This is a genomic window from Albidovulum inexpectatum, assembly GCF_002927635.1.
Lineage (GTDB): Bacteria > Pseudomonadota > Alphaproteobacteria > Rhodobacterales > Rhodobacteraceae > Albidovulum > Albidovulum inexpectatum.
In genome coordinates this window covers 170298-227369 of record NZ_PRDS01000004.1, presented here as the reverse complement: position 1 = coordinate 227369, position 57072 = coordinate 170298, and the positions used below count along the sequence as shown (strand labels likewise).

The following is a 57072-nucleotide window of genomic DNA, read 5'->3' as shown; positions in this document are numbered from 1 at the left end:
GGCGCGGATCAGGCGCGGGCGGCGGCCACGACCATGTCGGCGACGCGTTCGCGCAGCCGCGCCTGTGCCTGTTCGGTGAACAGCTCGTCGCCGAAATTGGTGCCGAAGGTCGGGCGGTTCGACACGTTGAAGAAGCACAGCGCGCTGATCATCCAGTGCAGCTCGAGCGGCGTGATGTCGGGGCGGATCTCGCCCGTGGCCTGGCCGCGGGTGCAGATGTCGCGGATCCGTTCGATCGCGCTGTCATTGACGCGCGCGATCAGGTCGGAATCGCGCAGATGCCGCGCGGCATGGATGTTCTCGATCATGACCAGCCGGATGAAGGGTTCTGACCTGCGGTGATGGTCGAAGGTGAACTCGACCAGCCGGCGCAGCGCCTGCAGCGGCGGCAGCGCGCCCAGGTTCAGCTCGGCTTCCTCGGCCCGGATCTTGCGATAGGCCTCTTCGAGCACGCGGCGATACAGCGTCTGCTTGTCCTGGAAATAGTAGAAGATCATCCGCTTGGTCGTGCGGGTGCGTTCGGCGATGTCGCTGATGCGCGCGCCGTCCAGCCCGTTGCGGGCGAATTCCTCGGTCGCGGCGCGCAGGATGTCTGCCTGCACCGCGGCAGGGTCCTGTTTCCAGCCGCTTCTGCGGCCGGAGGGCGCGTTCTCCTCCATGGCGTACCTGTCTGCTGGCCGGGCGATCGGCGGTTTCGGACGACAATAATGAACCCGAGGGTTAAAAACAATTGACAGAATTAACCGCATGGTTCATTTGTGGAGCAGGACAGGGGGGAGCATGAGTCGAGATCGCCACATGCCACAGGCCGGCACCCAGGGCCCCGATGCGGGGGGCGATGCCGCGCGGAGTGCGCGCAGTTTCCTGATCGGGCTGATCGGCGCGGGGATCGGACCGTCGCGGACCCCCGCCATGCACGAGGCCGCCGCGCGCGCCCTGGGCGTGTCGCTGAGCTATCGGCGCCTGGATCTGGACCTGTGGCCGGATCGCGCGGGCGCGACGCCCGATCTGGCGCGGCTGCTGGCGCTGGCCGAATGGATGGGCTTTGACGGGCTGAACGTCACCTTTCCCTGCAAGCAGGCCATCGTGCCGTTGCTGGACGACCTGTCGCCGAATGCGCGCGGCCTGGAGGCCGTCAACACCGTCATCCTGCGGGATGGCCGGCGCATGGGGCACAATACCGACATCTGGGGCTTTGCCGAATCGTTCCGCCGGGAATTGTCCGGCGCGCCGCGCGGTCGCGTGCTGCAGCTGGGCGCGGGCGGGGCGGGGGCGGCCACCGGCTATGCGTTGTTGTGCGAGGGCGTGGGCGAGCTCTGCCTCTATGACCCGCGCGCCGACCAGGCGCGTGCTCTGGCCGCGGCGCTTGCGCGCAGCTATGACCCCGCGCGCATCCGCGTGATCGACGAACCCGCCTCGGTGCTGGGCGCCTGCGACGGGGTGGTGAATGCCTCGCCCGTGGGCATGGCCAAGCTGCCCGGCTGTCCCGTCGATCCCGACCGCATTCCGGCCAGCGCCTGGGTCGCCGACGTGATCTATTTTCCGCGCCGCACCGCGCTGATCGAGGCCGCCGCCGCGCGCGGCTGCCGTGTCATGACCGGCGAGTCGATGGCCCTGTGGCAGGCGGTGCGGGCGTTCCGGCTGTTCACGGGACTGGAACCGGATCCGGCCGTCATGCATGCCGCCCTGATGGGCGCGGCGGCTGGCCCGGACACCGGCGCCGAAGGGGCGCCGGGCACGATCATCCACGCAGCACGACAAGGGAGGAAATGATGCGTAGAATGACCCGAACCGCGATGATGGCGCTGGGGGCCCTGGCCCTTGGCCTGGGAATGGCCGAGGCCCAGACGATCCGCTTCGGCCATGTCGATCCGGCCGACTGGACCACGTCGAAGAAGGGCGCGGCGGCCGAGATCTTCCGCATGATCGTCGAGGGCGAAACCGACCTGACGGTCGAGCTGTTCCCCGCCGGGGCGCTTGGCAACGAGAACGAGCTGATCGAACAGGCGCAAGAGGGGCTGACGCAGGTGGTCATGGTCTCGGGCGCGATGAGCCGGGTCTGCAAGGCGGCGCAGGTGCTGGACATCCCATATGTCTTCCCCGACCCGACGGTCGCATGGGAGGTTCTGGACGGCCCGTTCGGCAAGGCGCTGGCCGATCACTGCCTGGCCGAATCCGGGCTGCGCACGCTGGCCTATGGCGAAACGGGCGTGCGCCACTTCACCAACAACGTGCGCGAGATCCGCACCCCCGACGACATGGCCGGGCTGAAGTTCCGCGTGCAGCCGATCCCGCTTTATGTCGAGATGGTCAAGGGGCTGGGCGCCGAACCCACGCCGGTGCCGTGGACCGAGGTTCCCAACGCGCTGGCCACGGGTGTCGTCGATGGCCAGGAAAACCCGATCGGCGTGATCTATGGCAACAACCTGCACCAGATGCAGAAATATCTGACCCTGGACGGCCATGTCTATGCGACCGACTTCCTGGTGATCAACGAGGATTTCTACCAGTCGCTGAGCGAGAAGGACCGCGCCGTCATCCAGCGCGCCGCGCGCATCGCCGGCACGATGGGCCGCGCGATCCAGCAGTTCTCGACCGCCCAGGGTCTTGAGGCCGTGGCCAAGGACGGCATGCAGGTCTATTCGCCGACGGCCGAGGAGCTGGCGCAGTTCCGCGACCGCGCCCAGCCTGCGGTCGTGGAATGGCTGCGCGGCGAGCTGGGCGACCAGGCCAGCTGGATCGACCAGCTGCAAGAGGCCGTGGCCCAGGCCCAGGCCGACTGAGCCGCACGCGACGGACGATCCCCGCGCGGCACCGCTGTCGCGCGGGGCTGATCCCGGACCGGGGCGGCGCGGCCGCTCCGAACCAATCCCTGCATCCCGAGGTTTGCCCATGCTGGACCGGTTGCATCGCATGCTGAGCGCGCTTTTCGCCCTTGGAGCGGGCGCGTCGATGGCGGGCCTGTTCCTGATCATCCTTCTGAACGCGCTGCGGCGCTACTTCCTGGGCCGGTCGTGGTCCTGGGGGGAACAATTGCCGGTCTTCATCGCGATCTATGGCGTGATGTTCGGCGTGGCGCTGGCCTGTCTTCAGGATCGCCACATCTCGTTCGCCGTTCTGCGTGACCTGCTGGGCGAGCGGCTGCGCCGGGCCCTGGCGATCGTTTCGGAACTGGTGATAGCGCTGTGCGGCGCGATGCTGGTGCGATCGGCGCTGTTGCTGATCGACAGCCGCGGCGCGCGCGAGGCCTCGGGGATCGTGGGCGCCGCCAAGTCGCTGGCCCGTCAGACCGGCCAGGACTGGATCGCCGCCCTTGGCACGCAGGCGCCGTGGCAATTCGCGCTGGTCATCGGCGGGGTCGCCATCGCGCTAGCCGGCGCGCTGCAGGCCGCGCGGCGCATCCGCGACTTCGGGGCGGAGGTCTGATCATGGCGTGGTTCCTGTTCCTGGCCGCACTGGTCATCGGCGCCCCTATCGCCTTTTCCATCCTGCTTGCGCTGTTCTGGTTCATGGACGCGGCGGGCCTGCCCTATCACCCTCGCATCGTCGCCGCCGAGATCTTTCGCGGGCTGGCCTCGTTCCCCCTGCTGGCGATCCCGCTCTTCGTGCTGGCCGGAGAGGTGATGAACGCCACCGGCATCACCCAGCGGATCATCGCCTTCGCGATGGTGCTGGTCGGGCGGCTGCGCGCGGGGCTTGCGCTGGTCAACATCTGGGCCAGCGTGATCTTCGCCGGCCTGTCGGGTTCGGCGGTTGCCGATACCTCGGCGATCGGTCGCGTCTTCATCCCCGAGATGGAGCGTGCCGGTTATCCGCGCGACTTCGCGGCGGCGCTGACGGCGGCCAGTTCGGTGATCGGACCGATCATCCCGCCGTCGATCCCGGTGATCATCTATGCGCTGACGGTCACCGGCGTGTCGGTGCCCGCCCTGTTTCTGGGCGGGGTCGGGCCGGGCATCCTGCTGGCGATCGCGCTGTCGGCCTATGTGATGGTGCGCATCCGGCATATCCGGCCCGGTCCCGCGACCGACCGGCTGGCGGTCGAGGCGCTGCCCTCGGCGCGGGGCGCGATCCTTGGCGGGCTTCTGCCGCTGATGATGCCGGTCTTCGTGGTCGGGTCAATCGTGCTGGGGGTCGTGACCCCGACCGAGGCCGCGGCGCTGGCGGTGTTCTACGCGCTGATCCTGGGCGGTCTGGTCTATCGCGAGCTGCGGCTGGCCGATCTTCCCCGCATCCTGGCGGAATCGATGCGCGACAGTGCCGTCATCCTGATCATCATCGCCGCCGTGTCGGCCGCGAACTGGGTCCTGACCTACAACCGCGTGCCGAACATGCTGACCGACTGGGCGCTGTCCAGCATCGACGGGCCGACCACCTTCCTGTGGGGCGTGGTCGTGCTGTTCCTGCTGGTCGGTCTGTTCCTGGAAGGCATCGCGGCGATGCTGGTGCTGGTGCCCATCCTGCATCCGATCGCGGTGTCGCTGGGCATCGATCCGACGCATTTCGGCATCGTCGTCATCTTCAACCTGATGATCGGCCTGATCACGCCGCCGCTGGGGCTGTGCCTGTTCGTGGCCGAGGCGGTGGCCAATGTCGGGCTGGGGGCGCTGGTGCGCCGGATCCTGCCCTTCTTCCTGGTCGAGGTCGCCGTGCTGATCGTCATCACCTTCGTGCCGCAGACCGTGACCTGGCTGCCGCGCCTGTTCGGGTTCTGATCGCCATGACTGCCAACGCACATATCCCCGTGGACGTTCTGATCGAGGACGAATTCCTGCGCGACGGCCTGCAGAACGAGGCGCGCCTGTTCACGCTGGAGGAGAAGGTCGAATTCGCCCAGGCGCTGGCCCGGGCCGGGCTGCGGCGCATCCAGATCGGATCCTTCGTCCATCCCGGCCGGGTGCCGCAGATGGCCGATACCGATGCGCTGGCGCGCCGGCTGGAGCGGCTGGAGGGCGTGACCTGGACCGCGCTTGTGCTGAACGCGACGGGGCTCGACCGCGCGCTGGCCGCCGGTCTGCCGCATCTGTCGATCTCGGTCTCCGCGTCGGAAAGCCATTCGCGGCGCAATGCGAATCGCGGCGTCGAAGAGGGTGTCCGGCGCATCCTGCCGGTGATCGAGCGGGCGCGCGCGACGGGTGTCCGGGTGCGCGCGGGCATCCAGTGCGCGCTTGGCTGCGCCTTCGAGGGGTATATCCCGCCCGATCGCGTGATCGCCATCGCCCGCAGTTTCGCCGCGCTTGATGTCGAAGAGATCAACATCGCCGACACGGCCGGGCTGGCCAATCCGGTCCAGGTGGAATCGCTGTGCCGCGCCCTGGCCGAAGAGCTGGGCCCGAAGGTCGCGCTGTCGCTGCACCTGCATGACACGCGGGGACTGGGGATCGCCAACCTTGTGGCCGGGCTGCGCGCGGGCGTGCGGATCTTCGATGCCGCGCTTGGCGGGCTGGGCGGCTGTCCCTTCGTGCCCGATGCCACCGGCAACATCGCCACCGAGGACGCGGTCTTTGCGCTTGAGGAGATGGGCTGGCGCACCGGGATCGACTGGCAGGCGCTGCGGCCGCTGGTCGGGCGCGCCGAATCCCTGCTGGGTCGCGGCCTGCCGGGGCGGATAGCGCATGTTCCCGTCCCGCCCTGGGCACGCCCGGGCGATGTGTCCGAGCCGGACCCCGGAAAAGGCAGAGAGGCCGCGCGATGAGCCATGCCTATTCTCTGTCCTACCTGACCGTGCCGGGTGTCACGCCGCCCGAGCAGGTCTGGCTGGCCCAGCGGGCCGGCTATGACATGGTCAGTTTCCGCCTGTTCCACCTGGGCGTGCCGGGAGAACCCGACATCAACCCCACCGATCCGGCCATCGTCCGCCAGACGCGCCGAGCGCTGGACGAGACGGGGCTGCAATGCCTGGACATCGAGCTGATGCGGATCATGCGCGGCCTCGACCCGCGCGATTTCCTGCCCGCCTTCGAGGCCGGCGCCGAGCTGGGCGCGCGTCATGTCATCTGCTCGGCCTGGACGGATGTGCGCAACGACCGAAAGTTCATCGTCGAGACCTTTGGCCGGATCTGCGATCTGGCGCGGCCCTACGGGCTGACCGTCAACCTGGAATTTCCCGCATTCTCGCGCCTGACCACGCTGGAAGAGGTGATGGACGTGCTGGAACGCGCCGGGCGGCCGAACCAGGGCGTGCTGGTCGATACGCTGTACATGCATTTCAACCGCGCTCCGCTTCTGGCGCTGGAACGCGTGCCGCCGGAATGGATCCATTTCCTGCATGTCTGCGACGCCGAGGACATGGCCTTCACGCGCGACGACATGATCCGCATCGCGCGCGATGCGCGCCTGTATCCCGGCGAAGGCGCGATCGATTTCTGGGCGGTCAACTACCTGTTTCCCGACCTGCCCCTGTCCATCGAGCTGCCCAATGCCGCGCGGCTGCGCGAACTGGGCGCCGAGGAACATGCCCGCCGCTGTCTGCAGGCCGCCCGTGCGGTCTTTGACAGCCCCGAAGATGCCAAACGCGACCGGTCCTGAAGGCCCGGTCACTGAAACGGAGAGAGAGATGGCCCGAGAGATCACCCCCGAGGAAATCGCCACCGTCGACAAGATGATTGCGCGCGCCCGCGCGGCGATGGACCAGATCGCCGACTGGGACCAGGACCAGGTCGATCGCCTGGCCCGCGCCATCGGCTGGCATTGCGGCAACGAACGGACCTTCGTGCGCATCGCCCGGATGGGCGTGGACGAAAGCGGCATCGGCGACCGCGAGGGCCGCGGCGCCAAGCGGTTCAAGATCCACGGCGTCCTGCGCGACGCGCTGCGCCAGAAATCGGTCGGCATCATCGAGGAAGACCCCGAAAAGGGCCTGACCAAGATCGCCAAGCCCGCGGGCGTCATCGCCAGCCTGATCCCCACCACCAATCCCGAGCTGACGCCCCCGGTCACCGGGATCTATGCCGCCAAGTGCAAGGACGCGGTGATCTTCTCGCCCCATCCGCGCGCCAAGGCGACCACCAACGAGATGGTCGAGGTCATGCGCCATGCCTGCCGCCTGGTCGGCGCGCCCGAGGACCTGTTCCAGTGCGTGCGCCAGCCCTCGATCCCGATGACGCAATACCTGATGGCGCAATGCGACCTGACCATGGCCACGGGCGGCAAGCCGATGGTGCAGGCGGCCTATTCCTCGGGCAAGCCGGCCTATGGGGTGGGCGCGGGCAATTCCACCATGGTCATCGACGAGGATGCCGACATCGCCGAGGCGGCGCGCAATTCGCGCATTTCCAAGACGTCGGATTACGGGTCGGGATGTTCGGCCGATGGCAACCTGCTGATCCACGAACGCATCTATGACGCGATGCGCGACGCGCTGATCGCCGAGGGCGGCTATCTGTGCAACGCGCAGGAAAAGGCCCTGCTGGAGCGGGCTTTGTGGAAGGAGGATGGCAGCCGCCGGGTCGAGACCGTCGCCATCTCGGCCCAGAGGATCGCCGAATTCGCGGGGTTCTCGATCCCCGATGATCGCCTGTTCCTGATGGTCGAGCAGGAAGAGATCGGCCGGCAGCACAAGTTCTCGGGCGAAAAGCTGTGCGTGGTGATGGCGCTGTTCCGCTTCCGCGACTTCGACGATGCGATGGCCAAGGTCCGCGCCATATTCGAGGTCGGCGGCAAGGGCCATTCCTGTGGCATCTACAGCTTCAACGAGGATCACATCATCCGCCACGCGATGAATGCGCCGGTCAGCCGAGTCATGGTGCGCCAGCCGCAATCCAAGGCCAATGCGGGCAGCTTCACCAACGGGATGCCGATGACCAGTTCGCTGGGCTGCGGCATCTGGGGCGGCAACATCACCAACGAGAACATCCATCTGAAGCATTACATGAACGTCACCTGGGTGGCGCGCCCGATCCCCGAAGACCGACCCTCGGAAGAGGAACTGTTCGGCGAGTTCTACAACACGGAGGTTCTGTGATGACCGCTCCCGCCCCCCTGATCGCGCGCCAGCAGGGCGACGCGCCCACCATCGCCGAACAGCTGGTCGCCTGGCTCGAGGCGCGTGGCGTGCGCCATGTCTTCGGCCTGTGCGGCCATACCAATATCGCCGTCCTGTCGGCGATGGCGGATTCGGGCCTGCATTTCGTCAATGTCCGGCACGAACAGATCGCGGCCCATGCCGCGGACGGCTATGCCCGAGTGACGGGCCGTGCCTCGGTCCTGCTCAGCCACCTGTCGCCGGGCCTGACCAATGCCGCGACCGGCGTGGCCAATGCGGCGCTGGACTGCATTCCGATGGTGGTGATCGCGGGCGACGTGCCCAGCTACTATTACGGCAAGCATCCCCACCAGGAGGTCAACCTGCACGCGGATGCCAGCCAGTGGGAGATCTACCGCCCCTTCGTCAAGCGCGCCTGGCGGGTCGATACGCCCGAGCTGTTTCCCGAGATCATGGAAAAGGCTTTCCTTCTGGCCGAATCCGGCCAGCCCGGACCGGTTCTGGTCAACGTGCCGATGGATTTCTTCTCGGCGCGGATCGACCCCGAATTGTGGCGCCGTGCGGGGGCGGGCGCGCGCGGGCTGGTTCCGCCCGGCCTGGACGAGGAGACCGCGCGCCAGATCGTCACGACGCTGGCCAGGGCCGAACGCCCCGTCATCCATGTCGGCGGCGGCGTCGCGCTGGCACGCGCCCATGACGAGCTGTGCGCCTTTGTCGATCACATGCAGATCCCGGTCAGCCATTCCCTGATGGGCAAGGGCGCGCTGGCCGACGACCATCCGCTGGTCCTGGGCATGACGGGGTTCTGGGGCCGGGCCTTCACCAACGAACAGACGCGCAATGCCGACTGGATCCTGGCACTTGGCACGCGCTTCAAGGAGGCCGACTGTTCGAGCTGGTATCCCGAATACACCTTCGACATCCCCGGCCGCACGCGCCTGATCCAGATCGATATCGAGCCGCAGGAGATCGGACGAAACTATCCCGTCGAGATCGGGGCCATCGCCGATCTGCGCGCCGCTCTGCGCGTTCTGAACCGGGTCGCGCGCGAGATCCTGCCCGAGGGCCGCGCGCCCGATGGCCGGGCCGAGCGCATCGCGGCCGAGCGGGCCGCCTTTGCCGCCGCCAACCGCGAGATGCGCGGCTCTGACGCCTTTCCGATGATGCCCGAACGGATCCTTGCCGATCTGCGCGCCGAGATGCCCGCCGATGCGATCCTGACATCGGATGTGGGCTGGAACAAGAATGGCGTGGCCCAGCAGTTCGACATCCTGACGCCCGGGTCGATCCTGATCCCCGGCGGTTTCGCCACGATGGGCTTTGGCCCGGCCGCCGCGCTTGGCGCCCGCATCGCGGCGCCCGATCGCGTGGTCATCAGCCTGGTCGGCGATGGCGGGTTCGGTCAGAACCCGTCGGTCCTGGCCAGCGCCGTGGCCGAAGGCGCGCCGGTCATCTGGGTCGTGATGAACAACAATGCCTATGGCACGATCGCCGGTCTGCAGAAGGCCAATTACGGGCTAACCCACGGCACCACCTTTCCGCGTGCCGAAAGTCCCGATGCCCAGGTCCCGGATTATGCGGCGATCGCGCGGGCCTATGGCGCGCGGGGCGTGCGCATCGGCTCGGCGGCCGAGTTCCGCCCGGCCCTGCGCGAGGCGATCGCCAGCGGCCAGCCGACGGTGATCGACGTGCCGATGGTCAACACCCCCACGCCGACTTCGGGGCACTGGAACATCCTGGACATCTACTCGCCCCAGGGTGGGGCGGGGCATGTCGTCACCGACTGAGCCGGGGAGCCAAGACCGCCATGCGCCTGTCCATTTCCACCCTCTCTGCGCCCGACCTGCTGGAATCCAAGCTGGCGGCCTTTGCCGCGGCGGGCTTCGAAGGGGTCGAGATCTCGGAAGAGGACATGGCCGTGCAGGGCGTGACCCCGGCCGAGCTGGGCCGCATGGTGCGCGACCGGGGATTGTCGGTCACGCTGTTCCATGCCGCCGTCGATCTGGAGGGCCTGCCCGAACCCGCGCGCGGCAGGGCCTTCGACCGGCTGGAGCGGCGCATGGACGTGATGCAGGAGCTGGGCGCCGAGCTGTTGCTGATCGGCGCGGCGGGCGCGTCCGAGGCGCAGGGCGGGATCGACCGGATGGCCGCTGATCTCGCGGCGCTGGCCGAGCGGGCCGCGTCGCGCGGGTTGCGTGTCGGGTTCGAACCCCGCGTCCAGGCGCGCCATGTCGCCGATTACCGCGACGGCTGGGAGATCGTGCGGCGGGCGGATCACCCGGCCCTGGGCCTGGTCCTGGATTCCTTCCACGTCCTTGCGCGCGGCACCCCGGTCGATCCGATCCGCTCGATCCCGGCCGAGCGGATCTTCCACGTCCAGCTGGCCGATGCGCCCGCGGTGGCGATGGACCTGTCTTTCAAGGCTCGGCATTTCCGCCTGATGCCGGGCGAGGGCGAGCTGGATCTCGTGGGCTTCGTGCGGGCCGTGGCCGCGACGGGCTATGCCGGGACCTGGGGGCTGGACCTGCGGCACGACAGGTCGCGCCCGGGCAGCCGCGCGCTTGCCGCCGAGGGGCGCCGCGCGATGATCGCGCTGGCCGATGCGGCCCGCCGGGCCGAGCCGGGGCTGGATCCCGGCCTGCGCGACTTTCCCGCGCCCGCGCCGCTGCATGGGGTCGAATTCGTCGAATTCGCCGCGGGTGGCGAGGATGCCGCCGCGCTGGGGCAGATGCTGACGCAGCTGGGTTTCGCGCGCCGGGCGCGGCACATGCGGCGCGAGGTCGATCTGTGGCGACAGGACGGCATCAACATCGTCGTGAATTCCGAACGGTCGGGCTATGCCCATTCGGCTTGGGTGCTGCACGGCGCCTCGGTCTGCGATCTGGGCCTGTGGGTCGGGGATGCCGAGGCCGCAGCCGAGCGCGCCGAGGCGCTTGGCGTGCGGCGCTTCGTCCAGCCCCGGCACGAGGACGAATTGCAGATCCCGGCCGTGCGCGGCGTGGGCGGATCGGTGCTGCATCTGCTGGACCGGGGCGCGACGCTGGGCGCGGTCTGGGATCGCGAATTCCGGCCGGTTGGGGCGGAAGAGGGCGCCGCGGCCAGCCCGGTCGGCCTGACCGGCATCGATCACCTGGCGCAGGTCTGCCGGGCCGAAGAGCTGCCCGGCTGGGTTCAGTTCCATGCGACGATCTTCGATCTGGCCAAGGTCGCCGATACGGGCGTCGCCGATCCCGGCGGGCTGGTGCGCTCGGTCGCGCTGCAATCGCCGGACGGTTCCTTCCGTCTGACGATGAACGGGGTGGACACGCATCGCACCTTTGCCGGTCGCTTCCTGTCGGAATCCTATGGTGCGCCGGTCCAGCATGTCGCCTTTGCCTGTGCCGACCTGTTCGCGACGGCCCGCGCGCTGGATCGCAACGGCTTTGCCAGCCTGCCGATTCCGGCGCCCTATTACCAGGACCTGGCCGCCGATTTCGGTCTTTCGTCCGATTTCGTGGACGCGCTGCGGCGCTGGAACATCCTGTATGACCGCGATCCGCGCGGGGGCGAGTTCCTGCAGCTGTATTCGCGGCCGCACGGAGATGGATTCTTCTTCGAGATCGTCGAGCGCCGCGGCGGCTATGACGGATACGGGGCGCGCAACGCCCCGTGGCGGACGGCCGCGCTGCGCCGCGTGCGGTCAGGGTGAACCGCCACGGCGCGGCGGGGCCAGCCGGTCGGACAGGATGGCAACGGCCCGCGCGCAGAGCGGCGAGGGATCGCGGTCCTTCAGCCGCAGGATGTGATAGGGGGTCAGCACGATCTGCGGATCCAGCCGCAGTGTGGTCAATCCCTGCGTGGCCAGATGCGACAGCAGCGCCGCCACTTCGCGCGTGACCGGGGCGATGGCGTCCGAGTCAGCCAGGATCGCCATGGTCAGCAGAAGCGATGCCGTGTCGATCGTGTCGTCGGGCGGCGGCAGGCCACGATGGGCAAAGGCCTGTTCGATCGCGACCCGGATCGGCATGCCGGTGCGTTGCAGGACCCAGGGAAAGCGGCGCAGCTCGGCCAGGGGCGCGGGGCCGGGATGGCGCGCCAGCGGGTGATCGGCCCGCAGCAGTAGCTCGACCTCTTCGACACGGCCCGAAAGGATCTCGAATTGGCGCGGGTCCATGGAATCCGGGACGCGGCCCAGCACCAGGTCGTAATCGCCCCGGATCAGCCCCTCGACCAGCTCGATGCTGGGGGCGACGTCGATGCCGATGCGCGCGCCCGGCGCCTCGGCCTTGAGCCGGCGCAGGGCGGGCACGACATGGGCGACCGCCGGTCCGGTCACGGTCCCGATATCCAGCCGCCCGGCGCGCCCCGACAGATGTGCCGCGATCTCCTCTTCGGCCTGGTCCAGCCGGTGCACCACCGCCAGGGCATGCGCGGTGACGACGCGGCCGGCCTGGGTGGGCACCATGCCGCGGGCAAGGCGCTGGAAGATCGGCAGGCCGATCTGGCGTTCGGCCTCGGCCAGCATCCGCGAGGCGGCGGGCTGGCTGACGGCCAGCCTATCGGCGGCCAGGCCCAGCTGGCCCAGATCGGCGATCGCCGCGATCAGGCGCAGGTGGCGCAACGAAAGATGTCGAAAGCCCGTGGTCATGAGCGCGACATATCATGTTTGTTATATCGGACGCCATGATATTCAATTGTATGGTATGCGTTTGCGGCGCAAAACGGGAGGCGGGACCGGCGCCGCCGCGGGAGAGGCGCGCCACCCGACCACAAGAGGTCAATCCACAGGGGCGGGCAGACCGCTCAAGGGAGGAAGAGATGAAACTTTTCGTCGCGGGGCTTTCGGCCATTGCGCTGTCCGTGGGCCTTTGGTCCGCGCCGGCAGCGGCGCAGGACAAGGGCGTGATCGGAATCGCCATGCCGACCAAGTCGTCGTCGCGCTGGATCTCGGACGGCAATTCCATGGTCGAGGAATTCGCCAAGGCCGGCTATGCCGCCGATCTGCAATATGCCGAGGACGACATTCCCAACCAGCTGGCGCAGATCGAGAACATGATCACCAAGGAGGTCGATGCGCTGGTGATCGCCGCCATCGACGGCACCACGCTGTCGAACGCGCTGGCCAATGCCGCCGCGCTTGGCATTCCCGTGATCGCCTATGACCGGCTGATCCGCGACACGCCCGACGTGGACTATTATGCCACGTTCGACAATTTCAAGGTGGGCGTGCTGCAGGCCGAAAGCCTGGTCAAGGGGCTGGAGGAACGCTTTGGCGATGTCAGCCCGTGGAATGTCGAACTGTTCGGCGGCAGCCCGGACGACAACAACGCCTATTTCTTCTATGACGGCGCGATGAGCGTCCTGCAGCCCCTGATCGACGAGGGGCGCATCCGCATCAAGTCCGGCCAGATGGGCATGGACCAGGTGGGCACGCTGCGCTGGGATGGCCAGGTCGCCCAGGCGCGGATGGAAAACCTTCTGTCGGCGAATTACACCGATGACGAGGTGCATGGCGTCCTGTCGCCCTATGACGGGCTGTCGATGGGCATCATCTCGGCGCTCAAGGGCGTGGGCTATGGGTCGGGCGATCTGAAGATGCCGATCGTCACCGGTCAGGATGCCGAACTGCCTTCGGTCAAGGCGATCCTCGCGGGCGAACAGTATTCGACCGTCTTCAAGGACACGCGCGAGCTGGCAAAGGTCGCGGTGAAGATGGTGCAGGCCCGCCTGGAAGGCGGCGAGGTGCCGATCAACGACACCACGACCTATGACAACGGGGTCAAGGTCGTGCCGTCCTACCTGCTGGAACCGGTGCCGGTGGATGCGACCAACTGGGAAGAGGTCCTGGTCGGGTCGGGATATTACGAGAAGTCCCAGATCACCGAGTGAACCGGGCGCGCCGGGCGGGGCCCCCTTCGCTCCCGGTCCCGCCCGGGCCATCCATGCGCGCGCCCCGTGCGGCGCGGCTTTCCGGACAGGAGAATGACGATGAAGCCGCTTTTGCAGATGCGCGGCATCACCAAGACATTTCCCGGCGTGCGCGCGCTGGACGGGGTGAACCTGACCGTGCACGCGGGCGAGATCCACGCCCTGGTCGGCGAGAACGGCGCGGGCAAGTCCACGCTGATGAAGGTGCTCTCGGGCGTCTATCCGCATGGCAGCTATGACGGCGAGATCCTTTTCGACGGCGCGCCGGTGGCGTTCCGCTCGGTGCGCGACAGCGAGGAGAAGGGGATCATCATCATCCACCAGGAGCTGGCGCTGGTGCCGCTTCTGTCGATTGCCGAGAACATCTTCCTGGGCAACGAATGCGCCCGCGGCGGCGTGATCTCGTGGCGCGAGACTTGGGCCCGGACCGAGGCGCTTCTGGCCAAGGTCGGTCTGGACGAGGCGCCGCAGACGCCGGTCGAGCGGCTGGGCGTGGGCAAGCAGCAGCTGGTCGAGATCGCCAAGGCATTGTCGCGGCGCGTGCGGCTTCTGATCCTCGACGAGCCCACCGCCGCGCTGTCCGAGGCCGACAGCGAGAAGCTTCTCGATCTTCTGCTGGAACTTCGGGCGCAGGGTGTGACCTCGATCATCATTAGCCACAAGCTGAACGAGGTGCGCCGCGTGGCCGACCGGGTGACGGTGCTGCGCGACGGCGCGACCGTGGCCAGCCACGACGCGCGGGCCGAGACGCTGACCGAGGACATGATCGTGCGCGACATGGTCGGCCGGCCGATGGAGAACCGCTATCCCCCGCGCGAGGGACGTCAGGCGGGCGAGGTGCTGATGGAGGTCCGCGACTGGCGCGTGGCCCATCCCGAGCATGCCGAGAGGATCGTGGTGCGCGATGTCTCGCTGCGGCTGCGCGCGGGCGAGGTGGTGGGCATCGCCGGGCTGATGGGCGCGGGCCGCACCGAGCTGGCGATGAGCCTGTTCGGCGAAAGCTGGGGACGCAAGCTGGCGGGCGAGGCGCTGATCGAGGGCCGGCCGGCGGACATCTCGCGCGTGGACCGGGCGATTGCCTCTGGACTTGCCTATGTCACCGAGGATCGCAAGGAGCTGGGCCTTGTCCTTGACGAACCCATCACCTTCAACGTGACGCTGGCCAATCTGGCCGGCGTGTCGCGGCGGGGCGTGCTGAGCCCGCGCGAGGAAAGCCGCGTGGCCGAGCGCTATCGCGAGGCGATGGTCATTCGCACGCCGGGCGTGCACCAGAAGGTGGTCAACCTGTCGGGGGGCAACCAGCAGAAGGTCGTGCTGTCGAAATGGCTGTTCGCCGATCCGCGGGTGCTGATCCTTGACGAGCCCACGCGCGGGATCGATGTCGGCGCGAAATACGAGATCTACACCATCATCAATCGGCTCGCGGCGGAAGGGCGGGGGATCCTGATGATCTCGTCCGAGATGCCCGAGCTTCTGGGCATGTGCGACCGCATCTACGTGATGTGCGAGGGTACGGTCGTGGGCGAATTGTCCGCGGACGAGGCCAGCCAGGAACGCATCATGTCCCTTATCGTCAAGCATCGGAGACAGGCAGCATGACAACCGAAACGGCACAGGGCACGGCCGCCGCGGCCCCGGCGGGCGGGGCGATCCGGGCCTATCTGACCGGGCATCTGCGCGAATACGGACTCTTGATCGCGCTGGTTGCGATCATGGCCTTTTTCCAGGTCCTGACCGATGGCACGCTGCTGCGACCGGTCAACATCACCAACCTGTTCCTGCAGAACAGCTATATCATCATCATGGCGCTGGGGATGCTGATCGTCATCGTCGGCGGCAACATCGACCTGTCGGTGGGTTCGGTCCTGGGCTTTGTCGGCGCACTGGCGGCGGTGATGATCGTCAACTGGCAGATGCCGGTCTGGGTGACGGTGCTCGCCTGCCTGCTGACCGGCATCGTGATCGGCGCGGCCCAAGGCTATTGGGTGGCCTATTGGGGCATTCCGTCCTTCATCGTGACGCTGGCGGGGATGCTGGTCTTCCGCGGCGCCTCGCTGTGGCTGCTGGAGGGCCAGTCGATCGGCCCCTTCCCGACGGAGTTCCAGCGCCTGTCCACCGGCTTCGTGCCCGACCTTCTGCCCTGGCTGGGCGAGCCGCTGGCGGCGCTGGCGGGCGCGCGACGGGTCAACGGACTGACCATGGCGGTCGCGGCGCTGGCCTCGGGGGCCATCCTGTGGCTGGGCCTGCGGGCGCGCGCCCGCGACCGGGCCTATGGGATGGAGCTGGAGCCCACCGCCTTCTTTGTCCTGCGCAACGCCATCGTCATCGGCGCGATCCTGTTCCTCAGCTGGAAGCTCGCGACATTTCGCGGCCTGCCCAACGTGCTGGTGACCATGGCGGTGCTGACGCTGGTCTATGCCTTCATCACCGAACGCACCACGCTGGGGCGGCGCATCTATGCGCTGGGGGGCAACCGCAAGGCCGCCGCGCTGTCGGGCATCCCGACCGAGCGGCTGACCTTCCTGACCTTCGTCAACATGGGGTTTCTCGCGGCGCTTGCCGGCCTGATCTATGCCGCGCGGCTGAACGTGGCCACGCCCAAGGCAGGTTTTGCGCTGGAGCTCGACGTGATCGCGGCGGTGTTCATCGGCGGCGCGTCCATGTCGGGCGGGGTCGGGCGCGTCGTCGGCGCGGTGGTCGGCGCCTTCATCATGGGTGTGATGAACAACGGCATGTCGATCATGGGCATCGGCATCGACTACCAGCAGGTGATCAAGGGGCTGGTGCTGCTGGCGGCCGTGATCTTCGACGTTTACAACAAGCGGAAACAGGCGTGATGACATTCAAACCGGCAAAATGGCCGCGCCGCCTGCGCTCGCAGGCGTGGTACGGCGGCACCTCGCGCGATGCGATCTATCATCGTGGCTGGCTGAAGACCCAGGGCTATCCCGACGATCTGTTCGACGGCCGCCCGGTGATCGGCATCCTCAACACCTGGGGCGATCTGACCCCCTGCAACGGCCATCTGCGCGAGCTGGCCGAGAAGGTTAAGGCCGGTGTGTGGGAGGCCGGCGGCTTCCCGCTGGAAGTGCCCGTTTTTTCGGCCTCGGAAAACACCTTCCGGCCGACGGCGATGATGTATCGCAACCTGGCCGCCATGGCGGTCGAGGAGGTGATGCGCGCCCAGCCCATCGACGGCGCCGTGCTGCTGGTGGGCTGCGACAAGACCACGCCGTCGCTGATGATGGCCGCGGCCTCGGTCGACCTGCCGTCCATCGTGGTGTCGGGCGGGCCGATGCTGAACGGCTGGTTCCGTGGCGAACGGGTCGGCGCAGGCACGCATCTGTGGCGCTTTTCCGAGGCGGTGAAGGCCGGCGAGATGACCGAGGCCGACTTCCTGGAGGCCGAGGCCGCGGTCACCCGTTCCTCGGGCACCTGCAACACGATGGGCACGGCCTCGACCATGGCCTCGATGGCCGAGGCGCTTGGCATGGCGCTGTCGGGCAATGCCGCGATCCCGGCGGTGGATTCGCGCCGCCGCGTGATGGCCCAGCTGTCGGGACGGCGCATCGTGCAGATGGTTCGCGACGATCTGCGGCCCGGCCACATCCTGACCCGCACGGCCTTCGAGAACGCGATCCGCGTCAATGCCGCGCTTGGCGGCTCGACCAATGCGGTGATCCATCTTCTGGCGCTGGCCGGCCGGGTCGGGGTGGATCTGACGCTGGACGACTGGGACCGGCTGGGGCGCGACGTGCCGACGATCGTCAATCTCCAGCCCTCGGGCGACTACCTGATGGAGGAATTCTACTATGCCGGCGGCCTGCCGGTGGTGATCCGCGCGCTGGTCGAGGCGGGCCTCGTCGATGGCGGGGCGCTGACCGTCTCGGGCCGGACGCTGGCCGAGGAGGTCGCGCCCGCGCGCAACTGGAACGAGGACGTGATCCGCCCGCTGGATCATCCGCTGACCCGGTCGGGCGGGATCGCGGTGCTACACGGCAATCTCGCCCCCGACGGGGCGGTGCTGAAGCCCTCGGCGGCCAGCCCGCACCTGATGCGCCACCGCGGCCGCGCCGTCGTGTTCGAGGACATCGACGACTACAAGGCCCGGATCGGGCGCGAGGATCTGGACGTGGACGAAAGCTGTGTGCTGGTGCTGAAGATGTGCGGCCCGCGCGGCTATCCGGGCATGCCCGAGGTCGGCAACATGGGCCTGCCGCCCAAGCTCTTGCGCAAGGGGGTGACGGACATGGTGCGGATCTCGGACGCGCGGATGTCGGGCACGGCCTATGGCACGGTGGTGCTGCATGTGGCGCCCGAGGCCGCGCGCGGCGGGCCGCTCGCGGTGGTGCGCGACGGCGACATGATCGAGCTGGACGTGCCCGCCCGGCGCCTGCATCTGGACATCCCCGAGGCCGAGCTGTCCCGCCGGCTGGCCGAACTGCGTCTGCCGCAGCTGCGCCCCGAGGGCGGCTATGGGCAGCTGTTCTTCGACCATGTCACGGGCGCCGATACGGGGGCCGATTTCGACTTCCTGCGCGGGTGCCGCGGCCATGACGTACCAAGGGACAGCCACTGATGACGATGGATCTTGCCCTTGTCGGGATCGGGAAGATCGCGCGTGACCAGCACATCCCGGCGCTGTCGCGTTCGCCCGATTTCCGCTTGGCCGCCGTGGCCAGCCGCAACGCCGAGCTGGGCGGCGTTGCAAGCTTCCGCAGCCTTGCCGAACTGCTGGAGGCGCGGCCGGACATTCCCGCCGTCTCGCTGGCGACGCCGCCGCAGGTGCGCTTTGACGATGCGCGCCGGGCGATTCTGGCCGGGCGGCACGTGATGCTGGAGAAACCGCCGGGCGAGACCCTGTCCGAGGTCGAGGACCTCGCCCGCCTGGCGCGGGCGCGGGGGGTGACGCTGTTTGCCACATGGCATTCGCGCCATGCCGCGGCGGTGGGCCCGGCGCGCGACTGGCTGGCCGGGCGCGAGATCCGGGCCGTCGACATCGCCTGGCTGGAAGACGTGCGCCAGTGGCATCCGGGGCAGGAATGGATCTGGCAGCCCGGGGGCCTGGGCGTGTTCGACCCCGGCATCAACGCGCTGTCGGTGCTGACCGCGATCCTGCCCGACTCGGTTCACCTGGCCGAGGCCGAGCTGGAATTTCCCGAGAACCGCGCGACCCCGATCGCGGCGCGGCTGGTCTTTGCCCATCCGGCGGGCATTCCCGTCGCCGCGCGTTTCGACTGGCGCGAGGCCGGGCCGCCGCGCTGGCAGATCGTCATCGACACCGATCAGGGCCGCGCGGTGCTCGACCGCGGGGGGGCGGTGCTGCGGCTGGGGTCCCGCGTGCTGGCCGAGGGGCCGGACAGCGAATATCCCGCGCTCTATGCCCGCTTTGCCGCGCTGATCGCGCGGGGCGAAAGCGAGGTCGATCTTTCACCCATGCGCCACGTGGCCGATGCCTTCCTGATCGGGCGGCATGTCGCGACCGCGCGCTTTGACTGGTAGGAACTTGACGCCATGAAACACGGATTGAGGGGCATCCTGCCCGTCGCACCCACGCCCTTTCTCGACGATGGCCGCGTGGACGAGGATGGCATGCGCCGCGTGCTCGATTTCCTGGTCGATGCCGGGGTGGATGCGATCTGCATTCTCGCCAACTATTCGGAACAGTTCGCTCTTTCGGACGAGGAACGCGACCGGCTGATGCGGATCAGCCTTGGCCATGTCGCGGGGCGGGTGCCGGTGATCGTCACGATCAGCCATTTCCATACCGGAACGGTCGTCGCCCGCGCCCGCGCGGCCGAGGCGATGGGCGCGGCGATGGTGATGATGATGCCGCCCTATCACGGCGCCGGGCTGAAAGCCGATGCGCAAGGCATCTTCGAGCATTTCGCCGCCGTCAACGATGCGATCGGCATCCCGATCATGGTGCAGGACGCGCCGCTGTCGGGGGTTGACCTGCCGGTGTCGCTTCTGGCGCGCATGGCCCGCGATCTGGAGCGTGTGAGCTACTTCAAGATCGAATGTCCCTTTGCCGCCGACAAGCTGGCGGCACTGATCGCCGAGGCGGGAGAGCATGTCGAAGGCCCCTTCGACGGCGAGGAAGGCGTCACGCTTCTGGCCGATCTCGATGCCGGGGCCACTGGCACGATGACCTCGGCACTGCTGCCCGACAGGATCCGGCCGATCGTCATCGACCATCTCGAGGGACGGCACGGCGCCGCGCTTGCCGGATGGCAGGCCTGCCTGCCGCTGATCAACCACGAGAACCGCCAGTGTGGGCTGCGCGCGGCCAAGACCGTTCTGAAGGAGGGCGGGGTGATCCGCTCCGACCACGTCCGCCATCCGCTGCGGCCGATGTCCGATCGCACACGCGCGCGCCTGCTGGAGCTTGCGCGCAGGCTGGATGTTCTTGCACTGAACTGGGGGAAATAGGATGACGGCGAAGACGACGATCGAACCGACCGGGCGGCATCTGATCGCGGGCGAATGGGTCGCGACCGGGCAGACATTCGAATCCTGCCCGGTCAGCGGCCCCGCGATTCATGTCTGCAGGGGCACGCCAGAGCTGGTCGCGCGGGCCGCCCGCGCGGCGGGCGCGGCCTTTCCGGCATTCGCCGCGGCCCCGCGTCGGACACGGGCCCGTCTTCTGGAAGCGATCGCCGATGCGATCGAAGCGCGCGCCGACGCGATCACCGAGATCTGCATGCGCGAGACCGGTCTGCCCGAACCGCGCGTCGTGGGCGAGCGCGGCCGCACGACCGGACAGTTGCGGCTGTTCGCCCAGGTCCTCCGCTCGGGCGATTACCTTGATCGCCGCCACGATCCCGCCGACCCCGCCCGCCAGCCGCTACCCAAGCCGGACCTGCGCATGATCCAGCGCCCGCTGGGCCCGGTGGCGGTGTTCGGGGCCTCGAACTTCCCGCTGGCCTTCTCGGTCGCGGGTGGCGATACGGCCTCGGCGCTGGCGGCGGGCTGCCCGGTCGTCGTCAAGGGGCATGAGGCCCATCCCGGCACGGGCGAGGTCGTGGCCGGCGCGATCGCCGAGGCCGTGGAGTCACTTGGCCTGCCGGCCGGGACATTCTCGCTGGTGCAGGGGGGCGGCATCGATGTCGGCCAGGCGCTGGTGCGCGATCCCCACATCGCGGCGGTGGGCTTCACCGGATCGCTGCGTGCGGGCCGGGCATTGTTCGACCTGTGCGCCGCGCGGCCCGATCCCATCCCCTTCTTCGGCGAGCTGGGTTCGGTCAATCCGGTCTTCGTCCTGCCAGGGGCGGCGCGGGCGCGGGCCCGCGAGATCGGCGAGGGCTGGGCGGCATCGCTGACGCTTGGCGCGGGGCAGTTCTGCACCAATCCGGGTCTTCTGGTCGTCGAGGCCGGCGCGGCGGGGGATGCGGTGGTCGCGGCCGCGCGCGCAATGCTGGAAGCCGCGCCGCGCCAGGTGATGCTGACGCCCGCCATGGCCGAGGCCTATCGTGCGGGCCGCGACCGGATAGCGGGCCTGCCGGGCGTGCGCACGATCCTGCGATGCGAATGCGGCCCGCGCGAGGCCGCGCCGGCCCTGGCGGAAACGGAGGCCGAGCGCTTCCTGTCCGATCCCGCCCTGGCCGAAGAGGTCTTTGGCCCCTTCGGCCTGATCCTGCGGGTCAGGGACCGGGAGGGTTTCGAGGCCGTTGCGGCGGCGCTGCAGGGCCAGTTGACGGCAACGCTGCAGATTGTGCCCGACGATCACGACCTTGCGGCGCGGCTGGTTCCGGTTCTTGAACGCAAGGCGGGGCGGTTGATCGCCAACGGGTTCCCGACCGGGGTCGAAGTCTCGCCGGCGATGGTGCATGGCGGCCCCTGGCCTGCGACCACCGCGCCGGGGCATACATCGGTCGGGACGCTGGCGATCCGGCGCTGGCTGCGGCCGGTCTGTTACCAGGACATGCCGGCCGATCTGCTGCCCGAGGACCTGCGCGCGGACGCTTAGCAATCACCGGCAGCCATCATCGGGGCGGCCTTGTCGCGGACAGGGCTTCGCGCCAGATCCTGGCATGGGTGGAAAGCCGCGCGGCAAGCTCTGGCGGAGTCCCGATGCCCGCAGGCAAGGGCGCGAGGCGGCGCGGGGCGTGTTCGCCCAGGCCCAGAAGGGCCGCGCCCACGCTGGTGCCGGTGGCGCTGGTCACCGGGTGGACCGGGGCCTGCATGGCCGCCTGCAGCATCGCAAGCCATGCCCGGTTGCGCGCGAAGGGGCCTTCGACGATGATCGGCCCCGCATGGCCCGCAAGTTCGAGGCAGGCGGCCGTCATCATCGCAAGATACAAGGCGACGGCGGCGGCGCGCTCGGCGGTGCCCGCTTCAGGCTCGGGGCCGGTCCACCGGGCCTGTCGGCCCGGGAACGGCCCGCATTCCGAAACGACGGCGGGCAGCAGCATCGTGCCGGATTCGAGCACGCGCTGCATGGCCTGCGCGTCGGCCTCGGGGCAGTCGGCCGCGCCCAGAATGTCGTGCTCGCGCCCGCCCATGAACCGCGCCGACGGCACCGGTGCGCCAAGCGCGTTGACGTTGATCAGCGTGTCGCGCGCCGGGTCGAGTGTGACCGCCCGACCGCCCACCGCCATCGCGATCACCCAGGTCCCGGTCGAGACCACAGAGAAGGGCGGGCGGTTGGCCAGAAGATGCGGCAGCAGCGAGGCATTCGAGTCATGGATGCCGCAATGGACCGGGGTGGACGGGTCAAGCCCGGTCTGGCGCGCGATCTCGGGCAGGATCGGGCCCAGAACCTCGTCCGGGCGCCGGGGCGGGGCGATCAGGCCGCCAAGATCGAGCCGCGCGACGAGCGAGGAGAAGCGCCCCGCCCGGGGCTGCCACAGGTCGGTGTGACAGCCAAGCGAGGTGACATCGCTGGACGGCACACCGCACAGGCGAAAGGCCCAGTATTGCGGCCACGGCAGGAACCGGCGCGCGCGCCGGCGCAGCTGCGGCATCGTCTGCAGCTGCCAGAAGATCTGCGCGCCCAGGTTCAGCCCGTGGGCCAGCCGGGGCGAGCCCGTCTCGGCAAATGGCGGACGGATGCGGTCGTATTCGGGGCCAACCCGGTCCGGCCCGTCATGTTCGTAGTCGAGCACCGGCGCGGCCAGCGCGCCGCTTTCGTCGACGAAGGCGCCGGCGGCGCCGTGGGTGGTGACCACGATCCGCCCGATGCCGTGGCTGCCATGCAGGCGCGCCAGGCCCTCGCACAGGAAGGCCCAGATGCCTTCGGTGTCGTAATGCGGCCAGGGCGGCCCCGGCAGCACCCGGTTCGGTCGCTTGAGCACCGCGATCTCGGCCAGCGCGGCGGGATCGACCAGCGCCAGCTTGACGTTGGTCTTGCCGATGTCGATGACGGCGATGTTGTCCCGGCCCATGCTGCTCAGTCCATGTGGAACAGGGTTTCGAGCGGCACCGCGACGGGTTCGTTGTCGGGGTGGACCTCCATGATGTCGGCCATGTGGTCCCACCAGCGGCGCATCACCGGATGGCGCGGCAGTTCGTCCGTGCCGTGGTCGTCCCGCCGCCAGAGCACCGCGAAGAGCGCGTCGGTCTCGGGATCGAGATGGATCGAGTAATCCGAGATTCCCGCCTGTTTCAGCAGCTCCACCAGTTCGGGCCAGATCGCGTCGTGCCGGCGGCGGTATTCGTCACGGCAGCCGGGCTTCAGGCGCATGCGAAACGCGTATTTCTGCATTCATCCCCTCCATTTCCGCCACAGGCGCGGCAGCGCGATCACCGCGATCAGAAGCGCGCCGATCACGATCGACATCACGATGCCCGGAACGTTCAGAAGCCCCAGCCCGAAGGTGACAAGCCCCATCACGAAGGCCGCGATCACCACGCCCGGAATGCTGCCCGCCCCGCCAAGGATGCTGACCCCGCCAAGCACCACCATGGTCACGACCTCAAGCTCCCATCCCATCGCGATCGACGGGCGTGTCGAGCCCAGCCGCGAGGTCAGGCACACCGCCGCCACCCCGGACATCAGCCCCGTCAGCAGGAACAGGATGAACTTCACCCGGCCCACGCGGATGCCCGAAAAGGCCGCCGCGGTGGCATTGTTGCCGATCGCATAGACGGCGCGGCCGAAATTCGTGGCATGCAGAAGGATGCCAAACAGCAGCGCGAAGAGCGCAAAGAGGACGAATTCCGCCGAGATCACCCAAAAGGCATAGCCCTGCCCGAACCAGGCGAAATCGGCCGGGTAGCCGCGATAGGCCTGGTCGCCCAGCACGATGTAGCTGATGCCGCGGTAAAGGCTCATCGTGCCGATGGTGACCACGATCGAGGGCAGGCCAAGCCCCGTGACCAGCGCGCCGTTGAACGCCCCGCAGGCAAGGCCCACGGCAAGGCCGATCGCCACCAGCCCCGGCGTGCCGACCCCGAGCTGGGCCGCCGCGCCCATGGCCGTCGAGGCCAGAGCGATGGTCGAGGCCACGGACAGGTCGATTTCCCCGGCGATGATCAGCAGCGCCATGGCGAAGGCGATCATCGCCTTTTCGGTGAAGTTGAAGGTGGCATCCGACAGGTTCCACGGATCCAGGAAATAGGGAGAGGCAAGGCTGTTGGCGATGAAGATCGCCAATGCGACGGCCAGAAGCAGCGTCTCCCAGCTTTTCAGCGCGCGCCGCGCGGGGCTTTCCAGCCGGTCGGGGATCGTGCGCACCGCCGCGCGCGTCGGGTTCATGCCGGTCATTGCACAGCCTCCGTCTGACGCAGGATGATGCGGCCGCGCGCGCGGCCCGCCTTGGCATTCAGGATCACCGCGATGATGATCGCCGCGCCCGAGATCGCCATCTGCCAGAAGGGCGAGACGTCGATCACCGGCAGCGCGTTCTTGATTACGCCCAGGAACAGCGCGCCAAGCACGGCGCCCGCGACGCTGCCGACGCCGCCCATGATCGCCACCCCGCCGATCACGCAGGCCGCGACCACGTCAAGTTCGAAGCCCGCCGCCAGATCGACATACGCCACGGCATAACGCGCCACCCACAGATAGCCCACCAGCCCCGCCAGCGCCCCCGACAGCGCAAAGGCCAGAAAGCGCGTGCGCCCGACGTCGATGCCAGCATAGGTCGCCGCATCGGGATTGCCGCCCGCGGCGAAGAAGGCCCGTCCGGTTTCGGTGCGCGCTAGCAGCACCGCAAGCACAACGACCACGAGGATCGCGATCCAGCTCATGACCGGCATCCCCAGGATCTGCGTGCGCGGAAAGGCCTTGAAGGCATCGCTCATCTCGTGCGCGTTCACCCATTTGCCGCCCGAGATCAGGAAGGCCGCGCCACGATAGATCGTCATCGTGCCCAGCGTGACCACGATGGGCGGGATGTCGAGCTTCCAGACCAGAAGCCCGTTGATCATGCCGAGGCCGCAGCCAAGCGCCACCGCGATGGCAAGGATCGCCGCGACCGGCAGGTCCGGATGGGCAAGGTTCAGCATCGCCACGACCATGCCCGTCAGCGCAAGCGTCGCCGCCACCGAAAGATCGATGCAACGGGTCAGGATCACCACCATCTGGCCGATCGCTAGGATGATCAGCGGCGCGGTATCGTTGAACACCGCCACAAGGTTGCCCGGCGCCACGAAGGCCGGAAAGCGCGACGCGATCAGCGCCAGCATCAGCGCGATGGCCGCCGCCAGCAGCGCCTCGCGCGTTGTCAGAAGTCTCGTCAGCCTCATTCCCATGTCTCCCCGATCCCCGCGGCATGGCGCACCAGCGTCTCGGGGGTCAGATCGCCGCCCGAGAGTTCGGCCGCGATCCGGCCCTCGCGCATCACGATCACGCGGTCGGACATGCCCAGGATCTCGGGGATTTCCGAACTGACCATGATCACGGCAAGCCCCTGCGCGGCGAGTTCGGCCATGAATTCGTGCACCGCCGCCTTCGACCCGATGTCGATGCCCTTGGTGGGTTCATCCAGGATGATGACGCGCGGGCGCGTGGCCAGCCACTTGGCGATGACGACCTTCTGCTGGTTGCCGCCCGACAGCGTGCCAAGCGGCGTGTCCAGCGATGCCGCGCGCAGGTCGAGCCGTTCGCAATAGTCGCGCGCAAGGCGGAATTCCTCGGCCAGACGCAGGAAGCCGTTGCGCGAGATGCGCGCCAGCGAGGGCAGCGTGACGTTCTGGAAGATCGGCATCGCGCCGATCGCGCCCTGTCGGCCGCGGTCCTCGGGCACATAGACGATGCCATGGGCCACCGCGTCGGCGGGCGAGCGGATCGCGACCGGCTGTCCGTCGATGCGCAGGCTGCCGGCCGAGGGGCGCGTCATGCCGAACAATGCCTGGCAGAATTCCGACCGGCCCGCGCCGACAAGCCCATAGAATCCGAGGATCTCGCCCGCCCGTAAAGTAAAGGAGATGTCGGCGAATTCGGTCGGGTGCGCGTAGCCTTCGACCTGAAGGACCGGCGCGCCGATGCGGGGGGTGCGGCTGGGAAAGACCTGGCTGACGTCGCGGCCGACCATCTGGCGCACCAGGTCGGCCTCGCTTGCCTCGGCGATGAGCCCCGCGCCCACCATCTGGCCGTCGCGGAAGACGGTGTAGCGGTCGGCGATGCGGAAGATCTCGTCGAACTTGTGGCTGATGAACAAGATCGCCTTGCCCTGCGCCTTCAGCCGCTCGATCAGGGTGTAGAGTTCCTCGATCTCCTTGTGGCTCAGCGCGGCGGTCGGCTCGTCCATGATCACGACCCGTGCCTCGATCGACAGCGCGCGGGCGATGGCGACAAGGTGGCGCGCGGCGATTCCCAGCTGCCGAAGGGGCTGGCCCGGATCGATGCGCGCGCCAAGCTCGTGCAGGATCTGTCCGGCGCGGCGCCGCATTTCGGCGCGGTCGATCAGGCCGAACCGCCCGCGCGGGGCATGGCCCAGGAAGATGTTCTCGGCCACAGTCAGGTCGTCGAACAGCACCGTTTCCTGATGGATCGCGGTGATGCGGGCAGCGGCGGCGGCCTGCGGCGAGTCAAGGCGCGCGGGCGCGCCATCGACGAGGATCTCGCCACCGTCGGGCTGATAGATGCCGGTCAGGATCTTGACCAGCGTGGATTTGCCCGCGCCGTTCTCGCCGATCAGCGCCGTCACCTGGCCGGGATAGAGTTCGAGCGCGACATCGGACAGGGCGCGCACGCCGGGAAAGGTCTTGGTGACGCCCCTCAGCGCGAGGATCGGCAGCGCTTCGGGCAGCGGGACCGTGACCGTGCCGGCCGTCCCGGGCAGGATATCGGAAGTCATCTGTTTCAGCATCGTCCTGGCCATGCAAGGGTAGGGGGGCGCGGACGGGGTCCGTCCGCGCCGGATGCAGGGATCAGAAGATGTCCTTGAACTGGTCGATGTTCGACGCGTCATAGACAAAGGGTTCGGCCATCGCCGCCGCGTTGGTTTCGTCAAGCGTCACCTTGCCCATGCGGCCGATCGGGATCTCGGCTCCGGGCTGGGCCTCGGCCTCGCCACGGGCCAGGTGATAGGCGATCATCGTGGCCGAATAGCCCAGGTCGATCGGGTTCCAGATGGCGAAGCTTTTCGATGCGCCCGACTTGACATGGCCGGCCATCTCCGAGGGCAGGCCAAGGCCGGTGACGTTGATCTGGCCGATCTTGCCGGCATCGGTGACCGCCTGGGCGGCCGCGACGATGCCCACGGATGTCGGCGCGATGATCGCGTCAAGCTCGGGATAGGACTGGATCAGGCCCATCGCCTCGCGATAGGACTTGTCCGCGAGGTCGTCGCCATAGACCACGCCGAGAAGCTTGATGTTGGGATAGTCCGGCATGGCCTTCTTCATCTCTTCGATCCAGATGTTCTGGTTCGTGGCCGTGGCCGAGGCCGAAAGCACCGCGACCTCGCCGGTCTGGTCGGGCAGGTTGTCGGCGGCAAGCTTGATGATCATCCGGCCGATCAGCTCGTTGGACGAGGGGTTCAGATGCATCTGCCGCCCTTCGGGGGCGACGCCCGAATCCCACGAGATCACCGTGATGCCGCGGTCCATTGCCTTCTTCAGCGCGGGCACCAGCGCGTCGGGATCGTTGGCCGAAATCGCGATCGCATCGACGCCCTGCGCGATCAGGCTGTTGATCACCTCGATCTGGCCCTCGGCCGTGGTGTCGGTCGGCCCGGTATAGATGATCTCGACATCGCCCAGTTCGGCGGCCGCTTCCTCGGCGCCCTTGGCGGCCGCCTCGAAGAAGCCGATGCCAAGCGCCTTGACCACCAGCGCGATGCGCGTCTTGTCCTGCGCCATGGCCGTGGTGCCCATCAGGCTGGCGGCAAGGCCGAGCCCGGCCGCGAGCGCCATCACTTGTCTGCGTTTCATCTGTCTTCCTCCCATGATGATCCGGGGCGTGTCAGGAGGCCGCCCCCGCCTCGGCCTGCGACGCGCCCAGGGGCACGACGTGAAGGCTTATTCCCGCGGCCTCGATCATGGCCGCGGCCTTGTCGGGGATGCCTTCGTCGGTGACGATGGTCCCGATCCGCTCCAGCGGGCACAGCACCAGGCTGGACCGCTGGGAAAACTTGGAACTGTCCACCAGCACGACCAGCTCGTCCGCCTGGCCGATCAGCTTCTGTTCGGCCTGGATCAGCAGCGGGTCGGCCTCCATCAATCCGACCGGACCGATGCCCTGTGCCCCCATGAACATGCGCCGCGCATAGAAGTTGCGCGTGACGTCATTGTCGAAGGGCGACAGGATGATGTTCTGTTCGCGATAGATCGCGCCGCCGGGCACCATGATCGTGTTCTTGGAATGCTTCAGCAGGTGTTCGGCGATAGGAAAGGAATTGGTGAAGATCTGCAGCCGGCGCGAAGCCAGCGGATGCACCATCTGGAAGGTGGTCGTGCCGCCGTTGATGATGATTGCCTCGCCATCCTCGCACATCTCGACCGCGGCGCGGGCGATGGCCTGTTTCTGACGCGTGCGCAGCGTCTGGTTGACCGAGAAGGGCCGCCCGGCAAGGCCGACGAATTGCGGCGGCGTCAGCGCCTCGGCCCCGCCGCGCACCCGGCGCAGCTTCTTCTGCATGTGTAGCGTGGCGATGTCGCGCCGGATCGTCGCCTCGGACGCGCCGGTCAGCGCGCACAGCTCGACCACGGTCGCCACGGGGCGTTCCTGAACCGCCGACAGGATGATCCGGTGCCGTTCCGTTTCGTGCATCTTGTCCTCCCTTGCGCCGAGAATTGTGGGGATTCGGGTGTCTGTCAATCAAAAACAATCACAATCGATCATGCTGCAATGCAGAATGACTGAAGATGATCGATAATGATTGACAAAACGCCGCATCCCGCGCAGCCTGCGCGCGAATGGTCATGTTGCCGCCAGGGCAGAAGATGGGAGGATCCCTTGCTGAAATCCGTCAAAGATCAGCTGCTTGAAAACCGCTGGGACGAGGCCGAGGCGGCCGGGAAGAGCGAGTCGGAACTGCTCCTGTATCGCTCGAACCTGCTTGGTTCGGACAAGCGGGTGACGAATTATGGCGGGGGCAATACCTCGGCCAAGATCATGGAGCGCGATCCGCTGACCGGCGAGATGGTCGAGGTGCTGTGGGTCAAGGGCTCGGGCGGCGATATCGGATCGATGAAGCTTGACGGCTTCGCGACGCTCTACATGGACCGGTTGCGCGCGCTGAAGAAGCTGTATCGCGGGGTCGAGCACGAAGACGAGATGGTCGGCTATCTGCCGCACTGCACCTTCAACCTCAATCCGCGCGCGGCCTCGATCGACACGCCGCTGCATGCCTTCGTGCCGCACCGCCATGTCGATCACGTCCATGCCGATGCGATCATCGCGATCGCGGCCTCGGCCGATTCGCGCGCGCTGACGCAGGAAATCTTCGGCGGCCGCGTCGGCTGGCTGCCGTGGAAGCGTCCGGGCTTCGAGCTGGGCCTGTGGCTGGAGAAGTTCTGCCAGGACAATCCCGATGCCGTGGGGGTCGTGCTGGAAAGTCACGGGCTGTTCACCTGGGGCGACACGGCGCGGGCCTGCTATGACACGACGATCGAGGTCATCAACACCGCCACCGCCTGGCTGGCCGAGCGCGCCGAGGGTGTCGCACCTTTCGGCGGGGCCGTCCATGAGAGCCTTCCGGCGGAAGAGCGCCGCCGCATCGCCGCGCGGCTGATGCCCGCGATCCGCGGTCTGATCGGGCGCGAGGAATACAAGGTCGGCCATTTCGACGATTCGCAGGCGGTGCTGGATTTCGTCAATTCGCGCGCCATGCCCGATCTTGCGCCGCTTGGCACGTCCTGCCCGGACCATTTCCTGCGCACAAAGATTCGGCCGCTGGTGGTCGGGTTCGATCCGGCGCGCGGCAATCTCGAGGACGTTCTCGGGGGGCTGTCGCAGGCGGTCGATGCCTACCGCGCCGACTATGCCGCCTATTACCAGCGCTGCAAGCGGCCCGACAGCCCGCCCATGCGCGACCCCAACGCAGTGGTCTACCTGGTCCCCGGCGTCGGCATGATCACCTTTGCCCGCGACAAGGCGACGGCGCGCATCTCGGCCGAGTTCTACGTGAACGCGATCAATGTCATGCGCGGCGCGAGCCTTGTGAGCAGCTATCGCGGCCTGCCCGAACAGGAGGCCTTCGACATCGAATACTGGCTGCTCGAGGAGGCCAAGCTGCAGCGGATGCCAAGGCCCAGATCGCTGGCCGGGCGGGTGGCGCTGATCACCGGGGGCGCGGGCGGGATCGGCGCGGCGGTGGCCGACCGCTACCTGTCCGAGGGCGCCTGCGTGATGCTGGCCGATATCTCGGCCGAGGCGCTGGAGGCAACCCAGGCCCGGCTGGTGCAGCGGCACGGCGGCGACATGGTGCGCAGCGTCGTGATGGATGTCACCGACGAGGCCGCCGTTGCCCGCGCCATCGCCGAGACGGCGGTCGAATTCGGCGGGCTCGACATCCTGGTGTCGAATGCGGGCATCGCGTCTTCCGCTCCGGTCGAGGAAACCTCGCTTGAGCTGTGGAACCGCAACATGGCGATCCTGTCCACCGGATATTTCCTGGTCAGCCGCGAGGCCTTCCGTCTGATGCGCGCCCAGGGGATGGGCGGGTCGGTGGTGTTCGTGGCCTCGAAGAACGGTCTTGCGGCCTCGCCCAATGCCTCGGCCTATTGCACGGCCAAGGCCTCGGAGATCCATCTGGCGCGCTGCCTGGCGCTCGAGGGCGCCGAGGCCGGGATCCGCGTCAACGTGGTCAATCCCGATGCGGTCCTGCGCGGCTCGCGCATCTGGGAGGGCGAGTGGCTGGAGCAGCGCGCCGCGACCTATGGCACCGACAAGCAGGGGCTGGAAGAGATGTATCGTCAGCGTTCGCTGCTGAAACGTTCGGTCCTGCCCGAGGACGTGGCCGAGGCCTGCTATTTCTTCGCCGCCGACCTGTCGGCCAAGTCGACGGGCAACATCCTGAACGTCGATGCCGGCAACGTGCAGGCCTTCCCGCGCTGAGCGGGAAGGTCGGGGAAAGACAGGGGGAGGACAGGCCATGAGCTATGCGGACGCACGCGAGAGATTTGCCGAATGGGGCGTCGATACCGAAGCCGCGATCGCCCGTCTGGGGCGGATCCCGATTTCGCTGCATTGCTGGCAGGGCGACGATGTCGTCGGGTTCGAGCGCCGGCGCGGCCATTCGGGCGGCGGCATCCAGGCGACCGGCAACCATCCGGGCCGTGCGCGCAATCCCCGGGAGCTGCGCGCCGATCTGGAATTCGCCTTTGCGATGATCCCCGGGCCGCACCGGCTGAACCTGCATGCGATGTATCTGGACACCGACGAGGCCCCCGATCGCGACGAGATCGAATACCGGCATTTCGCGCCCTGGGTGGACTGGGCGCGGGAGCAGGGCGCGGGGCTTGACTTCAACCCCACCTTCTTTGCGCACGAGAAGGCCGACGACAACCTGACGCTGGCCCATCCCGATCCCGCCATCCGCGCCTTCTGGATCGAGCATGGCCGCCGCTGCCGCGAGATCGCCGCGCGCATGGGCCAGGAGCTGGGCAGCGCCGCGGTCAACAACATCTGGGTGCCCGACGGGTTCAAGGACAACCCCGTAGATCGCATGGGCGCGCGGCGGCGGCTCGAGGAATCGCTGGACGCGATGCTTCAGGCGCGCCATGACCCGGCGCACATGCTGGACGCGGTGGAATCGAAGCTCTTCGGCATCGGGGTCGAGGCCTGCACGATCGGCAGCCACGAATTCTACATGGGCTACGCGATCCGGCGCGGCACGCTTCTGTGTCTCGACATGGGCCATTTCCATCCCACCGAGAATGTCGCCGACAAACTGAGCGCCGTGGCGCCTTTCGTGCCGGGCATCCTGTTGCATGTCAGCCGTCCGATGCGCTGGGACAGCGACCATGTGATCCTGCTGAACGACGAGGTTCTGGCCCTCGCGCAGGAGCTAGTGGGCACCGGTCTTCTGGACCGTACCCATGTGGGACTCGACTTCTTCGATGCCACGATCAGCCGCACCGCGGCCTGGGTGATCGGCACGCGCAACATGCAGAAGGCACTTCTGCGCGCGCTGCTGCTGCCATGGGACCGCCTGCGCGCGGCCGAGGCGGCGTTCGACTTCACCACGCGCCTTGTGGTGACCGAGGAGGTCAAGGACCTGCCCTTCGGCGCGGTCTGGGCCGAATTTTGCGCGCGCGAGGACGTGCCCTCGGGGCCGGCGCTGATGGCCGATCTTGACGCCTATCAGGCGCGGGTGGCGGATCGGGGCTGAAACAGCGGGGGGCCGCCGCGCGCGTCGGGCCTGCGTCAGTTCCAGGGCGCGGGGCCGTCGGTCGGCATCTGGCCAAAGACGTTCTCGCGGTGCCAGCGCAGGTTCGCGGGATGCGGCGCATGTTTGGGATCGCGGGGTTTCAAGAGCTTGCCGCCGGGGATCAGCAGGCGGTCGATGACCTCGCCCGGGACCTTGTTGCGCGACACGAGGATCGTCTCGCAATCCTCGGCGACCGAGATCAGGCCGCGATCGAACATCCAGTGCAGCGTGCCCGACAGGGCCAGCCCGTTGCGGACCGAGTCGCTGCCGCCGTGTTCCACCGGGCGGATATGGGCGGCCTGCACCTCGGGGCGGCCGCCGCCATTGCGCAGCATCAGCCCCGACATGGCGCAGCGATAGCCATAGGCCTCGCGCACCTTTCGCCGGAAGGCGACATCGCGATAGGGCCGACGGGTGAGCCGCTCAATCACCGGGCGCTCGAAGGGGGCGGGGTCCTCGGCAAGTCCGGCCGCGGGCGCGCCATAGCGCGTGTCTTCGATCGTTTCCAGATCGGCCGGCAGGCCCAGATTGACGATGCGCGCAAAGTCGGCCTCGGACAGGCGGCGCACCGCGCTTTGCGCCAGTCCGCCGGTCGTGGCGCGGCCATCGGGGCCGGCCAGAGACGATTCCAGCGCGCGACCGTCGATCTCGCGCGGCAGCTCGCGGTCGAAGGGCAGAAAGCTGCCGGGCGCGATCAGCGCAAGATAGCGCCCCTCGACGCCGGGCTTGGGGATTATGTCGTCGATCCGGGCGACGGCGAAATAGCCCCGCGGCCCGGCCTTGACCGGTTCGTAATAGATGATCCAGTCGCCGACGCCCTCTTGCATTACCTTCAGATATTGGCGCGGGAAGTCATAGACGACGTCGGGTTCGTCGTCGTAGATCGAGTCGGCCCTGTGCAGCAAGACAAGCTTGGTCATGGCGCCAGGAAATACCCGGCCGCAGTGGCAAGGCAAGGGGGAACCCGCGCGCGACATGTGGGGCGGATTTCACCGTCACCGGGCCGCCGGCCGGAGCCGCGCGCGGGTAACGGTCACGCCGGATCTTGCCGGGACAGGCTGACCCGATAGGCATGCGGGCCGGTCTGTTCGAAATGGGCCCGATCGCCGGGCCGGGCGCCGGTGCGTTCGAAGAAGGATCTGATCCAGCCGCGCGCGCGGAAGATCTTCTTTGTCCCGTCGATATCCGTCATCGCCGGGGCGTCGCCGCCCCAGTCGATCACAAGCGCGCGCGGCGCTTTGCTGGCTGCGTTCCCGCCGCCGATCGCGTCGGCTGGGAAGCGGTCAAGTATGCCGCGCAGGTAGATGTGATTGTTCCGGATGTTTCCCTCGGTCAGTTCGACGCTGCCGATTGGCGTTCCGGGGCCAGATTCCTCTGCCGCCAGTACGACGGGGTCCGATGGGCAGGGGGTGGCGACCGCGTTTCCGGCGGTATTGCCGTGGGTGTTGCCTGCGGGCGCGGCCGGTTCGGGGAACGGCCGGCCCTGCGTCGGTACGGCGCTGCGCGGCGCCGCCGGGGTCTGCCTTGCCTGTCGGGCAGGTGCTGTGGTGGGCAGGTCCGGCATCTGTGCCGCGATGGCGGCCGAGACCTCGGGATCGAGCGTGACCCAGGTCACCGCTCCGGGCCGGTGGCGATAGGGCACCGGGGTCGGCAGCCGCCGGACATCGGCCAGCACCCAAGGCGTGTTCCATCTGGCGACTTCACCCGAAGTGATCATCCCGGCCGGGATGCGGTGCTTGTCGATGGTCGCCAGCATTTCGTCCGGCGAGAGCGGCGGCAGAACGTCGGCAAGGCGCGCCACGCCGTGGACCGCGCCCGTGCCCTTGGCGATCAGGCCGAACCAGCCGCGATGCGCCGCGCCGGTCGACCGCATTTCCCAGATCTTGCTGCCGTTCAGGATCATCCCGATCCACGGATCGGCGATTATCAGTGCTTTTGAAACCGTCACCCTGGTGCCTCTGATTGCGATCGAGTGTGTTGATTCTGAAGAATGTTTGCGTTCATTGACCCGGCCGCGCGGCCGGGTCAAGCGGCTGGCGCGCTGTGCCCGAGGACGCGCCGCGGGCCGACATCAGGGCTCGGTCCTTGCCCCTTTCGGCGGGACGGCACCTTCCTTGCCAAGCGTATCGAGCAGTTGCTCGATCATCTCTTGTCCGCGGCGCATCTGGGCGTCGAAGAACATCGCGCCTTCGGGGTCGGCTCGGCGCGCCCCGCTGCGGTGACGGCAAAAGACTTTCGGCGGCGCGTGATGCCCTTTTTTGCGACCATGACCGGAAGACTTCCCGGGTGTCCATGTCCCATCGAAGGTGCGGTCGTTCCCTCGTGCAGCGGCAAAGTCACTTGGCTGCACCCGCGCGTGGCAGACGCCCCTTGAGCGCATCGGGGGCAAGGGCGCCGAGCGACATGTAGATCTTCATCAGCCCGTCCACGTCGAGCCCATCGACGGGGTGGACATTCGCGCGGTGCGCGTCACCGCCGCAAGTTCTCCCTTGACCGCAGCCCCCGAAGAGGCCGAGCGCCGCTATCGCCTGCCTGATGATTTCCGCTGAGAACCGACCCGGTAGCGCCCAAAATTCTTACCGAGAATGGACCCATGCGAACGGCTCTGATGATGTGACCGCCCCCCGAGGGCATCAATGTGCCAAGGTGGGTCTACGATGATCCACAAAGGAGGACGGTCACATCATCAGAGCCTTCGTGTCCCGAAAGGGGCGTGTGCCACCATCGATATCCGCTTCGATCCCACGCCACCCTCTGCTTTCAGGCCGATAATCGGTCTTATGTTAAATCAATTGCCCCTCAGCCCGGCCCACCAAGGCCGGCGCGATCGGGCACGCGCAGCCGCACGCGCAGGCCCCCAAGGGTTGGCGAGCGCTCAAGCGCCAGCTCTCCGCCATAGGCCGCGGTGAGGTCCGAGGCGATGGCAAGGCCCAGACCCGTGCCCGGCGCCGACACGTCCAGACGTCCGCCTGAACGCAGCGCCTCGCGGCGCTCGGCCTCGGGAATGCCGGGGCCGTCATCCTCGATGTCCACGATCGACGCCGACCCCTCGCGCCGACCCGAAACACGCACCTTCGTGCGCGCGTGTCGGACCGCGTTCTCGATCAGGTTGCCAAGGATTTCCTCGAGATCCTGGACATCCATCGCCACGACAAGCCCATCGGGCAGATCGAGATCGAATTCCAGCTCCCTGGCTTCGGGAAGGCTGCAAAACAGGCGCAGAAGACGATCCACGGATTTGCCAACCGGCAACCGCCCGCGCGCCAGAACTGATGCATTTGCCGCGCGGATCCGCGCAAGCTGGGTCTGCAATTGCGCCTCGACCCGATCAAGCGCCAGCCGCGCCTCGTCGCCGACGTCGCGCGGGGCCGCATCCAGTGCGTTGCGCAGGATGGCGACCGGTGTCTTCAGCGCATGGGCAAGATCAGCGGCCTGGCGGCGGCCGCGCTCGACGATCTCGCGATTGCGCTCGAGCAGCGTATTGATGTCGGCGACCAGCGGCGCAACCTCTTCCGGATAGGACCCGGGGTCCAGATTTTCGCCACGGTCCCAGCGGCCGACCACGTCTGCCCGCAGGCGCCCGAGCGGCCGCAACGTCGCGCCGACGATCAGGGCCGCGCCCAGAACCCCCAGAACACCGACAAAGGCAAAGGTCGCGAGCAGCGAGCGGCGAACGTCGCGTCGATCGGTCACCAGCTCGGTCAGGCTTTGGGCCGTGGTCGCGACAAGACTGCGGCCATCGTCCAGCCGAACCATCTCGGTGATCCCGCGCACGGGGCCGTCGGGACCGACACCGTCCCAGAACCTGCGCTCGCCCATCCGCACATTCGGTCGTTCCAGCAGCGTATCGAACAATGACCGTGACACCGCGACCGTGCCGTTGTCGCCTTCGACCTGCCAGTAGCGGCCGGAATACGGGCGTCGATAGGCCGGGTCGGGCAGCAGCGTCTCGACGATTTCCAGATCGCCATCCGCGCTGCCCAGGGCGGCGATCAGGCCCAGATGACGCTCGGCCAGACTGGCATCAAAGCGCCGCAGTGTCAGCTGATTGAAGAAGACCACCAGCAGCAGGCCACCGATCGCGACGACCAGCCCCGCCCACAGCAGCCCGAACAGCATCGCGCGGCGCCGCAGGGACCGCATCACGTCCTGTCGATCATGTAGCCACGACCGCGCACGGTGGTGATCAGGTCAGGTCCCAGCTTCTTGCGCAGGCGTGTCACGAAGACGGCGATCGTGTTCGAATCCCTGTCGCCGTCATATTGATAGATATGCTCGGCCAGTTCGGTGCGCGAGACAAGCCGGCCCATGTTGTGAAGCAGGTAGGACAGCACCGCCAGTTCCTGCGGCGTAAGATCGACCCGGACACCATCGCGCAGCACCCTGCCCGATCGCGTGTCCAGCTCGACCCCCGCGGCGCGCAGGATCGGGTTGGCCAGGCCCGAGCGCCGGCGCAGCAGCGCCCGCACGCGCGCCGAAAGCTCGGCCATGTGGAACGGCTTTGGCAGGTAGTCGTCCGCGCCGGCATCCAGCCCATCGACCCGGTCGGCCCAGCCATCGCGCGCGGTCAGTATCAGGACCGGCGTGTCGATGCCCGCCTTGCGCCAGTCGCGCAGCACGCTGAGCCCGTCGCGCTTTGGTAGGCCGATGTCGAGAACGATCAGGTCATAAGGCTCGGTTTCGCCCAGATGGGCGGCCTCTTCGCCGTCATGAACGGCATCCACGGCATGACCTTCGGCCACCAGCGCGCGACGCAGCTGATCGGCCAGGACGACTTCATCTTCTACGACCAGCAGTCGCATCAGCCGCGCAACTCGTGTCGTTCAGTTCTTCTTGCCACCGCCGTTACCACCACCGTTGCCACCGCCGTTTCCGCCGCCACCGCCATTGCCTCCCTTGTTGCCGCCGCCGTTGTTGCCGCCCTGGCCGCCGGACTTGCCGTTACTGCCTGCGCTGCCCGATTTCCCGGGGCTGGAGGCCGAGCGCCCATATGCATTTGCATTGCCGGACCCAGCCGTCTGGGCCGCGGCACGCACGGCCTTGGCCGCGGGCTCGCTCGACGGCAGCAGCCGCCCCGACGCAGCCTCGACCACGACGCTGACCAGCTGACCGTCCGGCCGCTTGATGATGACCTTGTAATAGACCCCGCCCAGATCGAAGGCGCGCACGTCCACGGCCGTGCCCGGCACCCGCGCCGCCACGGCCTTGAGGATGCGCGGCAAGGGCTGGGACTGGCCCGAGGCGACGCTCTGGCGCAGATCCTGGGGCGACATTTCGCGCGGGGTATCTGCCCGCGCCGCGCCAAGGGCCATGACGAGGACCAGCAATATCACACCAAGCACATGCAAAAGCATCAAACGTCCCCAATGGCCATAGCGCCAGATTGTCATGTCCTAACACGTCCTTCTTGAACGCAAGATGAACGGCGCATTGCAGCCCCGTTCATCCGGCTTGTGCTGTGTTGCGACTGGCGGCCCGATTCCGGTGGCCCGTCAGTTTGGGAATTCGTCACCACTCACGGAACAAGAAACGGAGACTGGACATGACGCGCAAGACCAAATCGGTTCTGCAAGCCGCCTGTATCGCGGCCGCCACGCTTGCCTCGACCGCCCTGATCATCACGCTTGCAACGCCGGTTGCGGTCCATGCCAAGGGCAATGAAGGCAAGGGCGGCGGAAACGGTGGTGGCAACGGCAAGGGCGCCGATCGCGACCGGGGGGGCGACCGGGGATCGAGATCCGATCGCGGCAACGGCGCCAGGTCCGAACGCCCCGCCAAACCCGTGCGCGAGGTCCGGCCGGCCAAGCCATCGGCGCCTGGGCAGGCCGGAAAGTCCTCGACGGTGACCGAGGCCGCGCCGCTGCATCCCAGCGAAAAGGGCAAGTGGAACGCGGCCAATGCCAACCAGGCGGCGCTGGATGCGCATATCCGCAACCAGAACTTCAACGGCACGATCGGCGCTCTGGCCCAGTACCAGCTGGCCGCCCGCGCCGCCGCCGGGGAAGAGCTGACCGAGGCCGAACTGGCCGCGCTGGACGGGTTCATCCCGGACCCCGATCCGGTTCAGATCGACACGGAGCTTGCTGCGCTTCTGAACGAAGGCGCCACCGAAGGCGACCCGATCTATTCGGTCGAAAGCGGCGTGGTCTCTTGCGTGGCCAATTGCGATGGCATCGATCTGGAGGCCGTTCAGGCCATTGCCGATGCCGAGGCCGCGCGCCTGGCCGAGGATTCGCAGCAGGCCGCGCTGGACGAATTCCTGACCGCATCCGAGGCGCGCATCGTCGAGGAGTCGAACAAGTCCCTGTCGCCCGAGCGGGCCGAGGATCTGCTGGACGAACTGGCCGGGGCGCTTGGAGTCAGCCGTGCCGGGGCGGACGCAGAAGACGACGTGACCAGCGCCGCCGCGACCGAATGACCGGCCCAAGATGAACGCCGGATGAACGGCGCGTTTCGACCCGGTTCAACCGGGGCGTGCAACAAGAAGAACCGGGGGGCAAGGCCGCGGCGCATGATGCAAGGGTTGCGCCGAGGCACGTGCCAGGAAGGGAAAGCACGGTGCTGAAACGGAAGAAGACATATCCAGCGATGGCGCGCCGGGCGCTGCGCGACGAATCCGGCGCGGCCACGATCGAGGCCATTCTGTGGCTGCCGTTCTTCATCGGCCTGTTCATGCTGCTGGTCGATCTGGCGATGATCTTTCACTATCAGTCCACGATGCTGCGCGTCGTGCAGGACGCGAACCGGAACCTGTCGATCCATCGCCTGAAGGACGAACAGGAAACCGAACACTTCATCACCCAGAGGCTGGCGATCATCACCTCGGACCCGCAGGCCTCGACCAGCATCGTCGCCGGCCTGATCACCACCACCGCAAGCGCCCCGGTGACCGATCTGGATGTCTTTGGCATCGCCAAGGTCTTTCAGGGCACCCGCATCACGGTGCGCGCCGAACATCTGATGGAGAACTGAGCCATGAAAAGCCGTCTGACCAAACATGTGCGGGATCTGGCCGGGGACCAAGCGGGCGGGATAACGGCATTTGCGTTGTTGATCCTTCTGGCCTGCCTGATGATGGGCGGCCTTGCCGTGGACTATGCCAATGCCATCGCCGCGCGCACCCGGCTGCAGGTCACGGCCGATACGGTTGCCCATGCGGCCCTGTATTCGCGCGAACTCAAATCGGCGGACGAGGCCAGGCAGATCGCGCTGCAGCTCGCGGCCGACAACATGCCGCCATCGCGCTATGGCACCGTGCTGACCGCGGATGACATCCGCTTTGGCCGCTGGGACGAAACCAGGCATCAGTTCATCGCGGACCCCGCCGCGCGCGACGCGGTGCTGGTCACGACCCGCCAGGCCGAAGCGAACGGAAACGGGGTGCCGGTTCTGCTGCTCAAGCTGGCCGGTCTGAACGCTTGGAACGTCACGACGCAATCTGTCTACACGACCTATTATCCGTCCTGCTTCCGCGAAGGCTTTGTCGCGATGGATCGCGTGGACATGCAGTCGAACGGCGTGTTCAAGGCCGGGTTCTGCATTCATTCGCAAAGCTATGTCTCGGTCAGTTCGGGTAACACGTTCGAACCCGGCGTGGTCGTGTCGATGCCCGACAAGCGCAACATCGACCTGCCCGCCTCGGGCTTCGAGTCCAATACCGGGCTGGCCCAGGCTTTGCGCGATGGGTCCTATGCGCCCCGGATCCTCAATCGCATCGACGACATATTTCTGGGCGCCGAGGAGCCCTATGATGCCGGCGTGGGCTACATGATCGCGGGCTCGCCCTATTACAGGGATTATCTCGACTCGGGTAATATCATTACGGTGAACTACAAGAAGGGCATCACGGCCGGCACGATCCAGGAGGGCCGCATTCACCGCGCGACCTGTCCGAATTCCAAGACGCACATGACGATCGAAAGCGATGCCGTGATCCGCGAGGCCGTGCTGATCACGAATTGCCGGATTCAGATCAAGGCCGGCGCGGTCATCGAGGACGCCGTGATCCTGGTGGACAATACCGACGCGAAATCGGTCTTTGCCTCGTCCGACATCACGCTGGGCCGGGACGATGGTTGCGCCGAAGGCGGCGACGTTCAACTGGTGACACGCGGCGGGGTCGAGTTTGCCTCGAAGGTCAATATCTATGGCAGCCAGATCCTGGCCGCGGGCGATATCTCGATGACGGCCAATGCCGACGGGATCGAGGGCGCGTCCATCGTCGCCGGCGGCAAACTTGACGTCACCTCGAACGGCGCGTTCGGCTTCTGCAACGGCGCAGGCATGAACAACAATTTCGAGGCTGCCTATTTCCGCTTGGCGGGCTGATCGAAGACCACCACGAATGCGAAAACGCCCCGGCAACCGCCGGGGCGTCGTGCATGGTGCCAGCCTGACCCGTGCGCCGATACGGTGATCGGCTCTACCCCGGCACCACCAGAACTGCGCGGAAGTCGTTGACATTGGTCAGGGTGGGGCCGGTCACGACCTGTCCGCCGATTGCGCCAAAGAAGCCGTGTGCGTCGTTTCGCGCCAGCGCCGTGCCGGGGTCGATGCCCGCCGCGCGGGCGCGGGGCAGCGTTTCGGGCCCGGCGATGGCGCCTGCGATCTCGGCCGCGCCGTCCACGCCATCGGTATCGCAGGCAATGACATGGATGCCCGGCACCCCGTCCAGCGCCAGCGCCGCGGCCAGCGCGAATTCCGCGTTCGGGCCGCCGATGCCGTCGCCGCGCCGCGTCACCGTGCATTCGCCCCCCGACAGGATTACCAGGGGCCGGCCGTCGGCGCGCACCCTGGGCAGCAGCGACAGCGCCATGCGCGCCTGTTCGGCGCCCAGCTCCCGCGCCTCTCCCTGAAGGTCGTCGCCCAGCAGCCGCAGCTCGCATCCCGCCCTGCGCGCCAGATCGGCCGCCGCCTGCAGCGAGCGTGATGGCGCGGCGATGATCCGTGTCTGGACATTGGTCAGGCGCGGATCCCCCGGCGGCACCACCGATGAGCGCCGCATCAGTGCGCTCCGCACCGCCTCCGGCAGATCCAGTCCATGGCGGTCCAGGATCGCCAGCGCCTCGTCCGGTGTCGAGCGTTCGGACGACAGCGGGCCCGAGGCGATCACCGCCGGATCATCCCCGGGCACGTCCGAGATCATCAGCCCCAGCACCCGCGCCGGATGGCAGGCTGCGGCCAGCTGCCCGCCCTTGACTCGGCTCAGATGCTTGCGCACCGTGTTGATCTGATCGATGGGCGCCCCGCAATCCAGAAGCGCCCGCGTCACCGCCATCTTGTCGGCCAGGGTCAGTCCAGCCGCGGGTGCGCAAAGCAGCGCCGAGCCGCCGCCCGAGATCAGCGCCAGGACCAGATCGTCGGGCCCCAGCCCCGAGACAAGCCGCAGCATCCGTTCGGTCGCAGCCACGCCCGCGGCATCGGGCACCGGGTGGCCGGCTTCGACGATCTCGATCCCGCGCGTCGGGCGGGCATGCCCATAGCGGGTGATGACAAGCCCCTCGCAGGGGCCGTAATGCGCTTCGACCGCCTCGGCCATGCGCGCGCTGGCCTTGCCCGCGCCGATGACCACAAGCCGCCCCTTCGACCGTGGCGGCAGGTGCGGAGGGCCGACGCGCAAGGGATCGGCCGCAGCGACGGCCGCGTCGAACAGCGCGCGCAGAAAGCCTTGCGGATCGTGCCTTGGGTCAGGCTGCGCACCGTGCATGGCCTAGCCCAGCCAGTCGCGATAATCGCTGACCAGAAGATGGGCGGGCGCTTCGTCCTCCTCGATCGTGGCAAAGCGACCGATCGGGTCGCGGAAGATGTTGTCGGTCTCGTCGTCGTTGACGGTCGAGACCTCTCCGATCAGCACGTCGCCGCCCTCGGCCCAGAAGGCATGCCAGTCGCCGGGCATCAGCGTCACGCTTTCGCCGGGCGCGAGGCGCAGCTTCTCGCCCGGGGCGTATGTGCGCGCGATGCCGTCGCACATCGCCGTGCCGCCGCGATCCTCGGCGAAATTGCCCGCATCGTCCGAGCCATACAGCTCGATCACCAGCGTCGCCCCGCCGCGGTTGATGATGTCCTCGGCCTTGAGCCGATGGGTATGCATCGGCGACAGCTGATCCCGGCGCGAGATCAGCAGCTTTTCCGCATAGCACATGCCGCGTCCGGCCTGCAGGTCGGCCAGCCGCCCGTTGCGCAGCGTGAACAGGAACAGGCCCATCCGGTCGAAATCATTCGCGCCGTAATCGGTGATGTCCCAGCCACAGCGCGCATCGATCAGGTGGCGCGCCACGTCGCGGCGCGCGCGGAACTCTTCGGGGCTCCACCGCGCAAAGGGCGGCAGGACGAAACCATGCCGGCGGATCAGCTCGTCCGCCTCGGCCATGATCTGGTTGATGCGCGATCGCTTCATGCCGGTGTCCGCTGGTTGCTCAGCATCTCGATAACCATCGCTGCGGTCCATGTGAAGTGCCCCCCGCCGCAGGGCGCGCCGGTCATGGGATCGTAGTATTCGGCAAAGCCCCCCGTGGCGATCAGCGACAGGCTGTCGTCCAGGATGCTCCGGGCACAGGCGTCTTCACCGGATCGGACCAGACCGTCGGCGATCATGTAGTTCACGATCAGCCAGACTGGCCCGCGCCAGTAGCGGCGCGCGTCGAATCCGGGTGCGTCCGGATCATGGCTGGGCACGACAAAGCGGGCGCGCGCTGCCAGCCTGTGCACCCGTTCGGCGATTGCCCCGGCGCGTCGGCGCGGCAATATGGCGAAGGCCGCAAGCAAGCCCCCGACCGAGGCACTTTTCACATGGCCGCCGGTGGCACGATCCAGACAAAGATACTGGCCCAGATCGTCGTCCCACAGGGTCTCGAGTGCGACCCTGCCCCGTTCGGCAAATGCCCGGGATTGCGCGGCGATTTCGGATTGACCCAGTTCGTCGGCAAGCTCCGCCAGGTCAGAGCAGGAGCGGATCAGGATCCCGTTGAAACCCGGATCGACGATCCGGAACGGCGAGGCCTCGTGCAGGCGCGCCGTGTCCCAGTTCAGGTTGCGAAAATGCTGCACCAGCCAGATGTAGCGCCGGTATTGCTCGTCCGTTGGACGGTGCGCGGGATCGGCATGGATCGTGTCGCGGCGGCGGAAGGCCGCAACGCCTTCGGTTGGCACCCTTTCCAGGGCGGCGTCCCAATCGACCGAGTTGTCCCGCCCCGATTCCCAAGGGTGGATGATTGCGACCAGACCCGTGCCCTGCGGATCGCGCGTGCGGTGAAACCATTCATGCCACGCATGGATGCGCGGCAGGAGACGGCGCGCCCGTTCGCGCGCGGCCGGGTCGCTTCGAGATCGTTCGAACAGCCGACGGACCGCGAAACCGGCGACTGGCGGTTGCGTGATCCCCGATGTCGGGACCGGACGGCCCGTGTCCCAGACCTCGGGGCCGGGAAAATAGCCGTCATCGGGTTGGTGAAAGATGATGTGGGGCACCATGCCGTCGGGCCACTGGTGCGCGAACAGGGTCTCGATCTCGGTCCAGGCACGGTCGATATCGAAATGCGAAAACCCCAGCGCGGTCAGGGCAGAGTCCCAGTTCCACTGGAACGGATACAGACCGTGGGTTGGCACGGTATAGGCGCCGCGGTCGTTGCGGCGCAGGATGGCGCGGGCTTCGGCGATCAGCGTGTCGTGCATGTCTGTCTCTCAGTGGACCGCGCGCGTCGTTTCCGGGTCGAACCAGCGGATGCGGTCGGGTTGGGGGGCAAGTGTCAGCCGGTCGCCTGGATTCAGGCTGATGTCGCTGTCAAGGACGGCACGAAGCATCGCCCCGTCCACATCGCAGGTTACCAGAACATGCGCACCCAGCGGCTCGACCACGCGGACCCGGGCTTGCAGGCCGTTTTCGGCCGGACGCAGGTCTTCGGGACGAATCGCGAAATGCAGGGGCTTGTCGAGGCGCGGGCCATCGACGACCAGACCGGCAACCTGCCACCTGCCCTCGCCCAGCGGGCGGGCAGGCAGGAAGTTCATCGGCGGGTTGCCGATGAAACCACCGACGAATTCGGTGGCCGGGTTGCGATAGACCTCGATCGGGCTTGCGGCCTGTACGATGCGCCCCTGATGCATCACGCTGATACGGTCGGCCAGGCTCATGGCCTCGACCTGATCATGGGTGACATAGATTGCGGTGGTGCGGCTTTCGGCCAGAACGCCCTTCAACTCGGTCCGCATCTCGAGCCGCAGGAGCGCGTCGAGATTCGACAGGGGTTCGTCCATCAGGATCACGTCGGGTTCCATCGCGAGAGCCCGGGCCACCGCGACCCGCTGGCGCTGGCCGCCAGACAATTCGCCCGAATAACGCTTGAGCAGCTGCTCGATATGCATCAGCTCGGCGACCCGTTCGACACGCTGGCGCAGCTCGGTTTCGGCCATGCGGCGCATACGCAGGCCAAAGCCAATATTCTCGAACACGGTCAGATGCGGAAAGACCGCATAATTCTGGAACACCATCGCGATGCCGCGATCGCGCGGCGGCAGGTGGTCCACCCGGCGCCCCCCGATCCAGACCTCGCCGGTGGTTGCGGTCTCCAGGCCCGCGATGATGCGCAGAAGGGTCGTCTTGCCACAGCCCGAGGCGCCCAGAAGCACCATGAACTCCTGGTCGGCAATGGTCAGGTTGATGTCACGCAATGCAGTATAGCTGCCAAACTGCTTGGCGACATTGCGGATCTGGATTTCGGCCATTTCGGTAATTCTCCGTGACGTGTCGCCCCACCTCAGCGGTTGGCGATTCCCCACATGGCAAACAGGTACTTGCGGACGGCGAAGATGAAGATCAGCGCCGGCACGACCAGGATGAAGCCGCCCGCGAATTTCAGGTGCAGGGGCGAAGTGTCGAGATTTTGCAGCAGAAACGCGGTCAGTGTCCGGTTCTCGATGGTCAGCACGGCCGCGGCAAAGACCTCGTTCCACGAGATGACGAAGGCAAAGATCGCGCTGGCCGTAATGCCGGGCAGGATCAGCGGCAGGACCACCCGGACAAAGGCCGATACCCGTGTACAGCCCAGCGTCCATGCGGCTTCTTCCAGCTCCAGAGGAATGCCCGAGAAGAGCGAATAGGTGATGAGAACCGAGAATGGGACCGCCAGCGTCGTGTGCACCAGCGCAAGCCCCAGAATGGTGTCGTCCAGGCCCGTTCGGATAAACATCACCGCCAGCGGAAGCGCCAGCAGCGGCAGCGGAAAGGCCCGCGTCAACAGGATCAGCATCCGGAAGGCCTGCTTGCCACGAAAGTCGAAGCGCGACAGCGCATAACCTGCGGGGGCTCCGATCAGGATGGACAGGATCATCGTCAGCCCCGCCACCAGAACCGAGTTTTTCAGCGCTGACAGCATTCCGGCAAATTCAAGAAAGAAGCGCAGACTGCCCGTATCAAATTCGGGGATCAACGGTTTGGGGAAAGTGTTGACCGTTTCGGGCGAGGACAGCGTGTTGACGACCAGCAGATAGATTGGTCCCAGCACCCAGGCGCATAACAGGACGACACCCGCACCATACAGGATACGCCCCGCGCGCCGCGTGTCGGTGGACGGAGTGACGGTCATATCGAAGCTCCCTTTGGCACCCGCAGCACGCGCAGGATCACCAGCGTCGAGGCAATCGAGATTGCAAGGATGATCAGCGCCATTGCGGCGGCCGCGCCGCTGTCAAGCAGGTCGAACTGATAGGCGTAGGTTTCGCTCATCAGCACCGGGAAAAGCGTGCCGCCAAGGGCCGCAACGACCGCGAAGACCTCGAAGGCCAGGATCACGCGCAAGACCAGCGCGGTCTGCAGCGATGGGCGCAACAGGGGCAGCGTGATGCGACGGAACCGTTGCCATGGTCCCGCGCCGAACACCTCGGCGGCCTCGTAGTATTCCTTCGGGATCAGCCCGATCCCGGCGACAAGGATGACCAGCATGATCGCCGTCGCGCGCCAGATCTCGGCCAGTGCGATTGCCAGGAACACGACACCCATATGCTGGTAGCTCAGGAAATTGACCGGACGGTCGATGGCGCCAACCGCGCCCAGAATCGTGTTCAGAAAGCCCGACTGTTCGAAGATCGCCAGCCAGATCATCCCGGCGGCAAGATCCGAAATGCCCAACGGAATCGTCCAGATATACAGGACCAGGTCGCGCCCCCGGCGCATCCTGTTCACCATCGTGGCCATCAGAAGAGCCAGCGCGAGTTGAACCGGCACCACCGCTGCGGCCAGAAGCAACGTGTTCTTCAGCGAGATCGGGAACTTCCAGTAGCCCACGACCTCGCGGAAATTCTCCAGCGAGAAGCCGTCGCCCGTGGTGAATGCCTGCGCCGCAACCAGAACGAAGGGATACAGGAAGAACAGGCACAGGAACAACGTGACAGGCAGGATCAATATATAGGGCAGCAGGCGCGCGTTCATCGAACCGGTCCCCCGATTGCGCGTTGGTGCGGTCATGTTGGCAAGGGAACCGGGCGAAAGGGTCGCCCGGTTCGGGGATGTCGGTCACTCGACCGGGCAGGCACCCTCGGACGGGGCGTCCGGCGCCCAGCATGGCGCACCGGTTTCCTGCATGATCTGGGCCAGGCGCTGCTTCTGCTCATCAAGAACGGCACGGATGTCCTGGCCGGCAAGCACGATACGTTCGAACGTATCCACGAAAACGCGGTTGAAGTCGCCGCCCTTGTCGCCCAAGCCAGCCGGCAGAAGCCCGGGATTGGCGTCGGGGGCCGCGCTCATCCGGGCGATCGCATCGCCGGCCGCCTTGACCGCCGGAGGCAGATCGTCGGGCAGATCGACATCGACAACGGGGAAGAAGTTCGTCGCCCGCAGGGTCGCGATCTGCGTTTCGGGCCGCATCATGTAGCGGACCAGCTCTTTCGAGGCCTCGACATCGGGCGCCGTGCGCGGAATCGCAAGTCCGGCCAGCACCGGCATGAAGCCGCGACCCTTGGGTCCGGCAGGCGCCGGGAAGGCCACGAATTCGTCGGGCCGCTCATTGAACGCCTGTGCCAGGCGCGACGTATGGTCGAAGACGATCCACGCATCCCCACTCAGCAGCTGTTCCTGCATGAACGAGAAATTCGTCGAGGCGGGGTTCGTGTGCGACCACAGTTCGCGCATCTTTTCCCACGCGACAACGGCATCGTCCGAGGCGAAAGTGCGCACGACGCCATTCGTGAAGGATGGATACAAGTAACCCTGGAAGAAGCGATGCTTCAGCCCCTTCGGACCGGCGGGGAAGCCGAATTTCGGTTCTCCCGTGGCCTCATGGACATTGGCGGCCCATTCGATCAGCTGGTCGTAGGTCAAGGCGTTGATATCCGCGCCCTCGGGCAGGTATTCCAGCGCCTTCCTGTTGGCTGCCATGATATAGCTGGCCTGCATCCATGGCACATACTGCATGTGATCCGTGCCAAGCCGGGCGAGAGTGTTGAACGTTTCCGAGGCCGCCTTGACGCCCAGATCGTCCAGATCGATCAGGTCGTCGGGATCGAGCGCGGCGAAATCGCCGTGCAGCGCGCCCAGCACGCCAATCGTCCCGGTGCCCGATTCCAGTTCGGCCTTCAGGCGGGTCAGCCACGGGCCACCGTCATTCGGCTGATAGTCCACCCCGCCTGAAAAGCCCGACAAGACCTGCTCGCGCATGGCCTGGGCTTCTTCCACCGGTTTGGCCTGGGTTGACCAGAACAGGATGTCGGCCTGTGCGCCTGTCGCTGACAAGCCGATCGCGACGGCAGACACCACCCCCGCGACATGGCAACGAAATGACATCTCTTTCCTCCCTTTCGTTCAACATGCCGGGGCATCCCGGCCGTGCATTTTCGCGCACCATCGGGCGCGGACGCCCGGGCCAGTCATCCAGGCCTGTCGATCCCCCATCGATCCGAAATTCGGGGCGTCGTGACGAAAGTGTGATACAACGTTATATCAACCGTCAAGCAATTTTCCGGATGCATCCTGCAAAAGATTTGGCCCCCATGACGCGTAGCCGCGAAATGTCTTGCTTTCCGGGGATGAAAGTCGTTCATTTCGTGCAAAATCGATTAAGCTGAATTGCACATGACGGAACGCCCTACCCTGGCCGACGTGGCCCGCAATGCCGGCGTATCGATCGCCACCGCCAGTCAGGCGCTGCGTGGCACCGGCCGAATTTCCCGGGCGACACGTGAGAAGGTGGCGCGCGTGGCGCGTGAGATCCGTTATGTCCCCGACCTTCGCGCCGCGGCGATGCGGTCGGGCGACAACCGCGAAATCGGGTTCGTCATCAACCAGCTGCACAACCCCTTCAATGCCGAAGTCGTCAGCGGCGCCGTCGATCTGCTGGAACGGCAGAACTACCTCGTCTCGATCTTCGACATGCGCGACGACGTGGCACGACAGGATCGCCAGCTACAGGCCTTCATCCGGCACGGTCGTGGCGGCGTGCTGTGGGTTCCCGCACTCGATACACCGGACGAAGCCTTCGAACTGTTGCGCGCTCACGGAATTCCGACGGTCACCTTCCTGCGCAATCCCGGGCAGAATCTCGACCATGTCGGGATCCGAAATGCCGAGGCCCTGCAGACGGCCGTCGATCACCTCGCCGATCTTGGGCACAAGGACATCGCCTATCTGGGCGGTCAGGGCATGGGACCGGTGCGGCGCGATCGGATTGCGGGCTACCGCCGCCAGATGGCCGAACGTGGTCTGGCGGCACCGATCATCTGGGACAGCGACGATACCAAGCAGGCGGGCCTTGTCCAGATGCAGGCACTGATGCGCGATCACCCGCAGGTGACGGCGGTCGTGTGCAACGGCGACATGGTGGCGATCGGGGCGTGCCTGGCGCTCGTGCGTATGGGAATCCAGCCGAGCCGCGAAGTGTCCGTCATCGGCTTTGACGATACCGAGGAGGCCGCGCTGGTTATCCCGCCGCTGACCACGCTGAGCGTGGCACCCTACAAGCTGGGCCAGAAACTGGCGCAGACGCTGCTGGACAGGATCGCCGATCCGCAGATGCCGCCCGTCGTTGCCGAGGTCTCGGCCCGCCTGGTGACGCGCGCAACAACGGGGGCCCCGCAGCGTTAAGCGACCCGCCGCCCGACACGTCTGCGCAACCTTGAGGCCTGCCCGGGCTCTTGCCCTGCCCCGCAGGTGCCTTGCACCGCCAGCCCGTTTGCCCGACGGCACCGCTCGCTCCGGGCCGCGCTCTTGCCAGCATCAGAACTTTGCCACAAGGTTCAGGAAGACCCCCTGCCCGTCATAGTCGATATCGGCCAGGTCATCCGACACGCGGCCCCATTCGTAACCGATGCCGATCTTGGCTTTGGTGCCGACATGGCGGTAAACCCCAAGCAAGGCGCCGGTTTCGGTCGTCTCGGGACTGTTACTTCAATCCCGGGCTTCCGCCAACTTCAGGCTTTTGATGTTCAGCATGCCGCGTCGATCCCGTTTCAAGCAGCACCGCTTCCCGAGTGGCATCATCCTTTGCGCGGTCCGCTGTCTGACCAAGATGCATTGATTTGCTTGCCGCGCGCGGCGTGACGGTTGATCAATCGACAGTCTATCGCTGGGTCCGGAAATTCGGCCCTGAATTGACGAAGCCCGGCAACCTGCATCTTCGCCCCGCAAGCGTCGATTGGCACGTGGGCGAAACCCGACTCCGCGGCGGCGGCAGGTGGCGGTACCTCTGGCGGGCGATGGATGCGAACGGTCAGATGCCTGATTTTCGTCAGATGGCGCGGCGGGATGCCAAGGCTGTCAAGCCCTTCTCAACAAGGCAATCGAGCCTGTGCAGCTCCACCGGCCGGTGACGATCATCACAGACCAAGACCACGCCTGTCGGCCTGTATTCCGCGACATCAACCACCGGTATGATCCGCACTGCGACGGCATTCGGCACATCGACCGGCATGGCGAAACAACCTGATCGCAAGCGATGACGCGGCGATGAAGCGTCTCCTCGGATATCGGCAGAGCCTCCGGTCCTTGCGAACCGGCAAAGCCACTCTGAGCGGGATAGAGACGATCCGCACCATCAAGCGCGGCCATGTCCATCACAGACAACCGGGCGTCCGCGGCGAGATCGCGTTCATCGCCGACCTGTTCGAGCCAGCGGCCTGACAAACGGCCAGCTGACTGGCCGAAGACATGTGGTACTGACCGGACCCGCGCATGGGTGCCCCCGCCTGGCGGCTGGGTGCCGCCAATCCTGTTCAGATGATCGCGTGGCGCATCCGGGCCGAGACCCATTCGCTGATCACCACCGTGGCAAGGATCAGCAAGAGGATCACGGTGACCTGGCTCCAGGCCAGCACGTTCAGCGAGGCCTGCAGCTTCAGCCCGATGCCGCCCGCGCCGACCAGACCGAGGATCGTGCTTTCGCGGATGTTGATGTCCCAACGGAACACCGTGATACCCCAGAAGGCGGGCATGATCTGCGGCACGATGCCGTAGTTCAGCACCTGCGCGGGGCTGGCGCCGGTGGCCTCGATGGCCTCGATCTGGCTCTGGTCGGTTTCCTCGATCGCCTCGTACAGCAATTTGCCCACGAAGCCGATCGAACGCAGGGCGATCGCCACGATTCCGGCCAGCAGCCCCGGCCCGATGATCGCCACCAGGAGCAGCGCCCAGATCAACGAGTTGATCGAGCGCGAGGCCACGATGACGAACAGCGCGACGGGGCGCAGGAAGCGGGCCGAGGGCGTGGTGTTGCGCGCGGCCAGGAAGGCCACCGGCACGGCCATGATGACGCCGCCGATCGTGCCCAGCGTGGCGATGTTGATCGTGTCCCACAGGGGCAGCCACAGCTCGCCCAGATAGGACCATCGCGGCGGCACCATCCGTCCCGCGATGTCGGCCGCCTGTCGTGGCGCGTCGGCGACGAAGAACCAGATCGTGTCGCGTGTCATGATCTGCCAGCACCAGACGAACAGCGCCACCAGCGCCAGCCAGCCGACCCACATGAACAGGCGCGTGCGGGGCGTGCGATGGGACCAGACCTGGCTGTGATGCGAAATCTCGGTCATTGCAGGTATTTCCGCAGATGGCTGGAGCCGTATTCCGCCACCATGACGATGGCGATGATGATCAACAGGATCGCCCCGGCGCTGTCGTATTCATAACGGTCGATCGCGGTGTTCAGCGTGGCCCCGATGCCGCCCGCGCCGACGATGCCGATGACCGCGCTTTCGCGAAAATTGATGTCCAGCCGATACAGCGACAACCCGATCAGCCGCGGCATGACCTGCGGCTGGACGGCATAGTTGACGACCTGCGCCCAGCTGGCGCCGGTGGCCCGGATCGCCTCGACCTGGCCGGCGTCGATATCCTCGATATCCTCGGCCAAAAGCTTGGACAGAAAGCCGATCGTGGCAAAGCTCAGCGTCAGGAAGCCCGCGAATGGCCCGAAACCGAACATGGCGACCAGGAAGATCGCCACGATGACCTCCTGCAGCGCGCGGCTGACCGCGATGATGCCCCGGCACAGGTAATAGACCGGGCGGGGCGCAAGGTTGCGCGCCGCGCCGATCCCGATCGGGAGCGAGATCGCCACCCCGACCACGGTCGAGGTCAGCGTCATCGTCAGGCTTTCGGTCAGGCCCTTGGCGATGTCCGTCCAGCGGCTGGTGAAATCGGGCCGCAGGAAGCCCAGAACGAAGTTCCAGCCGCGATCCAGACCTTCATAGACCCGCGCCCAGTTCACCTCGACGGTCGAGACCGCCAATGCCAGATAGACAAGGATGCCCAGCTGCACCGCGATGCGCCAACGGCGGTCGCGGATGATCTGCGGCGGGCGACGCCACGATGTGGGATAGGCAATCGGGCTCATTGCGCCAGCGCCTCCATGCGTTCGCGCGCCTCGGCCTCGGCGCGGGCCTGTTCCTCGTCGCCGCGCTTCATGGCGTTCCAGTCCTCCTCGCCATAGATGCGGGTCAGCACTTCGTGGGTCAGCGCCTCGGGCGGCCCGTCAAAGACGATGCGCCCCGCGCGCAGCCCGACGATCCGCTGCATGAATTGCTGGGCCAGCGGCACGTCGTGGATGTTGACGATGGCGGGCAGGCCGCGCTCGGCGCAGATCTCGGTCAGCAGCCGCATGATCTGGCGGCTGGTCTTGGGGTCCAGGCTGGCGGTTGGCTCATCGACCAGCAACAGCTCGGGGTCCTGCGCCAGGGCCCGCGCGATGCCCACCCTCTGGCGCTGGCCGCCGGACAGCGCATCGGCCCGCTTGTCGGCATGGTCCAGCAGCCCCACCCTGTCGAGCAGCGCAAAGGCGCGCTGGATGTCCTGCGGCGGGAAACGACGCGTGAAACTGCGCCAGAAGGACACGTAGCCCAGCCGCCCCGACAGGACGTTTTCCATCACCGTCAGGCGCTCGACCAGGGCATATTCCTGAAAGATCATGCCGATCCGGCGACGTTGGCGGCGCAGCTCGGCCTTGCCCAGCGTGACCAGGTTGACATCGCCCAGCCAGACCGCGCCCGCGCTTGGCTCGACCAGCCGGTTGATGCAACGGATCAGGGTTGACTTGCCCGCCCCGGACGGGCCGATCAGGCCAAGGATCTGGCCCTTGGGCACTTCCAGCGACACGTCCGAAAGCGCGGTGTCGCCGGTGCGATAGGTCTTGGACAGGTGTTCGATCCTGAGCATCACCCCTCCCGTGGAAGATGCGGGCCACCCGTGGGCCGCCCGCGACTGGTCTGTCGGTGGCCTGCTCAGTTGCAGTTGTATTCGACGCCGTTGGCTTCGTCGATCTTGCGGATCACCGCCCAGTCGTCCTTGAAGGTGATGGGGATGAACTGCGCCTCGCCGCTCTTCGAGAATTCCTCCTGCAGCTTGGTGCCTTCCCAGTCGAAGCTGAAGAACGCCTCCCTGATCTTTTCCTGCAGCTCGGGCTTGAGGTTGTAGACCACGCCATAGCCCGTGGTGGGGAAGGTCTGCGACGTGTAGATCGTGACGATCTGGTCGGGCGTGATCACGCCGCGTTCGATCATCCGCGCCTTGACTGAATTGGCGATCGCCGCGGCCGGGTAATCCCGATTGGCCACGCCCAGGATCGAGTTGTCATGCTTGCCCGAGAAGACCGGCTCGAAGTCGCGGCCCGGCTCCATGCCGTAATCGGCCTTCAGGATCGCCGAGGGCGCCTTGAAGCCCGAATTCGAGGTCTCGGAGGTGAAGGCCAGCTGCTTGCCCTTGATGTCCTCGACCTTCTCGATGCCCGATCCGGGATAGGTGATGATCTCCATTTCGTAGCCAAAGCTGCCATCGGCCGCGGCCATCATGGCAAAGGGCCGGAAGCCCGCGCAGGCCACCGCCAGCGGGTTCGAGCCGGTGTTGAAGCCCGCCACATGCAGGCGGCCCGCCCGCATCGCCTCGATCTGGGCGGCGTTCGACTGGACCGGGAAGAATTGTACCTTCTTGCCCGTCACCTCGGCCATGTGGTCCAGGAAGCCCTGCCAGACCTCGGCATAGACCGCCGGGTCCTCGACCGGCGTATAGGCAAAGATCAGCGTGTCCGGGTCGATCTGCTGGGCCGGATCTTCGGGAATGTCGGCGACCAGGTCGCCGTCCTTGTCGCTGAACCTTGGATCAAGCCGGAATTCCGCCTGTGCCGGCAGGGTCATGATGGCAAGTGCGGCGGCGGCAAGTATCGAAAGCGTCTTCATCTGGGGTCCCCCCTGTGGCTGTGTTCAGCGACCTCCTAGACAGGATGGTAAACGGATTTTTGACCATTCGACAAAAGTTTTGTGACAAGAAGCCAGCCGCAGCGGGGGCAAGCCGCAGCGGGCAGGCTGGCCATCCCGCTTTTCGATCCGCAGCCCAGGCGACGGCGCGGCCGGCCCGCCTCTACCCCCCGCCCTGCCTGCGCCGACGGCTGGGCGCGGGCCCGCATCGCTTCCGCGTCAATGCGGGGGGGCATCCGCGCCGGCGGGGTTCAGCCCAGAACCTCGCGCACGGCCGCGTGCAGCCCGGTGACGATCTCGTCGGCCTCGTCCCGGGTCAGCACCAGCGGCGGCGCAAGCCCGATGATATCGCCCTGCGGCATGGCGCGCGCGATCACGCCCCTACGCAGCAGCGCGGCATTGACGCGCGCGGCCACGGCGCCCTCGGGGGCAAAGAAGCGCCGTTCGGCGCGGTCCTCGACGAATTCCACGGCACAGAGCAACCCCTGCCCGCGCACATCGCCCACATTCGGATGATCGCCAAGCGCCGCGCGCAGGCCATCCAGCAGATAGGCCCCCACTTCGCGCGCATTCTCGACCAGCCCCAGCTGGTCGATCAGCTTCAGATTGGCGACCCCGGCGGCCGCGCCCAGCGGATGGGCCGAATAGGTCCAGCCATGGCCGAAGGGGCCGAACCGGTCGGTGCCTTCGACCAGGACCTTCCAGACCCGTTCGCCCACGATCGAGCCCGACAGCGGCGCATAGGCCGAGGTCAGCCCCTTGGCGATCGTGATCAGGTCGGGCCGCATGCCGTAAAGGTCGGACCCGAACATCGCGCCCAGCCGGCCAAAGCCCGTCACGACCTCGTCGGCGATCAGCAGGATGTCATGCCGGTCCAGCACCTCCTGGATGCGTGGCCAATAGCCGCGCGGCGGCGGCACCAGCCCGCCCGTGCCGAGCGCGGGTTCGCCGATGAAGGCCGCGATCGTCTCGGGGCCTTCGCGCGCGATCAGCGCCTCGAGCTCGGCCACGCAGTGATCGACGAATTCCTCTTCGCTCTGGCCCGGATCGGCGCGGCGGAAGTAACAGGGCGCCTGCGTGTGCAGGAAGCGGTCCAGCGGCAGGTCGAACTGGTCGTGGAACAGCTTCAGCCCCGTCATCGAGCCCGACACCAGCCCCGAGCCGTGATAGCCCCGCCAGCGGGCGATGATCTTCTTCTTCTCGGGCCGGCCCAGCACGTTGTTGTAATACCAGGCCAGCTTGACATTGGTGACATTCGCATCCGACCCGCCCAGGCCGAAATAGACCCGCGCCATGCCGCGCGGCGCGCGTTCGATCACCATGTGCGCCAGCGTGATCGAGGCTTCGGTCCCGTGGCCGACATAGGCATGGTAATAGGCAAGCTCACGCGCCTGCGCGGCGATCGCCTCGGCGATCTCGGTCCGGCCATAGCCGACATTGACGCAGTAGAGCCCGGCAAAGGCGTCCAGCAGGCTGTTGCCGTCGCGATCGGTGATGCGCACCCCCTTGCCCGTGCGGATCACGCGGCTGGGCATCTCGCCCCGGGCAAACTGGCCCAGATGGGTCGATGGATGCATGAAGCTTTCGCGGTCCCACCGGTCCAGCGCGTCATTGTGCAACATGGCGTTTTCCTCCGCTGTTCGGGTCAAGATATACATAACATCTGGATCAGCGATCCCGCAAATACGTTTTATCGGGGAATAGTGATCCTGGTCATACATATCTGTTGACGCCAGGGCGGTTCCGGCCCTAGCGTCGGATTCCGGGAACGGCCCGGGGGCGGGCCGTCGCAAGGCAGAGGGTCGAATGTCCGATACTTGTCTCTCCTCGAATGCCGCGGGGCCGCTTCTGCCCTTCGACCGGGCCGAATACGACAGCCGACTGGACAAGGTGCGCGCCGCGATGGATCGCGCGGGGATCGACCTGCTGGTCGTCAGCGATCCATCGAACATGGCCTGGCTGACGGGCTATGACGGCTGGTCGTTCTATGTCCATCAGGCGGTCGTGGTCGGGCCGGACGGGCCGCCGCACTGGTGGGGGCGCGGGATCGACCGCAACGGCGCGCGCCTGACGACCTGGCTGCCGGACGCGGCGATCCATGCCTATTCCGACGATTACGTCCAGACCCGCGAACGCCACCCGATGGACCATCTTTCGACCCTGATCGCGGATCTGGGGGCCGGTCGCGCCCGGATCGGGGTCGAGATGGACAATTACTATTTCTCGGCCGCGGCCCATGCCGCCTTGTGCCGCAACCTGCCGCAGGCGCGCTTCGTCGATGCCACGGGGCTGGTCAACTGGCAGCGCGCCGTCAAGTCCGAGGCCGAAATCGCCTTCATGCGCCGCGCCGCGCGCATCGCAGAGGCCATGTATCGCCGCATCTTCGAGGTGATCCGCCCGGGCATGCGCAAGAACGAGCTGGTGGCCGAAATCCTTGCCGCCGGGGCCCGCGGCACCGCGGAGTTCGGCGGCGACTATCCCGCGATCATGCCGATCGTGCCCTCGGGACCCGAGGCCTCGGCCTCGCATCTGACCTGGAACGACCGGCCGCTCGTGCCGGGCATGGCCACCTATTTCGAGATCGCCGGCTGCTATCGGCGCTATCACGCGCCCCTGTGCCGGACGGTGCATCTGGGCCCGCCCGATGAGCGCATCCGCAACGCCGAAGCCGCGCTGCTCGAGGGCCTCGCCGCGGGGATCGAGGCCGCGCGCGCCGGCAACCGGGCCTGCGACGTGGCGCAGGCGCTGCAT

At 67.1% G+C, this 57072-nt stretch carries 50 protein-coding genes and 1 pseudogene (1 of these 51 cut by a window edge); 24 read left to right on the top strand and 27 right to left on the bottom strand.

Features of this window, described 5'->3' with window-relative positions:
* Positions 1–8 precede the first annotated feature (8 nt).
* Positions 9–602: a TetR/AcrR family transcriptional regulator gene (locus LV82_RS08140; protein ID WP_245873119.1), complete on the bottom strand. Its 594-nt coding sequence runs from the start codon at positions 600–602 to the stop codon at positions 9–11.
* Positions 603–780: 178 nt separating this feature from the next.
* Here LV82_RS08140 and LV82_RS08135 point away from each other — a divergent pair, with 178 nt between their 5' ends.
* The 9 genes from LV82_RS08135 to LV82_RS08095 all read left to right on the top strand — a co-directional run bounded on the left by LV82_RS08135 (position 781) and on the right by LV82_RS08095 (position 11672).
* Positions 781–1773 (top strand): shikimate dehydrogenase, encoded by a 993-nt coding sequence (locus LV82_RS08135; RefSeq protein WP_245873118.1) that lies wholly within the window; start codon positions 781–783, stop codon positions 1771–1773.
* A gap of 8 nt (positions 1774–1781) precedes the next feature.
* On the top strand, positions 1782–2783 hold the full coding sequence (locus tag LV82_RS08130) for a DctP family TRAP transporter solute-binding subunit (protein WP_245873117.1): 1002 nt from the start codon (positions 1782–1784) through the stop codon (positions 2781–2783).
* Positions 2784–2892: 109 nt separating this feature from the next.
* Positions 2893–3426 carry a TRAP transporter small permease gene (locus tag LV82_RS08125; RefSeq protein ID WP_211289182.1) on the top strand — a complete coding sequence of 178 codons (534 nt, stop codon included), beginning with the start codon at positions 2893–2895 and terminating at the stop codon, positions 3424–3426.
* A gap of 2 nt (positions 3427–3428) precedes the next feature.
* Entirely contained in the window at positions 3429–4715 is a 1287-nt protein-coding gene (locus tag LV82_RS08120) for a TRAP transporter large permease (RefSeq protein WP_104070657.1), read from the top strand.
* A 5-nt stretch (positions 4716–4720) separates the two neighbouring features.
* On the top strand, positions 4721–5695 hold the full coding sequence (locus LV82_RS08115) for a hydroxymethylglutaryl-CoA lyase (protein WP_104070655.1): 975 nt from the start codon (positions 4721–4723) through the stop codon (positions 5693–5695).
* On the top strand, positions 5692–6528 hold the full coding sequence (locus tag LV82_RS08110; RefSeq protein ID WP_104070653.1) for a sugar phosphate isomerase/epimerase family protein: 837 nt from the start codon (positions 5692–5694) through the stop codon (positions 6526–6528). Before LV82_RS08115 ends, LV82_RS08110 begins: the two co-directional genes overlap by 4 nt.
* A 28-nt stretch (positions 6529–6556) precedes the next feature.
* Entirely contained in the window at positions 6557–7963 is a 1407-nt protein-coding gene (locus tag LV82_RS08105; RefSeq protein WP_104070651.1) for an aldehyde dehydrogenase family protein, read from the top strand.
* The gene (locus tag LV82_RS08100; protein WP_104070649.1) at positions 7963–9771 is read left to right on the top strand and encodes a thiamine pyrophosphate-binding protein; all 1809 of its coding nucleotides are present in this window, start codon (positions 7963–7965) and stop codon (positions 9769–9771) included. Before LV82_RS08105 ends, LV82_RS08100 begins: the two co-directional genes overlap by 1 nt.
* 20 nt (positions 9772–9791) lie before the next feature.
* Positions 9792–11672 (top strand): bifunctional sugar phosphate isomerase/epimerase/4-hydroxyphenylpyruvate dioxygenase family protein, encoded by a 1881-nt coding sequence (locus tag LV82_RS08095; RefSeq protein ID WP_104070647.1) that lies wholly within the window; start codon positions 9792–9794, stop codon positions 11670–11672.
* Here the strand turns inward: LV82_RS08095 and LV82_RS08090 are convergent.
* The gene (locus tag LV82_RS08090) at positions 11664–12611 is read right to left on the bottom strand and encodes a LysR family transcriptional regulator (protein ID WP_104070645.1); all 948 of its coding nucleotides are present in this window, start codon (positions 12609–12611) and stop codon (positions 11664–11666) included. The genes LV82_RS08095 and LV82_RS08090 overlap by 9 nt on opposite strands.
* A 170-nt stretch (positions 12612–12781) precedes the next feature.
* On the opposite strand from LV82_RS08090, the gene chvE reads away from it, so the two are divergent.
* The 7 genes from chvE (at position 12782) to LV82_RS08055 (ending at position 21860) form a co-directional block, all read left to right on the top strand.
* Positions 12782–13852 carry a multiple monosaccharide ABC transporter substrate-binding protein gene (gene chvE, locus LV82_RS08085; RefSeq protein ID WP_104070643.1) on the top strand — a complete coding sequence of 357 codons (1071 nt, stop codon included), beginning with the start codon at positions 12782–12784 and terminating at the stop codon, positions 13850–13852.
* A 99-nt stretch (positions 13853–13951) separates the two neighbouring features.
* Positions 13952–15490 carry a multiple monosaccharide ABC transporter ATP-binding protein gene (gene mmsA, locus LV82_RS08080; protein ID WP_104070830.1) on the top strand — a complete coding sequence of 513 codons (1539 nt, stop codon included), beginning with the start codon at positions 13952–13954 and terminating at the stop codon, positions 15488–15490.
* The gene (gene mmsB / locus LV82_RS08075) at positions 15487–16728 is read left to right on the top strand and encodes a multiple monosaccharide ABC transporter permease (RefSeq protein ID WP_104070641.1); all 1242 of its coding nucleotides are present in this window, start codon (positions 15487–15489) and stop codon (positions 16726–16728) included. The genes mmsA and mmsB overlap by 4 nt, the downstream gene beginning before the upstream one ends.
* Complete coding sequence (araD, locus tag LV82_RS08070; protein ID WP_104070639.1) at positions 16728–18470, top strand: L-arabinonate dehydratase; 1743 nt, start codon at positions 16728–16730, stop codon at positions 18468–18470. The genes mmsB and araD overlap by 1 nt, the downstream gene beginning before the upstream one ends.
* Positions 18470–19393, top strand: a complete 924-nt coding sequence (locus LV82_RS08065; protein WP_104070637.1) for a Gfo/Idh/MocA family protein — start codon at positions 18470–18472, stop codon at positions 19391–19393. Before araD ends, LV82_RS08065 begins: the two co-directional genes overlap by 1 nt.
* Before the next feature lie 12 nt (positions 19394–19405).
* Positions 19406–20323: a dihydrodipicolinate synthase family protein gene (locus LV82_RS08060; protein ID WP_104070635.1), complete on the top strand. Its 918-nt coding sequence runs from the start codon at positions 19406–19408 to the stop codon at positions 20321–20323.
* Position 20324: 1 nt separating this feature from the next.
* Positions 20325–21860 (top strand): aldehyde dehydrogenase (NADP(+)), encoded by a 1536-nt coding sequence (locus tag LV82_RS08055; protein WP_104070633.1) that lies wholly within the window; start codon positions 20325–20327, stop codon positions 21858–21860.
* 16 nt (positions 21861–21876) lie between these two features.
* On the opposite strand, the gene LV82_RS08050 is transcribed toward LV82_RS08055, so the two are convergent.
* The 7 genes from LV82_RS08050 to LV82_RS08020 form a co-directional block, all read right to left on the bottom strand.
* On the bottom strand, positions 21877–23277 hold the full coding sequence (locus tag LV82_RS08050) for an FGGY-family carbohydrate kinase (protein ID WP_104070631.1): 1401 nt from the start codon (positions 23275–23277) through the stop codon (positions 21877–21879).
* Between the two features lie 5 nt (positions 23278–23282).
* Positions 23283–23597 carry an L-rhamnose mutarotase gene (rhaM, locus tag LV82_RS08045; protein ID WP_104070629.1) on the bottom strand — a complete coding sequence of 105 codons (315 nt, stop codon included), beginning with the start codon at positions 23595–23597 and terminating at the stop codon, positions 23283–23285.
* Positions 23598–24599: an ABC transporter permease gene (locus tag LV82_RS08040; RefSeq protein ID WP_104070627.1), complete on the bottom strand. Its 1002-nt coding sequence runs from the start codon at positions 24597–24599 to the stop codon at positions 23598–23600. It lies immediately after the preceding gene.
* Entirely contained in the window at positions 24596–25582 is a 987-nt protein-coding gene (locus LV82_RS08035; protein ID WP_211289181.1) for an ABC transporter permease, read from the bottom strand. The genes LV82_RS08040 and LV82_RS08035 overlap by 4 nt, the downstream gene beginning before the upstream one ends.
* The gene (locus LV82_RS08030; RefSeq protein ID WP_425427741.1) at positions 25579–27147 is read right to left on the bottom strand and encodes a sugar ABC transporter ATP-binding protein; all 1569 of its coding nucleotides are present in this window, start codon (positions 27145–27147) and stop codon (positions 25579–25581) included. The genes LV82_RS08035 and LV82_RS08030 overlap by 4 nt, the downstream gene beginning before the upstream one ends.
* A gap of 61 nt (positions 27148–27208) precedes the next feature.
* Positions 27209–28213: a rhamnose ABC transporter substrate-binding protein gene (gene rhaS / locus LV82_RS08025; protein ID WP_104070623.1), complete on the bottom strand. Its 1005-nt coding sequence runs from the start codon at positions 28211–28213 to the stop codon at positions 27209–27211.
* 31 nt (positions 28214–28244) lie between these two features.
* Positions 28245–29051: a DeoR/GlpR family DNA-binding transcription regulator gene (locus tag LV82_RS08020; protein ID WP_104070621.1), complete on the bottom strand. Its 807-nt coding sequence runs from the start codon at positions 29049–29051 to the stop codon at positions 28245–28247.
* A 186-nt stretch (positions 29052–29237) separates the two neighbouring features.
* Here LV82_RS08020 and LV82_RS08015 point away from each other — a divergent pair, with 186 nt between their 5' ends.
* Together LV82_RS08015 and LV82_RS08010 are read left to right on the top strand one after the other, a co-directional pair.
* Positions 29238–31340 carry a bifunctional rhamnulose-1-phosphate aldolase/short-chain dehydrogenase gene (locus tag LV82_RS08015; protein WP_104070827.1) on the top strand — a complete coding sequence of 701 codons (2103 nt, stop codon included), beginning with the start codon at positions 29238–29240 and terminating at the stop codon, positions 31338–31340.
* Between the two features lie 37 nt (positions 31341–31377).
* Positions 31378–32616, top strand: coding sequence for an L-rhamnose isomerase (locus tag LV82_RS08010; RefSeq protein ID WP_104070619.1), 1239 nt, complete (start codon positions 31378–31380; stop codon positions 32614–32616).
* Between the two features lie 35 nt (positions 32617–32651).
* Here the strand turns inward: LV82_RS08010 and LV82_RS08005 are convergent, their stop codons facing one another.
* From LV82_RS08005 to LV82_RS14905, 5 genes are all read right to left on the bottom strand, one after another.
* The gene (locus LV82_RS08005; RefSeq protein WP_104070617.1) at positions 32652–33575 is read right to left on the bottom strand and encodes an HNH endonuclease; all 924 of its coding nucleotides are present in this window, start codon (positions 33573–33575) and stop codon (positions 32652–32654) included.
* A 113-nt stretch (positions 33576–33688) separates the two neighbouring features.
* Positions 33689–34603 carry an ASCH domain-containing protein gene (locus LV82_RS08000; protein ID WP_146065149.1) on the bottom strand — a complete coding sequence of 305 codons (915 nt, stop codon included), beginning with the start codon at positions 34601–34603 and terminating at the stop codon, positions 33689–33691.
* A gap of 851 nt (positions 34604–35454) precedes the next feature.
* Entirely contained in the window at positions 35455–36798 is a 1344-nt protein-coding gene (locus tag LV82_RS07995) for a sensor histidine kinase (RefSeq protein WP_104070613.1), read from the bottom strand.
* Entirely contained in the window at positions 36798–37457 is a 660-nt protein-coding gene (locus LV82_RS07990) for a response regulator transcription factor (RefSeq protein ID WP_104070611.1), read from the bottom strand. Before LV82_RS07990 ends, LV82_RS07995 begins: the two co-directional genes overlap by 1 nt.
* A 21-nt stretch (positions 37458–37478) precedes the next feature.
* Entirely contained in the window at positions 37479–38045 is a 567-nt protein-coding gene (locus LV82_RS14905; RefSeq protein ID WP_104070609.1) for a PepSY domain-containing protein, read from the bottom strand.
* A gap of 152 nt (positions 38046–38197) precedes the next feature.
* On the opposite strand from LV82_RS14905, the gene LV82_RS07980 reads away from it, so the two are divergent.
* From LV82_RS07980 to LV82_RS07970, 3 genes are all read left to right on the top strand, one after another.
* Positions 38198–39073: a hypothetical protein gene (locus LV82_RS07980; protein ID WP_104070607.1), complete on the top strand. Its 876-nt coding sequence runs from the start codon at positions 38198–38200 to the stop codon at positions 39071–39073.
* 140 nt (positions 39074–39213) lie between these two features.
* Positions 39214–39627 (top strand): TadE/TadG family type IV pilus assembly protein, encoded by a 414-nt coding sequence (locus tag LV82_RS07975; RefSeq protein WP_146065147.1) that lies wholly within the window; start codon positions 39214–39216, stop codon positions 39625–39627.
* A 3-nt stretch (positions 39628–39630) separates the two neighbouring features.
* The gene (locus LV82_RS07970) at positions 39631–40983 is read left to right on the top strand and encodes a Tad domain-containing protein (protein ID WP_104070603.1); all 1353 of its coding nucleotides are present in this window, start codon (positions 39631–39633) and stop codon (positions 40981–40983) included.
* 94 nt (positions 40984–41077) lie between these two features.
* On the opposite strand, the gene LV82_RS07965 is transcribed toward LV82_RS07970, so the two are convergent.
* From LV82_RS07965 to LV82_RS07935, 7 genes are all read right to left on the bottom strand, one after another.
* Positions 41078–42361, bottom strand: coding sequence for a glycerate kinase type-2 family protein (locus LV82_RS07965; protein ID WP_104070601.1), 1284 nt, complete (start codon positions 42359–42361; stop codon positions 41078–41080).
* A gap of 3 nt (positions 42362–42364) precedes the next feature.
* Positions 42365–43051, bottom strand: coding sequence for a D-lyxose/D-mannose family sugar isomerase (locus LV82_RS07960; RefSeq protein ID WP_104070599.1), 687 nt, complete (start codon positions 43049–43051; stop codon positions 42365–42367).
* Positions 43048–44325 carry an amylo-alpha-1,6-glucosidase gene (locus LV82_RS07955; RefSeq protein ID WP_104070597.1) on the bottom strand — a complete coding sequence of 426 codons (1278 nt, stop codon included), beginning with the start codon at positions 44323–44325 and terminating at the stop codon, positions 43048–43050. Before LV82_RS07955 ends, LV82_RS07960 begins: the two co-directional genes overlap by 4 nt.
* Before the next feature lie 9 nt (positions 44326–44334).
* Positions 44335–45375: an ABC transporter ATP-binding protein gene (locus LV82_RS07950; RefSeq protein WP_104070595.1), complete on the bottom strand. Its 1041-nt coding sequence runs from the start codon at positions 45373–45375 to the stop codon at positions 44335–44337.
* 32 nt (positions 45376–45407) lie between these two features.
* A complete protein-coding gene (locus LV82_RS07945; protein ID WP_104070593.1) occupies positions 45408–46235 on the bottom strand; it encodes a carbohydrate ABC transporter permease in 828 nt (275 codons plus the stop codon).
* Complete coding sequence (locus LV82_RS07940; RefSeq protein WP_104070591.1) at positions 46232–47077, bottom strand: carbohydrate ABC transporter permease; 846 nt, start codon at positions 47075–47077, stop codon at positions 46232–46234. The genes LV82_RS07945 and LV82_RS07940 overlap by 4 nt, the downstream gene beginning before the upstream one ends.
* Positions 47078–47161: 84 nt before the next feature.
* Complete coding sequence (locus LV82_RS07935) at positions 47162–48430, bottom strand: ABC transporter substrate-binding protein (protein ID WP_104070589.1); 1269 nt, start codon at positions 48428–48430, stop codon at positions 47162–47164.
* Between the two features lie 288 nt (positions 48431–48718).
* Between LV82_RS07935 and LV82_RS07930 the strand changes: the two genes are divergently transcribed.
* A complete protein-coding gene (locus tag LV82_RS07930) occupies positions 48719–49726 on the top strand; it encodes a LacI family DNA-binding transcriptional regulator (RefSeq protein WP_104070587.1) in 1008 nt (335 codons plus the stop codon).
* Positions 49727–49858: 132 nt separating this feature from the next.
* On the opposite strand, the gene LV82_RS14900 is transcribed toward LV82_RS07930, so the two are convergent.
* The gene (locus tag LV82_RS14900) at positions 49859–49996 is read right to left on the bottom strand and encodes a hypothetical protein (RefSeq protein ID WP_170063383.1); all 138 of its coding nucleotides are present in this window, start codon (positions 49994–49996) and stop codon (positions 49859–49861) included.
* Positions 49997–50072: 76 nt separating this feature from the next.
* Between LV82_RS14900 and LV82_RS15285 the strand changes: the two are divergent.
* Positions 50073–50761, top strand: a pseudogene (locus LV82_RS15285) (IS6 family transposase).
* A 92-nt stretch (positions 50762–50853) separates the two neighbouring features.
* Here LV82_RS15285 and phnE (LV82_RS07920) read toward each other — a convergent pair.
* The 5 genes from phnE (LV82_RS07920) to LV82_RS07900 form a co-directional block, all read right to left on the bottom strand.
* Positions 50854–51666 (bottom strand): phosphonate ABC transporter, permease protein PhnE, encoded by an 813-nt coding sequence (phnE, locus tag LV82_RS07920; RefSeq protein WP_104070585.1) that lies wholly within the window; start codon positions 51664–51666, stop codon positions 50854–50856.
* Positions 51663–52469, bottom strand: coding sequence for a phosphonate ABC transporter, permease protein PhnE (gene phnE / locus LV82_RS07915; RefSeq protein ID WP_104070584.1), 807 nt, complete (start codon positions 52467–52469; stop codon positions 51663–51665). Before phnE (LV82_RS07915) ends, phnE (LV82_RS07920) begins: the two co-directional genes overlap by 4 nt.
* Complete coding sequence (gene phnC / locus LV82_RS07910) at positions 52466–53287, bottom strand: phosphonate ABC transporter ATP-binding protein (RefSeq protein WP_104070582.1); 822 nt, start codon at positions 53285–53287, stop codon at positions 52466–52468. Before phnC ends, phnE (LV82_RS07915) begins: the two co-directional genes overlap by 4 nt.
* Before the next feature lie 65 nt (positions 53288–53352).
* Complete coding sequence (phnD, locus tag LV82_RS07905; RefSeq protein ID WP_104070580.1) at positions 53353–54303, bottom strand: phosphate/phosphite/phosphonate ABC transporter substrate-binding protein; 951 nt, start codon at positions 54301–54303, stop codon at positions 53353–53355.
* 269 nt (positions 54304–54572) lie between these two features.
* Positions 54573–55943 carry an aminotransferase gene (locus tag LV82_RS07900; protein ID WP_104070825.1) on the bottom strand — a complete coding sequence of 457 codons (1371 nt, stop codon included), beginning with the start codon at positions 55941–55943 and terminating at the stop codon, positions 54573–54575.
* A gap of 184 nt (positions 55944–56127) precedes the next feature.
* On the opposite strand from LV82_RS07900, the gene LV82_RS07895 reads away from it, so the two are divergent.
* A protein-coding gene (locus LV82_RS07895) for a M24 family metallopeptidase (RefSeq protein WP_104070578.1) crosses the window boundary here: on the top strand, positions 56128–57072 show its 5' portion. It continues 267 nt past the right edge of the window; the window shows 945 of its 1212 coding nt (coding positions 1–945); it begins with the start codon at positions 56128–56130; its stop codon lies beyond the right edge, outside the window.

Bases quoted from the DNA above. Each gene is read 5' to 3' on its own strand.
- LV82_RS08135 (WP_245873118.1), top strand. From the start codon at position 781: ATGAGTCGAGATCGCCACATGCCACAGGCCGGCACCCAGGGCCCCGAT.
- LV82_RS08130 (WP_245873117.1), top strand. From the start codon at position 1,782: ATGACCCGAACCGCGATGATGGCGCTGGGGGCCCTGGCCCTTGGCCTG.
- LV82_RS08125 (WP_211289182.1), top strand. From the start codon at position 2,893: ATGCTGGACCGGTTGCATCGCATGCTGAGCGCGCTTTTCGCCCTTGGA.
- LV82_RS08120 (WP_104070657.1), top strand. From the start codon at position 3,429: ATGGCGTGGTTCCTGTTCCTGGCCGCACTGGTCATCGGCGCCCCTATC.
- LV82_RS08115 (WP_104070655.1), top strand. From the start codon at position 4,721: ATGACTGCCAACGCACATATCCCCGTGGACGTTCTGATCGAGGACGAA.
- LV82_RS08110 (WP_104070653.1), top strand. From the start codon at position 5,692: ATGAGCCATGCCTATTCTCTGTCCTACCTGACCGTGCCGGGTGTCACG.
- LV82_RS08105 (WP_104070651.1), top strand. From the start codon at position 6,557: ATGGCCCGAGAGATCACCCCCGAGGAAATCGCCACCGTCGACAAGATG.
- LV82_RS08100 (WP_104070649.1), top strand. From the start codon at position 7,963: ATGACCGCTCCCGCCCCCCTGATCGCGCGCCAGCAGGGCGACGCGCCC.
- LV82_RS08095 (WP_104070647.1), top strand. From the start codon at position 9,792: ATGCGCCTGTCCATTTCCACCCTCTCTGCGCCCGACCTGCTGGAATCC.
- LV82_RS08090 (WP_104070645.1), bottom strand. From the start codon at position 12,611: ATGACCACGGGCTTTCGACATCTTTCGTTGCGCCACCTGCGCCTGATC.
- chvE (WP_104070643.1), top strand. From the start codon at position 12,782: ATGAAACTTTTCGTCGCGGGGCTTTCGGCCATTGCGCTGTCCGTGGGC.
- mmsA (WP_104070830.1), top strand. From the start codon at position 13,952: ATGAAGCCGCTTTTGCAGATGCGCGGCATCACCAAGACATTTCCCGGC.
- mmsB (WP_104070641.1), top strand. From the start codon at position 15,487: ATGACAACCGAAACGGCACAGGGCACGGCCGCCGCGGCCCCGGCGGGC.
- araD (WP_104070639.1), top strand. From the start codon at position 16,728: ATGACATTCAAACCGGCAAAATGGCCGCGCCGCCTGCGCTCGCAGGCG.
- LV82_RS08065 (WP_104070637.1), top strand. From the start codon at position 18,470: ATGACGATGGATCTTGCCCTTGTCGGGATCGGGAAGATCGCGCGTGAC.
- LV82_RS08060 (WP_104070635.1), top strand. From the start codon at position 19,406: ATGAAACACGGATTGAGGGGCATCCTGCCCGTCGCACCCACGCCCTTT.
- LV82_RS08055 (WP_104070633.1), top strand. From the start codon at position 20,325: ATGACGGCGAAGACGACGATCGAACCGACCGGGCGGCATCTGATCGCG.
- LV82_RS08050 (WP_104070631.1), bottom strand. From the start codon at position 23,277: ATGGGCCGGGACAACATCGCCGTCATCGACATCGGCAAGACCAACGTC.
- rhaM (WP_104070629.1), bottom strand. From the start codon at position 23,597: ATGCAGAAATACGCGTTTCGCATGCGCCTGAAGCCCGGCTGCCGTGAC.
- LV82_RS08040 (WP_104070627.1), bottom strand. From the start codon at position 24,599: ATGACCGGCATGAACCCGACGCGCGCGGCGGTGCGCACGATCCCCGAC.
- LV82_RS08035 (WP_211289181.1), bottom strand. From the start codon at position 25,582: ATGAGGCTGACGAGACTTCTGACAACGCGCGAGGCGCTGCTGGCGGCG.
- LV82_RS08030 (WP_425427741.1), bottom strand. From the start codon at position 27,147: ATGCTGAAACAGATGACTTCCGATATCCTGCCCGGGACGGCCGGCACG.
- rhaS (WP_104070623.1), bottom strand. From the start codon at position 28,213: ATGAAACGCAGACAAGTGATGGCGCTCGCGGCCGGGCTCGGCCTTGCC.
- LV82_RS08020 (WP_104070621.1), bottom strand. From the start codon at position 29,051: ATGCACGAAACGGAACGGCACCGGATCATCCTGTCGGCGGTTCAGGAA.
- LV82_RS08010 (WP_104070619.1), top strand. From the start codon at position 31,378: ATGAGCTATGCGGACGCACGCGAGAGATTTGCCGAATGGGGCGTCGAT.
- LV82_RS08005 (WP_104070617.1), bottom strand. From the start codon at position 33,575: ATGACCAAGCTTGTCTTGCTGCACAGGGCCGACTCGATCTACGACGAC.
- LV82_RS07995 (WP_104070613.1), bottom strand. From the start codon at position 36,798: ATGCGGTCCCTGCGGCGCCGCGCGATGCTGTTCGGGCTGCTGTGGGCG.
- LV82_RS07990 (WP_104070611.1), bottom strand. From the start codon at position 37,457: ATGCGACTGCTGGTCGTAGAAGATGAAGTCGTCCTGGCCGATCAGCTG.
- LV82_RS14905 (WP_104070609.1), bottom strand. From the start codon at position 38,045: ATGACAATCTGGCGCTATGGCCATTGGGGACGTTTGATGCTTTTGCAT.
- LV82_RS07980 (WP_104070607.1), top strand. From the start codon at position 38,198: ATGACGCGCAAGACCAAATCGGTTCTGCAAGCCGCCTGTATCGCGGCC.
- LV82_RS07970 (WP_104070603.1), top strand. From the start codon at position 39,631: ATGAAAAGCCGTCTGACCAAACATGTGCGGGATCTGGCCGGGGACCAA.
- LV82_RS07965 (WP_104070601.1), bottom strand. From the start codon at position 42,361: ATGCACGGTGCGCAGCCTGACCCAAGGCACGATCCGCAAGGCTTTCTG.
- LV82_RS07960 (WP_104070599.1), bottom strand. From the start codon at position 43,051: ATGAAGCGATCGCGCATCAACCAGATCATGGCCGAGGCGGACGAGCTG.
- LV82_RS07955 (WP_104070597.1), bottom strand. From the start codon at position 44,325: ATGCACGACACGCTGATCGCCGAAGCCCGCGCCATCCTGCGCCGCAAC.
- LV82_RS07950 (WP_104070595.1), bottom strand. From the start codon at position 45,375: ATGGCCGAAATCCAGATCCGCAATGTCGCCAAGCAGTTTGGCAGCTAT.
- LV82_RS07945 (WP_104070593.1), bottom strand. From the start codon at position 46,235: ATGACCGTCACTCCGTCCACCGACACGCGGCGCGCGGGGCGTATCCTG.
- LV82_RS07940 (WP_104070591.1), bottom strand. From the start codon at position 47,077: ATGAACGCGCGCCTGCTGCCCTATATATTGATCCTGCCTGTCACGTTG.
- LV82_RS07935 (WP_104070589.1), bottom strand. From the start codon at position 48,430: ATGTCATTTCGTTGCCATGTCGCGGGGGTGGTGTCTGCCGTCGCGATC.
- LV82_RS07930 (WP_104070587.1), top strand. From the start codon at position 48,719: ATGACGGAACGCCCTACCCTGGCCGACGTGGCCCGCAATGCCGGCGTA.
- phnE (WP_104070585.1), bottom strand. From the start codon at position 51,666: ATGACCGAGATTTCGCATCACAGCCAGGTCTGGTCCCATCGCACGCCC.
- phnE (WP_104070584.1), bottom strand. From the start codon at position 52,469: ATGAGCCCGATTGCCTATCCCACATCGTGGCGTCGCCCGCCGCAGATC.
- phnC (WP_104070582.1), bottom strand. From the start codon at position 53,287: ATGCTCAGGATCGAACACCTGTCCAAGACCTATCGCACCGGCGACACC.
- phnD (WP_104070580.1), bottom strand. From the start codon at position 54,303: ATGAAGACGCTTTCGATACTTGCCGCCGCCGCACTTGCCATCATGACC.
- LV82_RS07900 (WP_104070825.1), bottom strand. From the start codon at position 55,943: ATGTTGCACAATGACGCGCTGGACCGGTGGGACCGCGAAAGCTTCATG.